The organism is Mucilaginibacter sp. A5337 (genome assembly GCF_059690695.1).
Genome location: NZ_JCAWEC010000011.1, coordinates 1 through 57,671 on the forward strand (window position 1 = coordinate 1; position 57,671 = coordinate 57,671).

General features: G+C 43.4%; 46 protein-coding genes and 1 tRNA gene (1 of these 47 running past the window's edge). 22 read left to right on the forward strand and 25 right to left on the reverse strand.

The window, feature by feature from the left end; genetic code table 11:
- Positions 1-149 precede the first annotated feature (149 nt).
- Positions 150-278, reverse strand: coding sequence for a hypothetical protein (locus AC59JO_RS26875; RefSeq protein WP_413670190.1), 129 nt, complete (start codon positions 276-278; stop codon positions 150-152).
- Positions 279-954: 676 nt separating this feature from the next.
- Positions 955-1,028 (reverse strand) — tRNA-Ala (locus AC59JO_RS26880).
- A 242-nt stretch (positions 1,029-1,270) separates the two neighbouring features.
- On the opposite strand from AC59JO_RS26880, the gene AC59JO_RS26885 reads away from it, so the two are divergent.
- The 8 genes from AC59JO_RS26885 (at position 1,271) to AC59JO_RS26920 (ending at position 7,923) form a co-directional block, all read left to right on the forward strand.
- The gene (locus AC59JO_RS26885; protein ID WP_497309337.1) at positions 1,271-2,473 is read left to right on the forward strand and encodes a PQQ-dependent sugar dehydrogenase; all 1,203 of its coding nucleotides are present in this window, start codon (positions 1,271-1,273) and stop codon (positions 2,471-2,473) included.
- Between the two features lie 800 nt (positions 2,474-3,273).
- Positions 3,274-4,485, forward strand: coding sequence for an MFS transporter (locus tag AC59JO_RS26890; RefSeq protein ID WP_497309339.1), 1,212 nt, complete (start codon positions 3,274-3,276; stop codon positions 4,483-4,485).
- Between the two features lie 200 nt (positions 4,486-4,685).
- A complete protein-coding gene (locus AC59JO_RS26895; protein WP_413670193.1) occupies positions 4,686-4,862 on the forward strand; it encodes a hypothetical protein in 177 nt (58 codons plus the stop codon).
- A 43-nt stretch (positions 4,863-4,905) separates the two neighbouring features.
- A complete protein-coding gene (locus tag AC59JO_RS26900) occupies positions 4,906-5,034 on the forward strand; it encodes a hypothetical protein (protein WP_413670194.1) in 129 nt (42 codons plus the stop codon).
- Positions 5,035-5,076: 42 nt separating this feature from the next.
- Positions 5,077-5,241, forward strand: a complete 165-nt coding sequence (locus AC59JO_RS26905) for a hypothetical protein (RefSeq protein WP_158604167.1) — start codon at positions 5,077-5,079, stop codon at positions 5,239-5,241.
- Positions 5,242-5,480: 239 nt separating this feature from the next.
- Positions 5,481-6,905, forward strand: coding sequence for an inorganic phosphate transporter (locus tag AC59JO_RS26910; RefSeq protein ID WP_413670195.1), 1,425 nt, complete (start codon positions 5,481-5,483; stop codon positions 6,903-6,905).
- A 9-nt stretch (positions 6,906-6,914) separates the two neighbouring features.
- Positions 6,915-7,736, forward strand: a complete 822-nt coding sequence (locus AC59JO_RS26915; protein WP_091209655.1) for a universal stress protein — start codon at positions 6,915-6,917, stop codon at positions 7,734-7,736.
- A gap of 19 nt (positions 7,737-7,755) precedes the next feature.
- Positions 7,756-7,923, forward strand: coding sequence for a hypothetical protein (locus AC59JO_RS26920; protein ID WP_497309343.1), 168 nt, complete (start codon positions 7,756-7,758; stop codon positions 7,921-7,923).
- A 94-nt stretch (positions 7,924-8,017) separates the two neighbouring features.
- On the opposite strand, the gene AC59JO_RS26925 is transcribed toward AC59JO_RS26920, so the two are convergent.
- A complete protein-coding gene (locus AC59JO_RS26925; protein WP_497309345.1) occupies positions 8,018-8,902 on the reverse strand; it encodes a UbiA family prenyltransferase in 885 nt (294 codons plus the stop codon).
- A 134-nt stretch (positions 8,903-9,036) separates the two neighbouring features.
- Here AC59JO_RS26925 and AC59JO_RS26930 point away from each other — a divergent pair, with 134 nt between their 5' ends.
- The 8 genes from AC59JO_RS26930 to AC59JO_RS26965 all read left to right on the forward strand — a co-directional run bounded on the left by AC59JO_RS26930 (position 9,037) and on the right by AC59JO_RS26965 (position 16,222).
- Positions 9,037-9,564 (forward strand): YceI family protein, encoded by a 528-nt coding sequence (locus AC59JO_RS26930; protein ID WP_413670198.1) that lies wholly within the window; start codon positions 9,037-9,039, stop codon positions 9,562-9,564.
- Between the two features lie 19 nt (positions 9,565-9,583).
- Complete coding sequence (locus tag AC59JO_RS26935) at positions 9,584-10,693, forward strand: type III polyketide synthase (protein WP_497309347.1); 1,110 nt, start codon at positions 9,584-9,586, stop codon at positions 10,691-10,693.
- Positions 10,694-10,699: 6 nt separating this feature from the next.
- Entirely contained in the window at positions 10,700-11,824 is a 1,125-nt protein-coding gene (locus tag AC59JO_RS26940) for an NAD(P)/FAD-dependent oxidoreductase (protein WP_497309349.1), read from the forward strand.
- A gap of 119 nt (positions 11,825-11,943) precedes the next feature.
- Positions 11,944-12,642, forward strand: coding sequence for a methyltransferase domain-containing protein (locus tag AC59JO_RS26945; RefSeq protein ID WP_497309351.1), 699 nt, complete (start codon positions 11,944-11,946; stop codon positions 12,640-12,642).
- A gap of 9 nt (positions 12,643-12,651) precedes the next feature.
- Positions 12,652-13,716 carry a sensor histidine kinase gene (locus AC59JO_RS26950; RefSeq protein ID WP_091209668.1) on the forward strand — a complete coding sequence of 355 codons (1,065 nt, stop codon included), beginning with the start codon at positions 12,652-12,654 and terminating at the stop codon, positions 13,714-13,716.
- Positions 13,717-13,764: 48 nt separating this feature from the next.
- Complete coding sequence (locus AC59JO_RS26955; protein ID WP_091209670.1) at positions 13,765-14,415, forward strand: DUF47 domain-containing protein; 651 nt, start codon at positions 13,765-13,767, stop codon at positions 14,413-14,415.
- Between the two features lie 22 nt (positions 14,416-14,437).
- Positions 14,438-15,448 carry an inorganic phosphate transporter gene (locus AC59JO_RS26960; RefSeq protein ID WP_121232671.1) on the forward strand — a complete coding sequence of 337 codons (1,011 nt, stop codon included), beginning with the start codon at positions 14,438-14,440 and terminating at the stop codon, positions 15,446-15,448.
- A 36-nt stretch (positions 15,449-15,484) separates the two neighbouring features.
- Positions 15,485-16,222: a DUF4197 domain-containing protein gene (locus AC59JO_RS26965; protein WP_497309354.1), complete on the forward strand. Its 738-nt coding sequence runs from the start codon at positions 15,485-15,487 to the stop codon at positions 16,220-16,222.
- Positions 16,223-16,294: 72 nt separating this feature from the next.
- Here the strand turns inward: AC59JO_RS26965 and AC59JO_RS26970 are convergent, their stop codons facing one another.
- From AC59JO_RS26970 to AC59JO_RS26980, 3 genes are all read right to left on the reverse strand, one after another.
- Positions 16,295-17,671 (reverse strand): carboxypeptidase-like regulatory domain-containing protein, encoded by a 1,377-nt coding sequence (locus AC59JO_RS26970; RefSeq protein ID WP_497309356.1) that lies wholly within the window; start codon positions 17,669-17,671, stop codon positions 16,295-16,297.
- Between the two features lie 16 nt (positions 17,672-17,687).
- A complete protein-coding gene (locus AC59JO_RS26975; RefSeq protein WP_497309358.1) occupies positions 17,688-18,257 on the reverse strand; it encodes an RNA polymerase sigma factor in 570 nt (189 codons plus the stop codon).
- Positions 18,258-18,484: 227 nt separating this feature from the next.
- Positions 18,485-20,044, reverse strand: a complete 1,560-nt coding sequence (locus tag AC59JO_RS26980) for a M20/M25/M40 family metallo-hydrolase (RefSeq protein ID WP_497309360.1) — start codon at positions 20,042-20,044, stop codon at positions 18,485-18,487.
- A gap of 525 nt (positions 20,045-20,569) precedes the next feature.
- Here AC59JO_RS26980 and AC59JO_RS26985 point away from each other — a divergent pair.
- A complete protein-coding gene (locus AC59JO_RS26985; RefSeq protein WP_091209683.1) occupies positions 20,570-22,504 on the forward strand; it encodes a putative phage tail protein in 1,935 nt (644 codons plus the stop codon).
- Positions 22,505-22,624: 120 nt separating this feature from the next.
- Here the strand turns inward: AC59JO_RS26985 and infB are convergent, their stop codons facing one another.
- The 4 genes from infB to AC59JO_RS27005 form a co-directional block, all read right to left on the reverse strand.
- Positions 22,625-25,762 carry a translation initiation factor IF-2 gene (gene infB / locus AC59JO_RS26990; RefSeq protein ID WP_497309362.1) on the reverse strand — a complete coding sequence of 1,046 codons (3,138 nt, stop codon included), beginning with the start codon at positions 25,760-25,762 and terminating at the stop codon, positions 22,625-22,627.
- A 62-nt stretch (positions 25,763-25,824) separates the two neighbouring features.
- Positions 25,825-27,060, reverse strand: coding sequence for a transcription termination factor NusA (gene nusA / locus AC59JO_RS26995; RefSeq protein WP_090532515.1), 1,236 nt, complete (start codon positions 27,058-27,060; stop codon positions 25,825-25,827).
- A gap of 3 nt (positions 27,061-27,063) precedes the next feature.
- Entirely contained in the window at positions 27,064-27,528 is a 465-nt protein-coding gene (gene rimP, locus AC59JO_RS27000; RefSeq protein ID WP_413670209.1) for a ribosome assembly cofactor RimP, read from the reverse strand.
- 126 nt (positions 27,529-27,654) lie between these two features.
- Positions 27,655-28,080: a hypothetical protein gene (locus AC59JO_RS27005; protein WP_497309365.1), complete on the reverse strand. Its 426-nt coding sequence runs from the start codon at positions 28,078-28,080 to the stop codon at positions 27,655-27,657.
- 66 nt (positions 28,081-28,146) lie between these two features.
- On the opposite strand from AC59JO_RS27005, the gene AC59JO_RS27010 reads away from it, so the two are divergent.
- Together AC59JO_RS27010 and AC59JO_RS27015 are read left to right on the forward strand one after the other, a co-directional pair.
- Positions 28,147-28,752: a murein L,D-transpeptidase catalytic domain-containing protein gene (locus tag AC59JO_RS27010; RefSeq protein ID WP_497309367.1), complete on the forward strand. Its 606-nt coding sequence runs from the start codon at positions 28,147-28,149 to the stop codon at positions 28,750-28,752.
- 79 nt (positions 28,753-28,831) lie between these two features.
- Positions 28,832-29,737 carry a prohibitin family protein gene (locus tag AC59JO_RS27015; protein ID WP_121232572.1) on the forward strand — a complete coding sequence of 302 codons (906 nt, stop codon included), beginning with the start codon at positions 28,832-28,834 and terminating at the stop codon, positions 29,735-29,737.
- A 13-nt stretch (positions 29,738-29,750) separates the two neighbouring features.
- Here the strand turns inward: AC59JO_RS27015 and AC59JO_RS27020 are convergent, their stop codons facing one another.
- From AC59JO_RS27020 to AC59JO_RS27050, 7 genes are all read right to left on the reverse strand, one after another.
- Positions 29,751-30,308 carry a hypothetical protein gene (locus tag AC59JO_RS27020; RefSeq protein ID WP_497309369.1) on the reverse strand — a complete coding sequence of 186 codons (558 nt, stop codon included), beginning with the start codon at positions 30,306-30,308 and terminating at the stop codon, positions 29,751-29,753.
- A gap of 176 nt (positions 30,309-30,484) precedes the next feature.
- The gene (locus tag AC59JO_RS27025; RefSeq protein WP_497309371.1) at positions 30,485-32,761 is read right to left on the reverse strand and encodes a GH92 family glycosyl hydrolase; all 2,277 of its coding nucleotides are present in this window, start codon (positions 32,759-32,761) and stop codon (positions 30,485-30,487) included.
- Positions 32,762-33,099: 338 nt separating this feature from the next.
- On the reverse strand, positions 33,100-35,286 hold the full coding sequence (locus tag AC59JO_RS27030) for a hypothetical protein (protein ID WP_497309373.1): 2,187 nt from the start codon (positions 35,284-35,286) through the stop codon (positions 33,100-33,102).
- 75 nt (positions 35,287-35,361) lie between these two features.
- A complete protein-coding gene (locus AC59JO_RS27035; RefSeq protein WP_413670215.1) occupies positions 35,362-36,111 on the reverse strand; it encodes a DUF3823 domain-containing protein in 750 nt (249 codons plus the stop codon).
- Positions 36,112-36,124: 13 nt separating this feature from the next.
- Positions 36,125-38,035, reverse strand: a complete 1,911-nt coding sequence (locus AC59JO_RS27040; protein ID WP_497309375.1) for a RagB/SusD family nutrient uptake outer membrane protein — start codon at positions 38,033-38,035, stop codon at positions 36,125-36,127.
- 13 nt (positions 38,036-38,048) lie between these two features.
- The gene (locus tag AC59JO_RS27045; protein ID WP_497309377.1) at positions 38,049-41,222 is read right to left on the reverse strand and encodes a SusC/RagA family TonB-linked outer membrane protein; all 3,174 of its coding nucleotides are present in this window, start codon (positions 41,220-41,222) and stop codon (positions 38,049-38,051) included.
- A 609-nt stretch (positions 41,223-41,831) separates the two neighbouring features.
- Positions 41,832-43,019 (reverse strand): class I SAM-dependent rRNA methyltransferase, encoded by a 1,188-nt coding sequence (locus tag AC59JO_RS27050; RefSeq protein WP_413671128.1) that lies wholly within the window; start codon positions 43,017-43,019, stop codon positions 41,832-41,834.
- A gap of 165 nt (positions 43,020-43,184) precedes the next feature.
- Here AC59JO_RS27050 and AC59JO_RS27055 point away from each other — a divergent pair, with 165 nt between their 5' ends.
- A complete protein-coding gene (locus AC59JO_RS27055) occupies positions 43,185-44,039 on the forward strand; it encodes a DUF2911 domain-containing protein (protein WP_413670218.1) in 855 nt (284 codons plus the stop codon).
- A gap of 86 nt (positions 44,040-44,125) precedes the next feature.
- On the opposite strand, the gene AC59JO_RS27060 is transcribed toward AC59JO_RS27055, so the two are convergent.
- The 5 genes from AC59JO_RS27060 to AC59JO_RS27080 form a co-directional block, all read right to left on the reverse strand.
- Positions 44,126-45,832: a sodium:solute symporter family protein gene (locus AC59JO_RS27060; protein WP_413670219.1), complete on the reverse strand. Its 1,707-nt coding sequence runs from the start codon at positions 45,830-45,832 to the stop codon at positions 44,126-44,128.
- Between the two features lie 108 nt (positions 45,833-45,940).
- Entirely contained in the window at positions 45,941-46,132 is a 192-nt protein-coding gene (locus AC59JO_RS27065) for a hypothetical protein (protein ID WP_413670220.1), read from the reverse strand.
- 576 nt (positions 46,133-46,708) lie between these two features.
- A complete protein-coding gene (locus AC59JO_RS27070) occupies positions 46,709-48,763 on the reverse strand; it encodes a M13 family metallopeptidase (protein ID WP_497309380.1) in 2,055 nt (684 codons plus the stop codon).
- A 173-nt stretch (positions 48,764-48,936) separates the two neighbouring features.
- Entirely contained in the window at positions 48,937-50,991 is a 2,055-nt protein-coding gene (locus tag AC59JO_RS27075; protein WP_497309382.1) for a M13 family metallopeptidase, read from the reverse strand.
- Between the two features lie 85 nt (positions 50,992-51,076).
- On the reverse strand, positions 51,077-51,319 hold the full coding sequence (locus AC59JO_RS27080; protein ID WP_497309384.1) for a helix-turn-helix domain-containing protein: 243 nt from the start codon (positions 51,317-51,319) through the stop codon (positions 51,077-51,079).
- A 407-nt stretch (positions 51,320-51,726) separates the two neighbouring features.
- On the opposite strand from AC59JO_RS27080, the gene AC59JO_RS27085 reads away from it, so the two are divergent.
- Together AC59JO_RS27085 and AC59JO_RS27090 are read left to right on the forward strand one after the other, a co-directional pair.
- The gene (locus AC59JO_RS27085; protein WP_497309386.1) at positions 51,727-52,866 is read left to right on the forward strand and encodes an acyl-CoA dehydrogenase; all 1,140 of its coding nucleotides are present in this window, start codon (positions 51,727-51,729) and stop codon (positions 52,864-52,866) included.
- Between the two features lie 57 nt (positions 52,867-52,923).
- Positions 52,924-54,165 carry a peroxiredoxin family protein gene (locus AC59JO_RS27090; RefSeq protein WP_497309388.1) on the forward strand — a complete coding sequence of 414 codons (1,242 nt, stop codon included), beginning with the start codon at positions 52,924-52,926 and terminating at the stop codon, positions 54,163-54,165.
- Positions 54,166-54,282: 117 nt separating this feature from the next.
- Here the strand turns inward: AC59JO_RS27090 and AC59JO_RS27095 are convergent, their stop codons facing one another.
- From AC59JO_RS27095 to AC59JO_RS27105, 3 genes are all read right to left on the reverse strand, one after another.
- The gene (locus AC59JO_RS27095; protein WP_497309390.1) at positions 54,283-54,999 is read right to left on the reverse strand and encodes an ABC transporter ATP-binding protein; all 717 of its coding nucleotides are present in this window, start codon (positions 54,997-54,999) and stop codon (positions 54,283-54,285) included.
- 3 nt (positions 55,000-55,002) lie between these two features.
- On the reverse strand, positions 55,003-56,478 hold the full coding sequence (locus AC59JO_RS27100; RefSeq protein ID WP_413670227.1) for a DUF5687 family protein: 1,476 nt from the start codon (positions 56,476-56,478) through the stop codon (positions 55,003-55,005).
- A 68-nt stretch (positions 56,479-56,546) separates the two neighbouring features.
- Positions 56,547-57,671 carry the 3' portion of a replication-associated recombination protein A gene (locus tag AC59JO_RS27105; RefSeq protein ID WP_497309392.1) on the reverse strand. It continues 156 nt past the right edge of the window, so only the last 1,125 of its 1,281 coding nucleotides appear in the window; the start codon falls outside the window, past its right edge; it ends in the stop codon at positions 56,547-56,549.

Here is a 57,671-nt window from a genome sequence, read left to right on the forward strand (position 1 = left end):
TATGCGGCGTGAGATACGCAGCTGATGAGAGATCAAATGGTGTAAGAAGTATGGGAAAGTAAACCCTGTTTGATTTGACCCTGACTAGCCTGTTTGGAATGAGTATTTTGAATCCAGTGTTGGCTTTCGCCGAACAGTCCTGTCTGTTTTTATTGATACTTAGCAGGAACGGAACAGGTAACGCCACGGAACGGGCCGCACATAAAGAAAAAAATGATCGCCAGCCGCAGCCTGATGAGCGATTTAAGCAAAGGCCGGTCAGTGTTTGATTTTTGCAATACCTGCGCGAACTCAATACCGAGGTCAGTAACGGTGCCTGTCAGGTGGGTAGCGGACTAAAGAACCGAAAACCATGGAAACCAATGCGTTTTGAAGGCCCATCGCAAAAAGCAGGCTGCCTGCAAACATTTTCTTAGCCAACAGACTGCCATGATAACGGTAACCAGGCAAGGCCAGCAGTAGCAAAACAATTATAAATAAACCGACAATGCTTTTTCAAAATTAATTCTTTAAGTTTGACTTATTAGAAAATGTTCTTTCCAAAAATCGCTAAAATAGAATCAGTGTTATAGGGTAACATTGAGGGTAACAAAGGCGATAATAGATTTTATAATTACTTCACAATAAGGAATATAGTAGCGCATGGGTAAGCCAAAACCGGTCCCGTCCATTCCGCTAAAGCCTTACTGAAAAGTAAGGCTTTTTTGCGTTCAAAGCTTTTTTTAGCCCCCCCCCCGGATCAAGCAGAAATTTTATGAGGAATAAAATAAATTTGCTTTGTAAAGAGAGGCAATCAACGGACCTGCCCGGAAAACTGAGGACAATTAGAAAAGGGCGCAAAAAATTGTTTTGCAGATACAAAACAAATACCCATCAACAGCCTATAACGCAAGCTTTAAAACGAGGGAATAACGCATAAAAAAAGCACTTACAAAGTGCAAGCGCTTTTTTAAGTGGAGAATATCGGAGTCGAACCGATGACCTCTTGCATGCCATGCAAGCGCTCTAGCCAGCTGAGCTAATCCCCCATTGGTGGGCTGCAAATATAGTATAAGTTGTACACATCTAAAATATAATTTATTTTTTTTAATCGCCTATATTTAACACATGCTTAATCATTTGTTTTTACAGAAAAAATTCGCTCAACAAGCCAGTAAACAACAATGCTTATTATCTCCCATGTAACAAAAGGCAGACATAAAAACTGCCGTCTATCTTATTTTGCTGCCTATATTTGATTCCATACTTGTACAGTTAACAGTTAATCATCATGCCAATAAACAATAAATCTATTTTAATGGTCGCCTTATGCATCGGCATTTTCACGGGACAGGTTAAAGCACAATCGCTGCCTCCTGTTGAAACCCAAAAGCCCAATAGCGATTACGAATCTGCTTTTAAAGGACAAACGCGTATAAGCGGCACGCAAACAAAAACCAGGTTAAACGTTACTGTGATTAATCACCAATTAAAATCACCGTGGGCATTGCGTTGCCTGCCGGATGGTCGTTTTCTGATCACTGAAAAAGGCGGTGCCATGAAGATATTAAAAGCCGATGGCAATTTGGATAAAGATATTACTGGCCTGCCTGCAGTTGCCGTTGGTGGCCAGGGCGGTTTGCTGGATGTTAATTTCGATTCGTCGTTTACTAAAAATCGCACCTTGTTCTGGACTTATTCTGAGCAGGCTGATGGCGGTTTCCAGCTTGCAGTAGCCAAGGGGAAATTATCTGCCGATGATAGCAAGCTTGAAAACGTACAGGTAATTTATCGTGCTAAGCCAGCATATAACGGACATTTACAGTTTGGGTCGCGTGTGGTGTTTGACAAACAAGACAACCTATTTGTAAGTACAGGTGAACATGGCGCCGAAGATATCCGCATGAAAGCACAGGACCTTGGGGCCGCAGTAGGCAAGGTTATTCATATTACCCGCGATGGCAAACCTGTTCCCGGCGGACCATTTGCCGGCAAAAGTGGCGTACTCCCCGAAATTTACGCTTATGGCTTACGCAACCCCGAAGGCATGACCACCAATCCCGTAACCGGTGAGTTATGGGAAGCCGAATTTGGTCCGCGGGGTGGCGATGAGATCAATATCATCCGTGCGGGTAAAAATTATGGCTGGCCGGTAGTTACCTATGGTATTGAATATAGTGGCCAGAAAGTTGGTGATGGCATCCAGCAAAAAGATGGCGTTACCCAGCCGGTTTATTATTGGGATCCGAGCATTTCGCCATGCGGCATTACTTTTTATACAGGCAACCTGATCTCCGAATGGAAAAACAATTTGTTTGTTGGCGCGCTCGGCGGCTCACACATCGCCCGCCTGGTGATCAAAAACAATAAAGTAATAGCCGAAGAGCGCTTGCTTAAAGATAAAAACGAACGCTGGCGCTCGCTTGTTACCGGAAAAGATGGTGCTTTATATGGCGTTACAGACAATGGCAACTTGTACCGCATAGGCAAATGATTTTTGTGGTCTGTTGTTTTTAACTGAAATAGCAGACCACCATCTTCTCTTCAACAATTGCCCACACACTAAAATCCATAGAATATCATCTTGTTTTGAAAAGCACGCTTAACTGCAAACAACAACTTAACCAAGTAAAATAAAGTTCCTGTTTCTTACCGGATACTTCAGACTCCGAAGGTAAACGAAAAGCTTGTAAAAAAGTAAAGCCCCTGTTGGGCAGGGGCCTTTACTAACCAATTATAAACCTAAATTATGAGAAGACTACTTTATGTGTGTGCTATCTTTAGCACGGTGTAAAAGTAACACTAAGTTTTGATATTCGAAAAATATTTTTTGTAATTTTTTTGTAAGTTTTATTAATTACTTCGCTTTCCGATATCTTATTGTCAAAAATAAGAATAAATCATTAAAAATCTACTAATTTTTTCAAAATCATTTATTAATATCAACAACGTCTGTTTTTATAAACAAAAATTTACTGTTTTTTATTTTAAAGTTTACAAAAACTTAATTTTATATAATTTTTAAGTTAAAACCAAGGCTTAAAGAGACAATAAAGTCAAAAAACAAGATCAAAATCAATTTATTTTACATTTTTCGGCTTATTTTAAATTAAAAACAGCAAAACCAAGCCAATTTCATCGACCAAAACCATTCTTTTTAATATTTAAAGAACAAAGTTTTGCTAAATCAATTTATGTCCTAAACGCAATCGCGTTATAAAAATTACTTTACGAAAGCTTTTTTTTAAAGATGCTTTAACACTTTTGCAACAAATTTATGCTGCCTTTTAAAATATGACGTCTGCACATACCCAAAAACAACATCCGCACCTTACACCATTAACCTTATGGATCATGACCATAGCTACAGGTTTGGTGGTAGCTAACATATATTATAACCAACCATTGCTGGCCGATATGGCACACACATTTGGAGTAAGCGACAAAAAAGCGCAACAAATATCGCTTTTTACGCAAATAGGCTATGCTACAGGCTTATTATTTATAGTGCCGCTTGCCGATATGCTTAAGCGTAAGCGACTTATTTTAATAGATTTTGTGCTCATGATCATATCTTTAGTTGCCAGCGCAATGGCCCCTTCAGTTACTATACTCATGATAGCGGGCTTTTTGGTGGGCGTATCATCGATAATACCCCAATTACTGATTCCCATGGCAGCGCACCTGGCCAAACCGCATGAGCGCGGCAAAAAAATTGGCTTTGTGATGAGCGGTTTATTAATAGGAATTTTGCTGTCACGCACATTAAGTGGTTTTATAGGCGAACATTTTGGCTGGCGAAGCATGTATTATATAGCTGCCGGGCTAATGTTGCTCATCTGGCTTATGATATTTTTGTTTTTGCCCGAAATTGAGCCCGATTATAAAGGCAACTACGGAAAATTGATGAAATCGCTGATCCACCTTGTAAAAACTCAGCCTAAATTGAGACTTGCGGCTTTCAGAGGGGCTTTATGCTTTGCCGGCTTCAGCGCGTTTTGGACAACGCTGGTATTCCTGTTAAAACAGCCACAATTTAATGAAGGCAGTGCAGCAGCCGGTATGTTTGGCCTGGTTGGCGCTTTTGGTGCTGTGGCTGTTGGTTTTATGGGCAGGTTGAGTGATAAAATGGATGCGTATAAATTATCTATTTATACGCTTTTGCTTATACTGATTTCCTTTATTGTATTCTATTTTTCAAGCCACAGTATAATCGGGCTTATCGTCGGGGTCATTCTGCTGGATATGGGTGTCCAGGCTACACATATATCTAACCAGTCTATCATCTTCGCGTTGATCCCCGAAGCCCGTAACCGCATCAATACAGTATACATGGTGTCTTATTTTATAGGCGGGGCTCTGGGCACATTCTTCGCCAGCGTGGTTTGGAAAACTTACGAATGGAATGGGGTATGCGCCATTGGTGCGGCCTTGTCCGTAATAGTAATTGCGGTGCATCTGCTATACTACAAAAAAGCGTCCGCTACTGCTACTGATGTTCGGTAACGCATACCTGTTTATTGTCTTCGAATAGCTGAACTAATCAAATCAGGTAAAAAAAAGCAAAAAGTTTTTATAAAAATCAGCACTGAATGTCAACCATTTACATCTAAATGTAAAATAAATCTGAGGCTGCAATGACTTTTTTTGCCCTGATTTGAAAGTTTGGCATTGATTTGGAGAAGTACTAATCAAACGCAGCTGTTATGGAAGCAAAAAACAAAGCGGTTAAGCCTGAAGAAGAGAAAGAATGGGAAAACCCGGTAGAACCGACCAAAACTTCAGACCCGCGCGATGAGGAACAAATGCTGAGGCAATATAAAGAAGCTAAACGCCGCCACGATAACCTCAGCGAGAACGAAGACGACAAAAAGAAAGACTAAAACGAAGACATTAAAATATTAACAACATTCAAAAACCTACAACATGAAAACGCAAAAACAAACATCAACTACTAAACTGATAGCAAGCTTTGATAATACGCTTAAAAACATCATCATGAGCGATCTGAAAGCCATTAAAACAAAAGCCCCATACTTAACACCGGCTGCTTAAACTAATCACATAAAACTACATCACCTACAACTCCATCTACCTATGAAAGCATACAAACCAACACCAGCAATAACTAAACTACTTGCCCGCTTTGACGCCGAATTACTGGAGCTGTTACGCGAGGATTTGAAAAACTACAGGGCTAAAACCCAGTTCATGAGCAACAACAAGCAGGTAGCAGCACAGCAAACGCTGTCTGCCGCTTGATCAACATATATATACATCTACCTATCAAGTACTAACATCACCTATGAAAACATGGAGCCCTGCAAAAACAGGGCTCTATTTTTTTATAATAACCCGGACAAATTTAATTACATGTTAAGTTTACATAATATTAAATAACAATATGTTAACATCTTAGTCACTTAAAGGAAATGCCTGAAACGGTTATTTGAAGTAAAAGCAACGGGCGGAACATATTCGCCCGTCATTAACAAAGTTTTATGCATTTTTCAATCCCCGCGGTTATTCTCCCCTTCCTTGGCCAGGTGGATCTGAGTGGTTCCCTGCTCATCGTTTTTCTTCTTTGTATACTGGCAGTAATTGGTTTTGAATTTGTAAATGGCTTTCATGATACAGCCAATGCAGTAGCTACAGTTATTTATACTAAAGCCCTGCGGCCGGTTTATGCTATTCCATGGTCGGGTTTTTTTAATTTTTTAGGTGTTTGCCTTGGCGGGGTTACCGTAGCTATGGGCATTTTAAAGTTGGTACCTTTAGATACGCTGATGACTTTGCCCGTGAGTGTTGGAGCCTGTCTGGTACTTGCTGTGCTATTGGCATCTATCGTATGGAACCTGGGCACCTGGTACCTGGGTATCCCCTGCTCAAGCTCACATACCATGATAGGCGCGATGATAGGCGGTGGACTTGCGTTTACCTTCTACTATAATGGCCCCGGCGTAAACTGGAGTAAGGCAGGTGAAATTGGCTCATCGCTGATACTTTCGCCAATAATTGGTTTCGGCGCAGCGGCATTGCTGATGCTTTTTTTAAAACATGTTACCAAATCACATGCCTTGTTTCATATCCCCAGCGGGGAAAACGACCGGCCTCCGATACACATCCGCCTTTTATTGGTTACCACTTGTACACTGGTAAGTTTTTTTCATGGCAGCAATGACGGGCAAAAAGGTGTAGGTTTATTTATGCTGATATTGATAGCATTTTTGCCCGCGCGTTTTGCGGTGAACCATGCTGTTCCTAATGGCAAAGTTTTATCGGCATTGAACCAAACAGAGCAGGTTATTAATCACGAACTTGCAAACAACACCGAAAAAAAACCTGTTTTAACTGAGCTGGCTGTAGCTATTAATCAAACCAAAGCTTCGCTGGCCGAAAAAAATGAAAAAGAAGTAGCAAAAACTTACCGTTACCGTAAACAGGTTGAAGGGATTATTAAAGATATAAGGGCTGTAATTAAAGATCCCCGTGTAAATCTTGAGACCAAAGACAAGGAAGTGCTTAGTACCGCAGCTAATGAGCTTGAGCATGTGACGGATTTTGCGCCGGTATGGGTTATTGCTATTATATCACTTTCGCTTGGTGTGGGTACCATGGTTGGTTGGAAAAGAATTGTAGTCACTATTGGAGAAAAAATAGGCAATGAGCACTTGAACTATGCACAGGGTGCTACGTCGGAAATAGTGGCAGCATCAACCATTGGTTTGAGTACCGGCTTCGGCCTTCCGGTTAGTACTACACATGTATTATCAAGCGGGATAGCCGGGGCAATGGTCGCATCCGGAGGGAAAGGAAATTTAAATAACGGCACGCTTAAAAATATCGCTTTAGCCTGGATACTTACCTTACCGGTTGCGATAATTTTAGCTTTTTTATTATTCATGCTTTTTCATTTGTTTATATAATAGGGTAAAATGAAACAAATACTGGTAGCCACCGACTTTTCAAAATGCGCTGCAAACGCCATGGCTTATGCCATGGAACTGGCAACTATATTAGGCCGCGAAGTTTGTGCCATACACGCTATACACCCAACCGAAGGGATCAATAATAGTACTTACAACGCCATTTTCATTGAAGATTACTACAATAACAAGCGCGAGGCGTTAAAAGAATGGGTAAGCACTTATACTAATGATGACAAGTATAAAAATGTTAAGGTTACCACGCTTTGCGATGTAGGCTTTTTAAAAGCAGTAATAACCCGCTATGTTGATAAGCACGAGGTTGAGTTACTGGTGATGGGTATTATGGGCGCTACCGGCATTAGCGGTATTGTTGGTAGCAATGCCAGCATGGTGGTAACCAAAATAAAGATCCCGACACTGATCATACCGCTGGAAAGCAAGTTCGAAAACGTGCCGATGATCACCCTTGCCACCGATTTTGAAACCCGGCTTTCGGCAGTTGATGTGAATGCACTCAACGAAATGATCAAGGCCTTTGGTTCGGCCAAAATGCAGGTGCTTTATGTAGCCGAAAAAACCGATGCAGAACAGGTGCAGATTTGGGAAGCCCGTTTACGCGACCTGATTAAACATACCGATCTGGAATTTAATTATATCCAGGGCAGCAGCGCATTAAACGGCATCATGAACTTTATCCAATCGCACGAAACAGATATGCTTTGCCTTGTGAAACATCATCACAATATCGTGTACCGTTTGTTTACCCGTAGTACAGTGAACCAGGTGATGAACAAATCGGTAAAAGCAATATTGATCTTACACGAGTAATCACTAAATACCAACCATTATGGACCAGGTAAATTATCCCATAGTAATCATCGTAGTTATTGCGGTTATTATATTATTGATATGGATTATCAGGCGCAACCGGAAAGATGAAAAGCAACTGGAAAAAGATATTATCCAATCCGAACTAAAACCGGAACAAAACGAAGATAAAGAAATAAAACCCTGAATTTACTCAGCAGACAATAAGTACTATCAACTCGCTGAAATATTGCGGGTATTGCAGCATCACGATTTCGTTCGTATAGGGGACTGCATTTATCTTAACTGAATACCGCCAGCACCCCAAAATAGATCAGCATACAACCCGAGCTTATAAAATTCATGCGCATGGCATTTTTAAAGTTGGCATTGGCTGTTGACTGCCCCACTTTATAAAACCAATAATTAAAAAAGAAAAATATAGGCGCTGCACATACCAAAAAGAAATAAAAGTTTAGCATCATGCCCGCCAGGTGCCAGTACCAGTAGGAAAGTGCTATCCCCGAAGCAAACAATACACTTGAAAATATAAAGGAGCCTTTGTAGCCTAAAATAATGCTGAGTGTTTTATCTCCGCGCCTGCTATCTTCTTCATGCTGATATACCTGGGTTAATGGATATGAAGCACCGATAAGGCACGAACTGATAGCGCCCGGAATAATTAGGCCCAAATCCCAATGGCCAAACAGGCTTGTGCCGGTAAGGGCTGTATAGGTGGTGTAATAAATGAAACATCCCTGGAAAATAAACACCGTTAAAAAGCTGATGATGGGATATTTTTTTAAGCGGGTAGCAGGATGGCTGTACAGCTTTGACATAATGCCATAAATAAGCACCGCAACAGCAAATTCCCAGCTAATGATAAAGCCGAGTAAAAACGCTATCACCTCCAGCAAAATAGAAAAATAGTACAGACTGATATCTACTTCCGGAGGTTTAGCTAACAGCGCAATACTGTCTTCGTCCTTATCAAAATAACTATTGTAGCCGTTACTGGCCGGGAAAGCAAGAAAATGCCAGATGAAAAACACAAGTACCGCTGTTGAAGTTTTCACACCATCGGCCTGGCTAAAGGCAAACAGGTATACCGGCAGCAAAAAAACAGAAAACACAAACCGCAAATGCGCCAATGCCGACCGGGTAGGAATAAGTTGCTTAAATTTCATTGCTTGTTTTTAATACTACATTAATTACTGCCAAAGGCACCGCCAGGTTGCCCGGTTATCGTTATAAACATACAACCTTAAGTACAAAATTCCTTCAGTATAAATTATTATGTTTGAAACAACGTTAATGTAACATGAACAAGAGAATTTTTATAACTGCACTTTTAATTTTAGCAGCCATTGCGGGCTTCGCGCAAACAGTAACCAAATCAGATGTCAGCTTTAAGATCAAAAATCTGGGCTTTAATGTAGGCGGCACCTTTGGCGGTTTGCAGGCCGATATTAAGTTTAAACCCAATGATTTGGCAGGTAGCTCTATTGAAGCATCGGTTGCTTCAAATACCGTGAACAGCGATAATGAAAGCCGCGATAACCACCTTAAAAGTGAGGATTATTTTGATGTAGCCAAATATCCGAAGATCACCATGAAGTCAGTTTCATTTAAACGTAAAAGCGGGAGCAACTATACCGGCAATTTTAACGTAACTATTAGAGATAAAACAAAGTTGATCGAAATACCTTTTACCTACGTAGAAACAGGTAACACGGCGCAGTTGAAAGGAAGCTTCATGATATTGCGGACAGATTTTGGCATAGGCGGCAAAAACCTGATCCTTTCAAATGAGGCCAACGTTTCGGTTGAGGCAGAGATCAGCAAGTAAAACGGCTTAACTATTTTTAATGGAGAGTTGCATCAGTGCTATCGGGATAGCAAATCCCGTCAATCGTATTGCCCAGCAGGATATTTACCATTTCATGGCTAACGCCTTTGGCCTGGATGCAACTAATGCAGCGAGGTTAAAGGGAATTTATGACCATTCGGGAATTGACTACCGTTATTCGGTGATCCCTGATTTCGGCTACCGTGACCCTGCCGATTTTACCTTCTTTGAGCAATCAGGTGGGCTTGAACCTTTTCCTGATACCCAAAAACGTTTAAAACTTTACGAAAAAGAGGCCATCGCCATCGCCGTAAACGCTGCAAAAAACTGCCTTCAAAATTTCGAAAGTGATATTACCGGTAACATAACCCACCTCGTAACTATAAGCTGCACGGGCATGCACGCACCGGGTATTGATATTGAGCTGGTGGACAGGCTGCAACTAAACCGCGATACCGAACGCACCTGCATTAATTTCATGGGCTGTTATGGTGCTATAAACGGACTCAAAGCTGCCGACTATATCTGCCGTGCGGATGCCAGTGCCAAAGTGCTTGTGGTAAGCGTGGAACTTTGCACTTTGCATTTCCAAAAAGTAAATACACTGGATAACTGGGTTGCCAACTCGCTGTTTTCGGATGGAGCAGCAGCTGTACTGGTCGAAAATGCTGCTAATCGTTTAGGCAGCGGCAATTACCTTTCGCTCAAAAATTTCTATTCAGAATTTGTTGCCGAAGCCCGCAATGAAATGGGCTGGTATGTGGGCAATACTGGCTTTGAAATGAAGCTTACTTCCAAAGTATCCAAACAAATCAAAAAACATATCAAAGCACTTACCGAGCGTTTTCTGCAAAAAGCGAAAACCTCGCCTGATGATATTACCGCCTACGCTGTTCACCCCGGCGGGCGTACCATTTTAGAAGCCGTGGAAGATGCCCTGGAATTACCGGAAGAAAGCAACGCCTTTGCTTACCAGGTTTTGCAGGAGTATGGCAACATGTCGTCTGCCACTATTTTGTTTGTGCTGGATAAAATGCTGAAGGCAGGCAATTTGGTTGATCAAAAGATCCTGAGCTTTGCTTTCGGTCCGGGTTTAACCGTTGAGGGGATGATACTTGAAATGCATTAATCCTATATGAGCGATGTAATTGTAGTTGGCGGAGGCCTGGCCGGATTGTTCAATGCTATATTGCTGAACCGCGCCGGGCTTAAGGTTACAGTCATCGAAAAAAAGACCTATCCCATGCACCGCGTTTGCGGCGAATATATTTCTAACGAGGTAATCCCTTTTTTATCTTCATTGGATATCGATCTTGATGAGCTCAACGTTGCCCGCATTAACCGGCTCGAGGTAACAGCAGCATCCGGAACTAAACTTTCGCAAAAGCTTGATCTGGGAGGTTTTGGCCTGAGCAGATTTACCTTTGATAATTTTCTTTATCAGAAAGCCCTTGCCGAAGGGGTAAATGTTTTAGTCGGCACCCGGGTAGAGGATATCCGTTTTACTGATAATCAGTTTGAAGTACTAACTCCCGGCGAAACATTGACCGCTCCGCTTGCTATTGGCTCATTCGGCAAACGCTCCAACCTCGATCAAAAACTTAAGCGGCCATTTTTTTATAAACGAAGCCCTTACCTGGCGGTAAAATTTCATTTGCAAATGGATTTCCCGGAGGACCTGATCCAGCTTAACAACTATAAAGACGGCTATTGCGGCGTAAGCAAAACCGATGGCGACAGGTATTGCATGTGCTATATGGCTCACCGCGATGATCTGCGCAAATATGGTTCACTGCAAGCTTTAGAAGAAAACGTGATCCGCAGAAATCCATACCTGGATGAGATTTTTCGTAGCGCCAAATTTTTACTGGATAAGCCTGAAGTGATCAACGAAATCTCCTTTGAGAAAAAAGCCCCGGTTGATAACCATATCTTCATGAGCGGCGACACTGCCGGGATGATAGCTCCTCTTTGTGGCAACGGAATGACTATGGCTATCCATTCGGCCAAAATTCTTTCAGAAAAAATTATCTCTCATTACAACCCGGGCAGCTTTAATCCTGATAAGCGCGCCGACCTCGAGCAAGACTATACCCAAAGCTGGAACAAACAGTTTGCTCAAAGGCTTTGGATTGGCCGGCAATTACAGCGTTTATTTGGCAACGATAATATGACGGCCTTTACTTTAAATACGCTAAGCCATCTGCCTTCGGTAGCCCAATACCTGATAAGTAAAACTCACGGCCAACCATTTGCGTAGCTTAAGCGTATTGTATTATAGCGTCTGTTAATAAATTTCACCCAAAGTTGATAAATGGCTTTAACAATCAATTCGCCAGCTTTCGGCTTTGTGCATTCTGCTTTTAGCTTCGATATTATATGCCCGATTTAAGTTACCGTACCGATACCCTGGAGATCATGGATGATTTTGATCTTCCATCTGCCGATATAAATCCGGTGCTTGAAGGACTGGGGAAGATGAACGCGTTGTTTGGTGGCCATAAAAGCATCATCAAACTATTAAATCAACTCCCGGTAAGCAACGGCTATACCGTAAGTGATTGGGGTTGCGGCGGAGGCGATACTTTGATTGCCATTGCCCAATGGGCTAAAAGCAGGCAAATCGATCTTAACTTAAATGGAGTGGATGCCGCTCCGGCAGCAGTTAAGTACGCTCGGCAACAAGCCACAAATTATGCCGATATAAGCTTTACGCAGGCAGACGTTATTGACCAGGCACACCTTATCAAACCAGCCGATATCATCATCTGCAGCTTATTCACCCATCATTTTGATGATGAACGATGGGTAGCGCTTATTCAAAACATGCACGCATCGGCACAAAAAGGAATTATCATTACCGACCTGCACCGCCACTGGCTTTTATACCATGCCATAGTGTTAATAACCCATGTTTTTACCCGCAATGATATGGCCCGTAACGATGGCCCCCTTTCGGTTAAGCGAGGCTTTAAAAGGCACGAATTGTTAGCTTTATTAAAAAAAGCACAAATTGATAACTTTAAATTAACATGGCGCTGGCCATTCAGATGGGAGTTAATCATCTATAAATCGTAGCTTTACGCTATGAATTTGCGTGTATTGGTTTTAACAACCTCGCTTGGCGTGGCTATTACGCTATCAGCCGTTAACTTTTATTTTCAGCATAAATGGTACGATGTAATGGTTACCTTCACGGTAGCCCTTGGTGTAAGTTACTTCGTTTTTTACTACCTTATCGAAAAGTACATTTACTCCCGTATCAAGTTAATTTATAAACTCATTCACAACCTGAAATTAGGCCGCGACCTTAGGGATGCCCTTGGCGAGCACGTAAGCGCTAATCCCATTGCCGATGTCGAGCAGGAGGTAAAAGAATGGGCCAAACAAAAAAAAACCGAAATAGACGAGCTTCGCAAACAGGAAAAATTCCGCCGCGATTTCTTATCCAATATTTCGCACGAGTTTAAAACCCCGCTTTTTGCTATACAGGGTTACATAGAGGCCTTGCAGGATGATGATTTTGACGACAAGGAAATGGCCCGCCAGTTTCTGGAAAAAGCTTCAAAAAATGTCGACCGCCTGAGTTACCTGATCAAAGACCTTGATGAAATTTCCAAACTTGAATCGGGCGAGATGCCTATCAATTACACCAAATTCAAAATCAACGACCTCGTAAAAGAGGTTTTTGAATCACTGGAGATCAAAGGCAAGCAATACCACATTAAACTTATATTTAAACAAAAATACGATGAACCTATTGTAGTAAATGCCGACAGGGAAAAGATCAGACAGGTGCTGGTAAACCTGATAGATAACTCGTTTAAATACGGCAAAGAAGAAGGCAGTACTTCGGTAAGCCTTTTTGTGCTGCATGATCAGGTTTTGGTTGAAGTTACGGACGATGGCATCGGTATTGAGGAGAAATTTCTGCCACGCTTATTTGAACGCTTTTTCCGTACAGACAGCAGCCGTTCAAGGCAGATTGGAGGCTCGGGTTTGGGGCTTGCTATTGTTAAACATATTATTGAGGCTCATCAGCAAACTATTAATGTGCGCAGTACTGAAGGACTTGGGTCAACTTTCGGTTTTACGCTTGCAAGAGCTAAACAAACCATTCCATTCCCGAATTTACCTACACTAAAAAGTTAACATTAATTTAACATACTAACCGTACCTTTACAGCAATTTTAAATCATTATGTCGCTTAACAGTATATTTCAGTATTTTGTACCAAAGGATAAAAAAATATTTTTCCCGCTGTTTGAACAAGCCGCAGCCAACGTTGTAGCCATGGCAACAATATTGGTTGAAGCAGTTAACTCCAACAACGCCCAAACCCGTGAGGATTTATACAAGCAGATTGACAAACTGGAAAACAAAGGCGACGAATATACTCACCAGATTTACCTGGAACTTGGTAAAAACTTTATCACTCCGTTCGATAGGGAAGACATCCACGCCCTGGCCACAGCTATTGATGACGTAGCCGACTATATTCAGGGCGCTGCCAACCGCATGAGCCTGTACAGGATAGATGATTTAAATGAGCACATCCGTAAACTATCAGACCTGATATTACAAGCCAGCATCGATCTGGAAAAAGCCGTAAAGGAGCTGAAAGACCTTAGAAACGTACGTAATATAGCCGATTCCTGCATCAGGATAAACAGTGTTGAAAACCAGGCCGACTATGTTTTTGACCGCGCTGTAGCTGATTTGTTCCTTTATGAAAAAGATGCCATCCGCCTTATCAAATACAAAGAAATATTAGCTGCCCTTGAAACCGCCACAGATATGTGCGAAGATGCAGCTAACGTTATGGAGTCAATCTTAGTTAAAAACGCTTAAGTAAAATCTTATCCCCAGCTAAATGGTTACTTCCCTACTTGTAGTTATTGTTGTACTCGCCCTGTTGTTTGACTACACCAATGGCTTTCATGATGCCGCAAACTCCATAGCTACCATCGTATCTACCAAAGTATTAACACCGTTTCAGGCTGTGTTAATGGCTGCGGTATTTAATTTTGCCGCTTACTTTTTTATTAAAGACCATAAAGTAGCCAATACTGTATCAAAAATTGTATTGGAGCACTATGTTACCCTGCACGTGATTTTGGCCGGTTTAGTAGCCGCCATTACCTGGAACCTGTTCACATGGTGGTTCGGGATCCCGTCCAGCTCATCACATACCCTCATAGGTGGTTTTGCCGGTGCGGGTATGACCAATGCGCTTTATATGGGCGCCAATGCCCTGCAAGCTGTCGAAATGCAATATGTACTTAAGATCATTGCATATATCGTATTAGCACCTTTTATCGGTTTGATCATTGCATATATCGTAACCATATTAATATTACACCTGTGTAAAGCTGCAAGACCAGCCACTGCCGAGCGTTGGTTTAAGCGTATGCAGTTAGTATCATCTGCAGCACTGAGTTTTGCCCACGGTGGTAACGATGCACAGAAAGTAATGGGGATTCTATATGTAAGCCTTATCGCTTCAAAGGTGATCAAGCCGGGTTCAGTAATGCCTGAGTGGATTCCGCTGGCTTGCTACTCGGCTATTGCAGCAGGTACGATGTCTGGTGGTTGGAAAATTGTTAAAACCATGGGCTCAAAAATAACCAAGGTAACCCCGCTTGAAGGTGTAAGTGCCGAAACAGCCGGAGCCATCACCCTGTTTATTACCGAGCGCTTCGGGATCCCGGTTTCAACAACACATACCATTACCGGCTCAATTATTGGTGTAGGTTTAACTAAGCGTGTATCGGCAGTACGTTGGGGTGTTACCATTAACCTGGTTTGGGCCTGGATCATCACCATACCTATTTCGGCGCTGATAGCAGCCGGTGTATTTGCATTGTTACATTTCTTTGCATAAACAAACAGGCAGTAATTTTGTTAGCTTTACTTAAATATGAAAACAAGACTACTTATTATTCCCGCTTTAATAGCTTTCATTACATTAAGCAGTTGTGATACATTGAACCAGGTAGCTAACGCCACCGTTCAAAACCAGGGAACACCATCATCACTTGAAATTGGCAATGGTTTAAAACAAGCCCTTGAAATAGGAACAGGAAAAAGCTCTGATCAACTATCGGCAGTTAACGGATTCTTCGGCAATGCGGCTATCAAAATCCTTTTTCCGCCCGAAGCTCAAAAAGCTGAAAAAACTTTACGCAGCCTTGGCTTAAACAGCCTTTGCGATAATGTGATCCTTTCGCTTAACCGTGCGGCCGAAGATGCTGCAAAGCAGGCAAAACCTATTTTTGTTGATGCTATAAAGCAAATGACCCTGCAAGATGTTACCAACATTTTATTAGGTAATCAGGATGCAGCGACACAATATTTTAAACGTACAACTACTGCAAAATTAAGCCTGCAATTCAAACCCGTTATCCAGGGAAGCCTAAACAAGGTAAATGCTACCAAGTATTATACCGACGCTGCGCAGGCTTACAATAAGGTTCCGTTTGTATCAAAGCTTAACCCCGATATCAGCGATTATGTAACTCAAAAAGCCATCGACGGTTTATTTGTAGAGATAGCGAAAGAAGAGCTTAACATCCGTCAAAACCTTGGCGCACGTACAACACCATTATTGCAAAAAGTATTTGCTTTTGCTGATAAGAAGAAAACTACCGGACAATAAAACCAGAAATCAAGACATAAAAAATGGCAGTGTTAATTTAACTAACACTGCCATTTTTATTTATAGCGATTTTTATTTCTGCTTTTGGAACTTAACCTTTACAGTAACAACTTCGGGTTTGTTGTTGGAACTGCCAACCCATGAAGGGCCATTTTTAATCAATTCAATAGCCTTTTGATCAGCTGTTTCATTCAGCCCTTTTTTGATATTGAACTCGTCGGTTATACCACTCGGAAATACGGTAAATGTTACGGTAACTGTACCCGTTGTATTATCAGGCAATACTGCATTGGTTTGCAGGTATTTTTTCAGACTGCCCCAGCCCAACTGCGGGTGTGCCGCCGTGACGCTTACCTCACCATTGTCATCATCTCTTTTAGATGTAGTTACTACCACTTCACTCAGCGCCCTTGAATCAGGCTTAAGCGCTACTTTAACACTATCACCCCGTGTGGCATTAACCTGCCTTGGTTCATAGCCTATATAAACCACATCAAGCGTGGCTTTATCAGCCGGCGAGCTGAGCGCAAATTTGCCGTTTACATCAGTTACCGTGCTGCGATTAGTGCCTTTTATCCTGATAGCTGCACCAATTAAAGGAGAACCATCATCCCTTGAAATAATGGTACCGGCGATATACAAAGATTCAGCCGCGGCTTTACTGCTAAGCCCGGGTGCTGGTGAAGATGTAACACCATCAACCTTTCCCGGTAATTTATATTGCATCGGAGCTTTTGCTTTTGCCACGGTTGTATTAGCCCTTAGCAATATTGACTCCGAACCCGTAGTATCTTTTTTGGTGGGCGATGCTGTATAGCCAAACACAATCCGTTCACTTAGCCCCACTGCCGGAGCTTCTTTTAATATATCTTTATCTTTAGCAGCAGGTTCCGCAGGGGCTATCTGCATAGTGTTGCCGGCAGACGGAACAACATTGTTTGATGCTGTCTTATTATCGGCAGCCGAGATATCCTGCTGATAAAGCGCGTTAGCCGAAGGCTTTCCCTTTCTTGTTTTTTTATTTACAGCGATTAAAGGCGCTTGTACTGTTCCAACGGGATTTGCATTAGCTTTTTTAACGGTATCCCCGGTTTTTATTGTATCTGTAGCAGCTATTAACGGCGGAGTAGAATTTCTGTTTTCTGTGATGTTATTGCTTTGCAATTCGGTTTTGGCCGATCTGTTAAGATAAAGCCCTCCCAAGCTTAATGCAATTAAAACCGAAGCAGCAATGGGCCAAACGGTCCATGGAATAACCCGGTCTTTCTTTTGTTCTGTACGCTGTTGCAGCCTCGCTGTTAGATCAGCAAGGTTTAACTGTTGACTTGTCCCCATGTTTTCATATCCTTCCAATGCATCCATCAAAAAAGGGTCGTTTAGTGCCTCCATTTCCATTTGGTGCATAGCACGGTCATCAAGCTCTCCGTTGAGATACTTCTGTATTCGCAATATATTTGCCTTTGTACTATGCACTGTTCCGTTCGAGGCAAATCTTCAAATTCCTTTTACCGTTCTGGATATAGCTTTTCACCTCATTTAAAGTATACCCAGTTATATCGGCAATTTCTTTATAACACTTCTCTTTTAAATAAAACAGGTCGATGCTTTGTTTTTGTCCACCTGTAAGCCTTGCTATACAGTGCTCTAAAGCTTTCAATGCCTCTTCCCGGTTATTATCATCAGGATGCAAAAACGGGGTAAATTCCATAACCTCATCTAAATTAACCAACTCCATCTTTTTACCGCTCCGCAACTGCATCAAGCAATAATTACGCCCAAGTACATAAACCCAATTCCTGAACTGGTTAATTTCATGCTTTTTAACCTTATCAACCAGTTCCTCAAAAATGCCCATTACCGCATCTTTAGCCAGTTCCTCATCTTTCAGATATTTAAGGCAAACGCCATAAACAAGGGGCATATACCGTTCATATAAGTTGCCCAAAACAGTTAGGTTACCGCTTGCGCGATAATCACTAAGTAGTTCCTCGTCTGTTGATTTCCCCGGTTTCTTGGGTTTTATAAATAGGTTCATTAAACATACAAAATTAATTTATTAAAACGGTTTATGGAAATTAACTGACTGCAGATAGCTCTATTTAAGCGAAATAGACTGATAACAAAGTATTTTTCACATAGATTATGCCAAAATAACGCGATCAAACTATACAACGAACAGGAATAAACATCAGAAAAAAGGGCTAAAAAATAAAAGAGCGATACCATAAAGCATCGCTCTTTTACAAATACAATTACCAGTGATTATCTTGCTGGTTGTGGTTTTGGAAGTTCTTTGCGCGGGATCATTTCGGCACGTTGTGAAGTATGATAAACGAACGAAGCTACAATCGTCGCGGCTTGTTTTAGGTCGTCCTCTATGAGGCGATCGTAAGTATCCTGGTTACTATGGTGGGTACGCGTGCCATAGTCTATTGCATCTTGGATAAACTGAAAGCCAGGAATACCCACAGCATCAAACGACAGATGGTCGGTACCGCCTGTGTTACGGATGGTAAGTGTAGTAGCGCCAAGATCTTTAAATGGCTCAAGCCATGCTTTGAAAATAGGAGCTGCCGCCGAGTCGCCCTGCAAGTATACACCACGGATCTTGCCCGTACCATTATCCAGGTTATAATAAGCCGAAAGTTTTGCCTGCTCGGGTTTTAAGTCCATGGTTTTAGGGTCGCCAAAATGGTTGGCCACGTAACCGCGCGAGCCGAATAAACCTTGCTCTTCCGAACTCCATAAAGCAATGCGGATAGTACGTTTGGGCTTGAAGTTGATGGCTTTTAAAATACGCATGGCTTCCAGCATTACCGCGCTGCCAGCCGCGTTGTCTGTTGCACCAGTAGCCGCATGCCACGAGTCAAGGTGACCACCGATCATTACTACCTGGTCTTTCAGTTTTTTATCCGTACCCGGAATTTCCGCTACTACGTCATACCCCTGCAGGTCATCTGTAATAAATTGTGTTTTGATATCGGCCTCCAATTGCACCGGCTGTCCACCTTTTATAAGGCGTACAATGCGCTGGTAATCTTCGCTGCTGGTTTCAAGCTCAGGTGCTACCGCTTTGGCGGTATCGGCGTACGAAGCGCCGTTGGTGGTAAACACTGTACCATCGGTACCGCGGGCCTGGCTTAATACTAAGCCTGCCTTTTCATCAACCAGGAACTGGCTTAGTGTCGCCCTGAACGCACGCAATTTACGAAAAGTAGCCATCTGGGCTGCATCTGCAGCATTCCGGCGCGGGCCCTCTGGGGTAGCCTTTGCATTGGCCATTTCGGCAAGCTCTTCATCCGTGTATCGGGCAGCATCAACTTTCCAGGTACGCTCTGTCGGGGCTTTGGTATCGAATATCACAATTTTGCCGGCCAGTTTGCCTTTGTACTGCTCAAGCTCGGCCGCCGAATCAGCTTTGAGCAGCATTACCTCACCTTTGATTAGACCGTTTGTACCCGGCGTCCAGGCTTTGGGGATGGCGATAATAGCATGATAGTAGGGAACGGTGATGGCAGCATAGTTTTTTTGAACTTCCCAGCCTTTGCCAAATTTACCCCAGGCTTCCAGTTTTGCATTGGCCATTCCCCAGGTTTTGAGCTGATTAACCGCCCAATTCTGAGCGCGTTTTAAGCCGGGGGAGTTGGCAAGCCTCGGCCCCGAAACATCAGTAAGGTAAAAGGCCGTTTCCATTACTTTTGAATGGTTAAGTCCTTCTTCCCTTATTTTTTGAACCATGGCGGCATCAACAGGCTCCTGTGCAAATGCGGGTACTGCAATACCCGCCGCGATAAAACACGAAAAGAGTAGTTTTAATTTCATATACAATAAATTATAAGATCAGTTAGTAACAAACCTATTTATTATAATTTAAAATTGAGGACAGGTTATGTTAACAAATTTGTTACATGAAATTGAATTACTAAGATCTCCGTCCGGAGTTACATAGCATAGGGCAATGTCGGATATTGTCTTGTAATTGTACACCGGGTCAAGGCTACTCCCCCGTCACTGTTCAACTTTGCAAGTGTGAACACTTAGCGTTTTCTTCTAAAAAATCACCATTGATAATCAGGTATTTATAATCCTTAAAAATCAACACCAAACCACCATGAACAAACCAACACTGATAACCAAATAGTTACAAAATTTCGGTTTAAAAAGTTGAACACCCTATTTTTAAAAAATGAACACTGACAAAATGTTGTCGGTAATTTATTGACGTTTAGCGATACTGCTCTTAAGACCTTGTTAAAGTATAAATTTTCACTTGATATTATTTAAACGAAATACTTATTTTCATTCAAGGACGTTATCTTACCATATACTTAAACCTATCTTAAATCAATGACAACCATCGCTAATTATGCGGCTCTTAGAAGCTACGCTTACACCCCAGGAAATGAATCTGTTTTTGTTGAAGGCTACTCCACTACCGGAGACGGCGGGCAAGGTACTTTTAATTGGGACCCTTCCGGCACAGAAGCAGACAACGACGGAACCATTATAATAGTTGGTTCCACCACGCCCGGACGATGGAAACGGCTATATTCGGGTAGTATTGATCTACGCTGGTTTGGCGCGAAGAATGATGGCAGCGCCGATGTAACATCTATATTAAACAATGTAATTGCATTTGCTGATACTGTCCCTTCAGCAATCTCTTTTATCGGATCCTATTTGGTTAATGGCACTGTAAATATTAATAATGCGGTTACTCTTGAAGGTGTCAGCAACCAGTCTGTCATCACAGGTACAGGTGTTCTTTCATTTAGTTCAGGCAGTACCGGCGGCACCATATGTGGAGTTACTTTCACCGGGGCCCGCATTGCAATCAATTGCAGCGATGTTACTATTTGCAATTGTATTTTTAACTCAATAAATGATAATGCCATTAAATTAACAGGCACTAATAACAATGTGCTGATTTTAACGAACACGTTTACTAACATAAATCCAACCAGCGACGCTACTTTTAACTCGACAGGACGGGCTGTTTATAAAACTGTAACCAATCCCCAGGGTACAAGCGACCAGTTACGTATCATCAATAATTTAATTGACGGGATAAATTCGGGTTCTTGTATTTTTATAAGTGGCTTAAGCACCAACATCCTTATTACTGCCAATATTATAAAAAACACCATGGGCCAGGGTGTTGAATTTTATATGGCCAGTTATGATTCAACCGGCCGGGTGCTGAACAACCAATTTTACGGAATTGGCAAGGGTCGCATGAGTGGCGTAACATCACCTTATATCGGAGGGAAGGGTTGTAATGCAATTTATGCGGGCCAATATCAAGGCGGTACCGGGCCATTTATAGGTATCGATGTTGCGGGTAACCACATTGATCTTTGTTATGAGAACGGCATCGAAGGAGCATTCAACCTGATCTCGAATAATTATGTAAAAGATACCGGTTATGATCTGATAAATTTTCCAACGGAAAGTCCCGAAGGTATTTACGATGGCCATATTATAACAAACAACACCATTATAAATCCGGGTAAAAACGGGATCTATTATGCCACTGCCGGATCAATCACAGACCGGATTATTACAGATAATTATATTTTTAACCCTAAGGGAACTGATTCGGGTATAAACCTGCTAATTACTGGAAGTACCAAAGCCACCTACTCCAATTGTCAAATTGAAGGCAATATCATCGATGGTTTTGATAATGCCATATATCTCAGAAATCTTGAACTGTATCAAAATGTTGGCCTTTCATCAAATGAGGGTGTTAATTGCAATTACTTTTTTAAGGATGCGGCAGGATTTGGCCTGGATCTAAGAAATGAAGGGTCGATAGCGACAAATATATTGCAAAACCAATTGTTTAGTCAGTGGACGGGTACTGTGCCGGATAACTGGACATTATTAAATGGTACCATTCTTAAAGTAACTGATGCCGATAACGACGTTGTACCTAAAATCACGGCTACTGATGCCTTTCATGGCAGGCTGGTTCAAGGTAGTATGTCTTTCCCCACATTAGTGACAGGGAACCGGTTCTTACTTTTTCAGATCACCGCAATGGGTAGCGCGGATTTGCTACTCCGGATCACAGTATATAACAGCGACGGAACACTCTCAAGCACGGTATCCAGCTTTGTTACCTCAGGTATTTCATCTACCGCCTATACAGTATATAATTGTTTATACAACATTCCATCTACACATATTCAGATAGAGATCGGCACAAGCGGCGTCTCCGGAACCTGGGTTCAATTCAAGAATATACAGACATACTTTGTTGATAAGTTGCCACATTAATTTCGTCATAGTCAATCTGCCAAAGTTTAGCGATGGTCGAATTGGCATTAATTTAATCTCCCCAACAAAAAAAGGGCTTATCTTTTCAGATAAGCCCTTCAATATTTAAAAGCTATTTATTTACAGCTTGCGTTTAACTTCTACGTTTTCGTAAGCTTCAACAATGTCGCCTACTTCAATGTTGTTAAAGTTGTTGATGTTCAAACCGCACTCGTAACCTGCGCTTACTTCTTTCACGTCATCTTTAAAGCGTTTCAGTGAAGCCAGTTCGCCGGTGTAGATCACCACACCATCGCGGATGATGCGGATTTTGCTGTTACGGTTAATTTTACCATCCAATACCATACAACCTGCAATAGTACCCACCTTGCTGATTTTGAAGGTTTCGCGGATCTCAACGTTAGCCACAATCTTCTCCTCAAAGGTTGGTGCAAGCATACCTTCCATCGCCGCTTTGATCTCGTTGATCGCGTCGTAAATGATCGAGTACAGCCTGATATCTATCTGCTCAGCTTCGGCCAGTTTGCGGGCACCACCTGAAGGGCGTACCTGGAAACCGATGATGATCGCATCAGATGCCGATGCCAGCAATACGTCTGATTCGGAGATCTGACCTACTGCTTTCGATATAATGTTCACCTGGATCTGCTCGGTTGACAGTTTCAGTAATGAATCTGACAAGGCCTCGATAGAACCATCCACGTCGCCTTTAACGATGATGTTAAGCTCCTTGAAGTTACCAACTGCCAAACGACGGCCGATCTCATCAAGGGTGATATGTTTCTGTGTACGTAAACCCTGCTCACGCTGTAATTGCAAGCGTTTGTTGGCAATTTCACGTGCTTCAACTTCGCTTTCAAGCGCGTTGAACTTATCACCCGCTGTTGGCGCGCCCTGCATACCCAATACCTGTACCGGTGTTGATGGTCCCGCTGAGTCAACACGCTGACCACGCTCATTGGTTAACGCTTTTACACGACCGCTATAGCAACCTGCCAATATCGGATCGCCCACTTTTAAGCGACCTGCCTGTACCAGGATGGTGGTAACAATACCACGGCCTTTATCTAAAGCAGCCTCAATAACAGTACCTACGGCACGTTTTTTAGGGTTGGCTTTCAGTTCAAGTAATTCGGCTTCAAGCAATACTTTTTCCAATAACAGGTCAACATTTAAGCCGGTTTTGGCCGAAATTTCCTGCGACTGGTATTTACCGCCCCACTCTTCAACCAAAATATTCATAGCCGAAAGTTGCTCCCTTACCTTATCGGCATTGGCACCCGGTTTATCAATTTTGTTGAAAGCGAAGATGATTGGTGCGCCTGCAGCCTGCGCGTGGTTTATGGCCTCGCGGGTTTGCGGCATCACGCTATCGTCGGCAGCTATCACTATAATTACAATATCTGTAACCTGTGCACCCCTTGCACGCATCGCGGTAAACGCTTCGTGACCCGGTGTATCCAGGAAGGTGATCTTACCTTTATTATCAGGTAATGTTACTTCGTAAGCACCAATGTGCTGGGTTATACCACCCGCTTCACCACCAATCACGTTGGTTTTACGTATAAAGTCGAGCAATGAAGTTTTACCGTGGTCAACGTGGCCCATGATGGTTACGATTGGTGCACGTGGTACCAGATCGGCCGGATCATCAGGCTGGTCAAGGTTGGCTTCCTCATCCTGCGGTTTCACAAATTCAACCTGGTAGCCAAACTCATCGGCCACAATTGAAAGTGTTTCGGCATCAAGCCTTTGGTTGATGGAAACGAACATGCCAAGGCTCATACATGTTGAAATAATCTGGGTTACAGATACATCCATCATGCTTGCCAGCTCGTTTGCTGTTACGAACTCGGTAACCTTCAATACTTTTGACTGAAGTTCCTGTTCCATTGCCAGTTCTTCGGCACTTGCAGCAACGTCATCACGTTTTTGACGACGGAATTTAGCACGCTGTGCAAACTTGCCCGACTTACCTGCGCCGCTTAAGCGTGCAAGTGTAGCCTTGATCTGGTCTTGTATATCCTTTTCTGAAGGTTCTTCCTTCGGTGTGGTATGCTGTGGAGGATTGTTACGATTGTTCCTGAAATCAGGACGATTACCGCCACCTCCGTGGTGACCTCCGCCCCCCTGGTTAGGGCCGCTGTTTCCTGGTGCACCGTGTGTACGGTTCCTGAAATCAGGGCGATTAGGGTTAATGGTGCCACCACCACTAGGCTGCTGGCCTTGCGGATGGTTACCACCACCGCCTTGCTGCTGACCATGCGGATGGTTACCGCCGCCACCTTGCTGCGGGTTGCCCTGGTTATCTTTACGCTTACGTTTGCGTTTATGATCGGCCGCGTTATTATTTGAATTTGATGATGAAGCCACCGGGTTACGCTTTGGCGCATTAACCGGCAACTGGATCTTACCAATAATGTTTGGCCCTGTTAAACGCTCGGCTTTAGCACGGATCACATCCGGTTCCTGGCTTTCATCAGCCGCTGGTGCTGCCGGTGTTTCAGGAGCTGCCGGAGGTGTTGCAACCGGTGCTTTTTCAGCAACAGGAGCTACAGGTGCTTTCGGCTCTTCTACCTTAGGTGCCTCTACAACCGGCGGAGCAACAGGTGCTGCAGGTTTCGGCGCTTCAGCCTTCGGAGGTTCCGGAGCAACAGGTGTTACCGGTTTTGGCGCTTCAACTTTTGGCTCGGCAGGTGCCGGGGCCGGTGTTGGCACAGGGGCCTGTGCAACAGGCTCTGGCTGCTTAACAACTTCCACTGGTTTTTCCACAGGCTTCTCTGCCTGAGGTTGTGGCTTAGCATTCAGGTTATTAAGGTCAATTTTTCCAACTACCTTAACCCCAGGTAATACGTCATTGCGCTCATCAGAACGTGCAGGGGCTTGTGCTGCCGGAGCAGGCTCGGCCGGTTTGGGTTTCTCAACCTGCGGCTGTGCAAAATGCCCTGTATTCTTGATCAGTATCTCTTCGTTCTCAAAATCGCGCGAACGGCGGTTCTCAACCGGCTTTTCAGGAAACTGTGCAGCAGGCTCTTCTTTCCTTATCTTTCCGATACTGATCTGCTTAGCTTCCTCCTTAATACTTTTGTCAACAGCAAACTCCTTTAACAGGGCATTGTACATGTCGTTATCCAGCTTGGCCATAGGATGCTTGTCAACCTTGTATCCTTTGGTAGCTAAAAAATCGACAAGGGTACCCATGCCAATGTTCAGTTCTTTTACTGCTTTAATTAATTTTATGGATTTGTCTTCTGACATTTAATATTACTTTCTCTGCTTATTTAAGTGCAAAAATACGATTTTAATTTTGCTTATTACGCTTATTCAAACTCCGCATTCAATATTGATAACACTTCTTTTACTGTTTCTTCCTCTAAATCGGTACGTTTTACCAATTCTCCAACGGTTAAGGCCAGTACTGATTTTGCTGTATCTAAACCAATACGTTTAAATTCATCAATGATCCAGCCTTCAATCTCGTCAGAAAATTCTTCAATATCCACATCCTCGTCATGCTCATCAGCCTCACGGTAAACATCAATTTCGTAGCCTGTTAATTTTCCTGCCAGCTTAATATTGTGCCCGCCACGACCGATAGCTAATGATACCTGGTCGGGTTTCAAATACACGGCAGCTGTTTTTTTCTCATCATCTAACTTAATAGAGGTGATTTTTGCAGGCGATAATGCACGCTGGATATATAACTGAACGTTGTTGGTAAAGTTAATAACGTCGATATTTTCATTTTTTAACTCACGTACAATACCGTGGATACGTGAACCCTTCATACCTACGCAGGCACCTACCGGATCGATACGATCGTCGTATGATTCAACCGCCACTTTAGCGCGTTCGCCTGGTTCACGTACAATTTTCTTGATGGTAATTAAGCCATCAAAAATCTCAGGAACCTCAAGTTCAAACAAACGCTGTAAAAACTCAGGCGCTGTACGCGAAATGATGATCTTAGGGTTGCTGTTCAGCATATCTACCTTTGATACAACAGCTTTAACACTGTCGCCTTTCTTAAAGTAGTCGGCCGGGATCTGCTCTGTTTTTGGCAGCAACAGCTCATTGCCTTCGTCATCAAGTACCAAAGTTTCTTTTTTCCAAACCTGGTAAACCTCGCCTGTAACAATTTCACCTACGCGGTCTTTATATTTTTTGAAGATCTCGTCTTTCTCTAATTCCAGGATCTTTGAAACCAGCGTTTGGCGGGCGGCTAAGATAGCACGGCGACCAAAGCTTTCTAAAGTGATCTGTTCAATATAGTCATCACCAACCTCAAGGTCGGCGTCATACAAATGAGCTTCGGCAAGTTCAATTTCCAGGTCGTCGTCTTCGCTAAAGCCATCTTCCATAACTTTACGGGTACGCCAGATCTCTAAGTCACCGTTGTCGGTGTTCACAATTACGTCGCAATTTTCGTCCGTACCATACTTTTTCCTGATCATGCTTCTGAAAACGTCTTCCAGTACGCTCATCATGGTAGGGCGGTCAATGTTCTTGAAATCTTTAAATTCCTGAAAAGAATCAATTAAATTAATATTGCTCATTTTTTACTTAAATGATATTAAAACCTTTGTTTCTGTTATTTGATCAATCGGGATAACGCTTTCAATAACCTGCGCCTTTTTCCCTTTTTCTTTTACTTTTTCTTCGATGGTGATAGCATCTTCGGTAAGGCCCGTCAATGTACCTTCGCGCTTGGCGCCATCTTTCATTTTAATGCCCAGGTTACGCCCAACATTTTTGGCATATTGCCTCGGCGACGACAGCGGAAAATCAATACCCGGCGATGAAACCTCCAGGTTGTAAGCGGTTTCGATCACGTTTTCCTCTTCCAGATGGAAGCCTACATGCCTGCTTACCTGCACACATTCATCAATACCGATACCATTATCGCCATCAAGCAGTATAATAAGCTTCCCGTTCGAGTGCATTTTGATATCCACTATAAACAGGTTCGGCTTATCCGCTATTTTCTCTTCTACCAGTTCTTTTACCCTTTTTTCAATATTCATTACCCACCGGTGTTTTTGACAGAATAATTTTGATTGATAAAATAAAAGAGGGGACTAATTGCCCCCTCTTTTATTAACGGTTGCAAATATAATCAAAAATATTAAATTTTCAAGCATCCGGATAGTTTATTGCTTAAAAATCAAATCTGTATAGTGTAGCGTTCCGGGTTTGCTATGGCTTTTTATCAAATTGGTAAGCGTACCACCTGCACCAAAATCATAATAACGAAAAAAATAGGTTTGCTGTGTGCTGAAAGCCGTATCAGGTGTAAAAATAACTACATTATCTTTAGCTACATAGCGTCCCGGCTGTACAGGCTGCAGGTTTTTCAAAGTGGTATCGGCAGGCATACGGTAAACAGCCATGAGGGTTTGCCAGGCCGTTGCCGATGAGTCGCGGCTGATTTCATTAATAATAGCCGGATCAAAGCCTGTTATCTGCAATGCTTTTCCGTTATTAACAGGACTAATAGTTACTACTGCTTTGGTTGATGTTTCGGCACAACTGAATAAAAACAATAGCAGTAGTAATAAAGGAAAAACTTTTTTCATTTGGCAAGATAGGTTTATTGTAATAAAAAGCGGATATTTCTGTTTACAATACAAAACCTGTCACAATTGAAACTGAGACCTTTATTCCTGATCATATCGATATTTTTTTGCTGTTTTAAAGTTAATGCCGGGGCACCCCGGATAGACCTTAACCGCGTTAAAGCCAAGGCCCAACAAAGCCTTACATTTTGCCGGCAACGGGGGTACAACACCCGGTATTGCATTTTAATTGACATGTCGTTGCCTTCGGGGATTAGGCGTTTTATGGTATGGGATTTTAAGAAGAACGATACACTGATGAGTGGACTGGTAAGCCATGGCTGTGGCCGTAACCCATGGAATGGCGTATGGTCAAAAGATAAACCATCATTTAGTAATATGGATGGCAGTCATTGTACCGCCCTGGGCAAATACGAAATAGATGGCCGGGCCTGGAGCGCCTGGGGAATTCATGTAAAATATTACTTAAACGGATTGGAGGGCAGCAATAATAATGCACTGGCAAGGCAAATTGTTTTCCACTCCTGGGAACGGGTTGCCGAAAATGAAGTTTTCCCCAATGGCACGCCCGAAGGCTGGGGTTGCCCTGCTATCTCCAATAACATCATGAAGGCCGTGGATGCTTTGTTGAAGAAGCAGAAGAAACATGTATTATTATGGATCTATCAATAAGCATCGCCTGCTTAATCTCCCTAAAAAACATTCTTTCATAACAAGCTTGCAACATTCAAAAAAAGCTTAACTTCATTGCATGTTTATAGCAGTATTAGGAGTTATTGTACTCATTGTGGGTATAGTGCTCAAACGTTCGCCCGAACCGGCCGGCCGCTTTAATGGCGTAGTAACCGCTGTGGGTATTGCCATGGTGGTACTTGGCTTGCTCCTCAACATATTTAAAGTTATTGAACCGGGCAAAGTAGGGGTTCAAACCCTGTTTGGCAAGGTACAGGACCAGGTACTTGAAAGCGGTTTACATATCATAAACCCGGTTGTGGAGATCACTACCTTTGATGTTCAAACCCAAACCTATACCATGAGCGCGGTTAACAACGAAGGCCAAAAGGAAGGTGATGATGCTATCCGCGTGCTTTCATCAGATGGATTGGAGGTTACCATCGATCTTTCCGTACTATACAAAGTAAAGCCCGACAAAGCCCCTTACATTATGCAGAACATTGGCGAAAACTATGTAGATAAGATCGTTCGCCCGGTTTCGCGCACCGCAATTAGGGATAATGCTGTTGCCTATGCTGCTGTCGACCTGTATTCAACCAAGCGGCAGGAGTTCCAGGATAAAATAAACCGTTATATTACAGCCAGTTTTGAAAAACGCGGGCTGGAACTGCAGCAGATCCTGGTGCGCAACATCACCCTGCCGGCCTCAGTACGGGCTAGTATCGAATCAAAGATCAATGCCGAGCAGGACGCCCAGAAAATGGAGTTCGTATTGCAAAAGGAACGCCAGGAAGCTGAACGTAAACGAGTGGAAGCACAAGGTATTGCCGATTACCAGCGAATCCTTTCAACCGGGTTATCAGACAAGCAACTGCAATATGAGGCTATAAAAGCACAAAAAGAAATAGCGCTTTCGCCCAATGCCAAGGTTATAATTATTGGCGGCAAAGGAGGCAACCCTATCATGATAAATGACAAATAGAGCGTAATTAGTATTAATCCGCTTTGTATGCTTTCAAAACTGTCCTTTCCTTACCTTCTGCGGGCCAAAGGGTAATTTTGTAATGATCGGTGCCTTCGTCCTCATCGGGGTTCACGTTCTTTACAGCATACGAATAAATGCGTACCCGATATCTTGCCGGGGTAACGATGGCTTTCAGGATAATTTTGGTATCCGGAAAATTCAGGATCTCCACAATACCGGAACTTAGTTTTACGCTGCCTTCTACAACATGATCGTATCTACTGAAATCTTTTTCGGTATCGGCAGTGTTGAGCACATTAAGTTCGGCCCGTACGTGACCATAACTGGCAATCTTAATACCAATGATATCTTCAGTAGTACCTAAGCGCGCATTTTGGGCATCGCTGTTCCAAAAGGTAGTATCGCCGGTGGTACCGGTAAATGCCGAATCGCACAGGTAAAATTGATTATGGGTAGTAAAAAAATCAAGATTGTATTTACCCGAGGGGCGCATGGAGAAAGCAAAGACCGCAGGCAATACCAAAAGAAATACAAGTAAGACTGAGCGTTGTTTTTTTTGCCTTTTCATTGATAAGGCAAGTTACAAAAAAGATAAAAGCAATGCCTTTCAAGCAATATAATTCTCCCAGAAACCAAAAACGCATCACCTGCATCTCCCATCATACATATTTAACCTGCATAGCGGGAGACGCATGTGATTCGTCTCTACAAAAAGCCCTCCCCAATGGGGAGGGTTGGGTGGGGTTATTTCTCGTTACTCATTGAATAAGGCACATCGGCATCTTTGGTGCCGCGGTCTTTATTCGGGGTAGCCTGCATATCAAAATCAAGCACTGCTCCATTTAATAAACCTTTGTGGCTTAACCAATTGTTGGTATATGGCTTACCGTCAACAGTAAGTGTATTTACATACCTGTTTTCGTTGCTGTTTTTTGGCGCGTTTATAGTGATGGTTTTGCCATTCTCTAAATTAACAGTCACTTTTTTAAACAGCGGAGCACCTAAAACATACTGATCACTGGCCGGGGTAACCGGGTAAAAGCCCATGGCTGAGAAGATATACCAGGCAGAAGTTTGGCCGTTATCCTCGTCGCCGCAATAACCATCAGGTGTTGCCCTGTAAAGCCTGTTCATAGCTTCGCGAACCCAGTATTGGGTTTTCCATGGCTGGTTTGCATGATTGTATAAGTAAATCATGTGCTGAATTGGCTGGTTACCATGCGCGTACTGGCCCATACCTGCAATCTGCATTTCGCGGATCTCGTGGATCACGCCACCATAATAACTGTCATCAAATACTGGCGGCATTTCAAACACCGAATCCAATTTAGCTGCAAATTGCTGCTTGCCGCCCATCAGGTTTATTAAGCCCTGGATATCATGGAAAACGCCCCAGCTGTAATGCCAGCTGTTCCCTTCTGTAAAGGCATCGCCCCATTTAAACGGATTGAAAGGGGTCTCAAATGAGCCGTCCTGGTTTTTACCGCGCATCAGTTTAGTTTGCGGATCAAAAATATTACGGTAGTTCTGACTGCGTTTTTTGTAGATCTCGATTTCCTTTTTTGGCTTGCCAAGGGCTTTACCTAACTGGTAAATCGCAAAATCGTCATAAGCATACTCGAGCGTACGGGCAGCGTTTTCGTTGATCTTAACATTATAAGGTACATAACCCAAAGTGTTATAATACTGCACACCACGGCGACCGGTTGCATTAGGGCCTTCGTTGTTAGCGCCGTGTTTAAGGGCCTGATATAATGTTTCGATATCATAACCACGCAAACCTTTCAGGTAAGCTTCGGATACTACCGATGCTGAGTTATTGCCGATCATACAATCAGCATAACCCGGGCTCGACCATTCGGGCAGCCAGCCGCCTTCTTTGTAATCGTTGATGAGGCCTTCCTGCATTTCCTTATTGATAGATGGATAAACCAAATTCAGGAAAGGGTACAGCGCCCTGAAGGTATCCCAGAAGCCGGTACCGGCAAACAGGTAGCCTGGTGCAACTTTGCCGTTGAAAGGACTGTAGTGCACATTTTGCCCGCTGGCATCAACCTCATACATTTTGTTGGGGAAGAAAAGCATGCGGTAAAGGCTGCTGTAAAAGGTGCGGGTTTGGTCGATAGTACCACCTTCAACATCCAAACGGCTCAGGGTTTTGTTCCAGGTATCTTTTGCTTTTTGGCAAGTTGCTGCAAAATCGTCATTACCGAGCTCCCGTTTCAGGTTAAGTTCGGCCTGCTCAATGCTGATGAATGAAGAAGCTACTTTAAGATGGACCTTTTCGTCTTTGGCGGTTTTCAGGGTGATCACTGCACCGGCATGGTTGCCGGTATATTCCAGTTGGCCATCATCTTTTTTCCAATCATGCCATGCCGAAGCCAGCGCGAATGGTTTATCTACATAAATAACAAAATAGTTTTTGAAGTTGGCAGGTACCGCGCCGCTGTTTTTGGTGCTATAACCAACTATCTTTTGCTCGCCGGGGATGATCTTCACATATGAACCTTTATCAAAAGCATCAATTATGATGTGCGAACTGTCGCTTTTAGGGAAAGTGAACTGGAAGCTTGCAGCGCGTTCGGTTGGCGTAATTTCGGTTGTTACGTCATAATCGGCCAGGTAAACGCTGTAATAGTACGGCTTAGATACTTCCGCTTTGTGCGAGAACCAGCTGGCGCGATCTTTTTCGTCCAGTTTTAACGCGCCGGTTTCCGGAAAAACGGAGAACATCCCATAATCATTCATCCATGGCGATGGCTGGTGGGTTTGTTTAAAACCGAGGATCTTATCGGCATCATAGGTATATTGCCAACCATCGCCCATTTTACCGGTTTGCGGTGTCCAGAAGTTCATACCCCATGGCAATGCTACAGCCGGATAGGTATTACCATTGGAGAGCGATGGCTTTGATTGCGTACCCATGAGCGGGTTGATCAGATCGACAGGTGACGACACCTTTTCTTGTGCCGAAAGTGCTGCCGGTAAAAAGGCAAACGCCAGGAGGAGTAACTTTTTCATTTATTATTTGGGTGCTTTATTTTCAAATCGATACAACACAGGTGTTCGGAGGAAATAAAAAGTACGGGACTGTGCGATTCCCTCCTCTGGGAGGGTGTAGGGAGGGGTTCAACGCCATGCATATTTGCTTAGCGAGACGTACAAACCCCTCCCTGCCACTTCACATCCTAACGCACCCCTCCCGAGGGAGGGAATTATTTTTTTTCTTCAGAACAACTATTTATCAAAACGAGGACAATTTTTTTGAGCGAATTACGCAATCTCTTTTCAAAAAAACTTCCGCACATGAAATTTCATGTACGGAAGCATAAACCAACTTTCTCTCAAAAAAGTATCTTTTACCATTTAATACTCACCTTGATACCATCGGGGCTGTTGGCAAAGCCCAGGTATAAGGTTTTTGATGCTTTATCCCATGAGGATTTTACATCAGTAATGGTTTTTCCTTCGCTATCGGTAACTACTGTTTCCTTGGGTTGTGCGGGTAACAGGATCCGGGCGCTGTTTAATGTTTTTATAGGACTTTTGGCCACAAATGTGTAACTGTTTTCCGTTACTGCTTCGTCATAAACCCTGGAGGCAGATGCCAGCACTTTTGGCTGTTTTTTATCTTCAATACGTTTAATCACATATAATAAGGCCTGCTCATTAGGATTGATTGTTTTTTCGGCGAGTACAGGTAATTGCGGATCGAACAGGTCGATAACCGGGCCTTTTACCACGTATGGCTTGCTATCAGCGTTTTCATCCATTACCGAAATAATATCATACGGACCGCGCTCCAGGTACATACTATTTTTAAATTTCAATGTACCGCCATCAGCATCTTTTTCATAAGCCTGTTTAACAGTTTTGATGAAGTTATCATCATTATCAGGTTGCATCACATACTCTTTAGGATTTTGCCTTAAAACGTAAACCGCACCTTTACCAACAGCAAAACGCTGATCACCTCCGGTTGGGTTGATGCCCAACAGTTTAAACAAGTGCTCGGATGGCGCTTTAAAGTTGTTGCCTTTGGTATCCCACCATTCCATTACTGATTGATATGGATCATCATCACGACCTGCATAGATCAGCACGCCACCGTTTTTAACCCACTCGGCTAAATGCTCATGAACCTCGGCCGATACCGGTTTCATGTTAGAGTAACTCATCACCAAAACTTTGATATCCTTAAGCGAAGCAGGGTAGCCCAGGTTTTCCATGTGCACGGTTTGTACCGGCACGCCGCGTTTTACCAAAGGCAGGGTTTGTCCGTAAAAATTGGAAAACTGCGGATCTTCAAAGCCGTTATGCGTAGGGAAACGCTGGAACATCAGTGTATTGCTCATCAACACACCAATGCCGTTTACGCCCGATACCTTATTGGTTGACACAGGCATATCATTCAGCGCATTCACCATGATCTGCATCTGGGTAGAGTAAAATTGCGGGATCAGTATTTTTTCATTGGTACCTAATACCGGGTAAGGATGGGTGTAGATCCTTTCGGGCCATGGCATTACCTCGTAGTCGGCAACCATTGGATATAATAACTTGGCAGTGAAAGTAGCCTGGTAATTGCGTTTGTAGTCGCTCCAATCATGCACACGGTCTTCAATCGGGTCGGTCAGGAAAAATACTTTGCGACCGGTTGGGGCCGTCATAGATACTACCGAACCATATTCAAGGAAGGCGTTTTCAAACACACGTTCCTTTTCTTTGCCATTAAAGTAAGTAGGCTCGCGTGAGGTACCTGTCCATACCTGGGCAATGTAGCCGTCGATACCCGGCAATGAAGCCAGGCTTGCCTCCGGACTAACAATTTGCCATGACGAATAGTTTACCAGCGAGTGCGTAGCGATGAACACCTTAATGTTCATGCCCTTGCTTTTACCGTATTCTTTGGCGTATGATGATACCTGTTTTATGGTTTCGTAATACAGGTTGTATTTTAACTTGTTGGATAGGTAAGTATTTTCAGGGGATGCATCCTGCGGTTTCCAGGGGAAGCCGTAATATTTTTGCCATTGGTTTTTAAAGCCGGCGCTGTAACCCGCGCGGGCCCAAAACTCTGGTTCTTCTAAAAAAATGTTGGTGATACCTACATCTATCACCCGTTTAACCACAGCGGTTTTCATGTATTCGATAAACGAATCATCAGGCACCACGTAAGGCATGTCCTTGCCATGGAAAATTGTATCGCCCCTTTGTGTTACCTGCCCTACACCAAGGTGGTTTTTACCATCCCATTTGCCCAAAAAGTAATCCTTGTAATCGCCCCAGGCAATACCGGTCATGAAATTCACATCATAACCACGGTCGCGCCATGATTTAACGCGTTGTTCAAAGGTCATGTTTGGATGGTCATTGGTGCCATAAACAATGGCAATGTCTGATCGTACATCAATTTCGGGCCTCCAGGGACTGCTGGTTTGAAAAGCAGTTTTCTCTTTCAGGGATACCGGTTTCGGGTTAGGGTCCTGCGCATAAGCGCCGGCAGCAAAGGCAAGTCCGCAACAAAAAAGTAGCGTATTCTTCATAGTTATATTTTATTAAAACTGTGTTTGGGAAGAACCACTCCCAGGCCCCTCCCTCACACAGGTATTCATATTGTTTTACGGAACCTTTACCTCTTTAACGTCGGTATAGTTGTAATAATTAAGGCCATAAGAAACCCTTGCACCTACACGTACAAAATAGCTCCTTTTTCCGGGCAGTTTACCACCAAGTGTAGTAAGGCTAACCGTTTGGCCGATGGTTGCGTTGGCCGCATCGCCGCTAAGTTTAGGCGTATAACGGTTATCGTAATTATTATTGCCCACGTAGTTGTTTGAATTGATAAATACCGCAACGTCGCTCACGTTTTGCTGAAAATTAGGATCGGCAGTTCCGCGGGTAACTTTAAAGCTGGTGGTAATGGTGCCATCTGCATTTAAAACAGGATCGCCTGCCCATTCTATCCTTAAAAATGGTTCAACCGAAAAGTTTACGGTGGTTACATCCTTAACATCAACAGTCTGGCTTTTATCAACAATGGTTTTGCCGTTATTATCAACCTGCACCAATGGCACAAAAGCCCCCTCGGCCGAAATTACATTTTTGCCTGCAAACAGTTTGGTATTTTGATAGGTACCATCCTGAAATGAGGATATATAAAAGGGCGTTGGGTTATCGCTCCAGCTTATTTCCAATAATTTGATCCGGGTGCCCGAGCCCTGTTCTGTTTGCAGGCTTTTACCTGTACCGGCATCTGTTACTGTACCTTTTAAAGTAACATTGGGAGCGGCATAATTATCAACCTTTTTGCATGAGCTGCCTGCGGCAACCAATGCACTTAATGCTATGCTATAAAATAGTTTTTTCATCTCTCTCTTTAAATTAATAACCCGGATTTTGAATTAAATTCTGGCTTTTCTGGATCTCGCCCTGTGGTATTTGTTCATAGTACCAGCGTACATCAAAAGTGTATCTTGAGTTACGCTCATCTAAACGGGCATCAAAGAAATACTTGTTGTCATTAGCCGAATAGAAAGGCATCAGCGTACGGTAAATGGTACTGTTCTGTTCCTTATCGGCAACCCTCCAGCGGCGCATATCCCAATACTGTTTGTTTTCGAAGCCAAGCTCCTTTTTACGCTCTTTACGTACTACGTCGATAGTTAAATTGGCCGTACCGGTCAGCAAGTCGGCACCGGCACGCTCGCGGATCTGGTTGATCTGGGTAAAGGCATCCTGCAGATAGCTTTTATCTGACTGGCCAAGCGCGTTTAACTCAACAGCAGCTTCGGCACGGTTAAGCAAAACTTCGGCATAGCGCAGCTCTATCCAGGTTTGATCGGCACGGTTTTCCAATACTTCAGACGTTGGCTTGTCCGGTACAATGTATTTACGGATAGAGAAACCAGAAACAGAACAGGTGCCGTCACCGGTAAAATAACCACTTAAACCGGCAGGGTTCATGGTTGTACCGTTTGGCAATTTATACGGGGTTTGGCTCGCGTTAGCCGATTGTACAATGTTATCTGTTGGATAATGGGCAGTTGAGCCTGCAGGCAACAGCGGACTAATACCACCTGCCGAAGGGCCGGTATAAATACCTCTGCGGATTTCGATGCTTACACCTTTCATCACATCGCCAGGCAAAACTACAGTTGCCCTTAACCTTGGCTCTGCATTGGTAAACAAGTCCATAGTGTTGGTATACAGGTCATACTTGCCGCCTGTTGTGGTTTTAATAGTACCATCAGCATTTTTAGGGATACCATCAAACAGCTCCACAAAATCTAACGTAGGGTTAACTTCTGAGGAGTAACCATTAGCACCCATTAACTGGCGTGGCACATTATAAGCATCATAACCATGTACTGATTCGGGGTAGTGATACTGGCGAACAAATATGTTTTCGGGGCTCGATGCATCAAAAAACAGGTTAACATAGTTTTGATATTGCGCATTTTTATCGCCTGCGGCCCATGCCTTTTTGTATAAGCTATATTTACCATCAAGTAATGCCGCTGCATCATAAGCCGCTTTAAAGTAAGTAACCGCTTTTGCCGCGGGGATACCGCAAAGCCTGTTTCCGCTGCCATCAACCAACGAGATCTGGTTATATTTAGCTACTGTACCCGCATAAAGCATCGCCCTTGATTTGAAACCGGCAGCCGCATATTTACTGGCCCTGCCTGCCTGGTTTGTTTCAGGCAAATTGGTGTAAGCATAATCCAGGTCAGTGCCTATAAAATCATAGATCTTTTCTTCAGACGAACGGGGGATCTTTAACTCCTCGATGCTTTGCTCCGGATAGTTAAGCACTTTATCAACAAGTGGCACACCACCGTAACGTTTAACCAGCGCAAAATAAGTAGCAGCACGCACAAACCTCGCCTCACCCAACCAGTTATTTACCTGATCGTTGGTAAAGTTACTTGCGTATTTTGGCAGGGTTTCGGCAAAATAGTTGGCATCCCTGATAACCCTGTAGCAATCGCCCCAGGTTGAAAGGCCTGTGTTTTCCTGCATTGATCCATTCTGGTCGCGGCTCAGGGCCTCGCCGGTTGTGGCGCTTGTAGGGCTGATGATCCAGAACATATTTAAACCTCTTTCGGGCGAGTACCTGAAATCTTCAATAGGTAATTCGCTGTACAACCGGGACATGTAGGCCTGGATTCCCGCGGCTGTCGCAAAAACGTCATCGTCTTTAACGATGCTTGGGGGCAGGGTGTCCAGCTTTTTACATGCCGTTGTCCAGCAAAGTAAAAAAGCCAATATCGTATATGTGTATTTTTTCATGATCTGTAATGGATTATAGTTTAACATTTACACCGATTGAATAAATTTTATCTAAGGGGTATAAATAGCCGTAGTTGGCTGATGGGTGCTCAGGGTCAAGATATTTCAAACCGGTAATGGTTAAAATGTTGTACCCGTTCACAAAGATCCTCGCACCTTTAATACCTACCTTTTTAGCTGCTGCGGCAGGGATACTGTAACCAATCTCGGCAGATTTTAACCTCACATAAGCTGCGCTGTGGATATTTGACAACGAGTTAGTATTGGCTGTTGTACCCGTAAGGGCAAATGTACCCGGGGTCCATACGGTGTTAGGATCATAAGGATCGGCCTTAGGATCAGTTGGGTGATACCTGTCCATGAACATTGACAGGGCACTGCCACCACCCCATAGCGGGATGTTCAATTGTTCGATGTAGGATACGTTGATACCAGCAGCTCCCTGCCATACCGTATTGATATCAAAACCTTTGTATGAACCGCCCAGTGTTAAACCAAATGTAGTTGAAGGGGTGCTGTAGTTATTGTTGCTTACGTTTTGTGCTATCGGGTGCACGTCCTGATCATTGATCACACCGTCGCCGTTCCAGTCCTGTAAAATATAATCACCAACTACCGCGTTGCGCGATACAAACTGCGGGCTGTTCAGGATCTGCTGATAGTTTTGGAACTGGCCGTTGGCACCGTAACCCCAGAAGATGTTGTTATAACGGTTATCGTTATTATTATGCCAGTTAAGCTGTGAGTTACCATAAGCTGAGTGTACTTTGCTGATCCATTGCGTGCGGGTATAACCGAATGTACCTTTAACAAAGTAGTTAAAGCTGCCGATGTGATAACGGTGGTTTATTTCAATATCAAAACCCTGAGCACGGTCGCTGTTAAGATTTTCCTGTGGTAAACCTGCACCTACTACACCCGGAAGGTTATCGGCACGGGTATCAAGTAAGCCGCTCCTGTCGCGCCTGAAAGCATCAACAGTTAAGCCTAACAAACCATTCCATGCCTGCAAATCGATACCGGCATTGTAGGTTTTTGCAACATACCAGAAAATGTAAGGATTAGCTATACCACGGCTTTGTGCGCCATTAACAAAAGTACCGTCAAATACCGAGCCCGGAGGCAACCTGTTGTTGTCGCCATCAGCAGGATAATTATAACCGGTAAGATATTGATAAGCGTCAAGACCGGCATCATCACCCAGTTTGGCGTATGATAAACGGATCTTCAGGTCATCAATAAACGAAAGGGCTTTAGCATTTTTCCAGAACCCTTCCTGTGATACCCTCCAGCCTGCAGATGCACCCGGGAAAAAGCCCCAACGCTTGAGCGGTGAGTTTCTTGAACTGGCATCATCCCTGAAGCTAAATTCAACCAGGTATTTCGATTTATAATCATAGTTAACACGACCAACAAATGATTTGGTTACAAAATCATAAGGCCATCCGCCATCAACCGTAGCAGTTTGATTTAACGCGTTACCCGCCGATAGCTGATCAACAGGCAATGATAGTTGACGCTGCGCGTTAAAGTTATCCCCTTTTTGTTCACTCTCTTCATAAAGTGCCAACGCCGTAACGTTATGTCCGCCTTTAAATTGTTTTGCGTAGTTTAATGAAAGCTGCATTAAGCTGGTTGGTTTTTCATAAAACTGACGGGTAACTGAGCCCGGGGTTTGGTTGGCTATCGCGTTATAGGTATTGCTATTAGCATCATAATTATACTGGTTATATGAACGCTGATAAATCTTATTACTTGAGAAATAGTAATCATAGTTATACAAACCTTTAGCACTTAAACCCGGTACAAAAGGCACGTTGTACGTTGCAGATACCGAAGATTGTAACCATTTGTTGCCAATTTGCTTATAACCGTCCACATCAGCATTGGCCATTGCAACCGGGTTTGAACCGTCCACCTCGCCATTGTTCAAATAAGCGGGGTTGTTATTGGCATAGATGCTTTGCGTAGGAACCTGCCTCCAAAATGATCGGATGATCCACCAGGCATCCTGGTAAGGCTGATTTTTTTGTTCAAGCGTACCGCTCAGGTTTACATCAATGGTAAGGTTTTTATTGATTTTGGTGGTAATGTTTGAGCGCAGGTTATATTTCTTGTAGTTCAGGTCGCCGCTTTTAAAAAAGCCATCCTGATCGGTAATACCCATACTTACAAAGTAGCTGCTATTTTCACTTCCTCCTGTAGCATTCAGGTTGTGCTGTTGCTGCGGAGCGCTGTTTGCAAAAACGGGGCTATACCAGTCGGTACTGGTTTTTGTGCCGTTTTTATAGGCAGCAAAGTCAGCATCGGTGTATTTCACCTGCCCTCCGTTAACATTGTGCAAAAGCTGCTCATTAACCAGGGTCATGAAATCAACAGCACCAACAGGTTTTGGCATGTACGATGGGATTTGCCAGCCATAGGTACCTGAATAATTAAGGTCGACTGTACCTTTTTTGCCTTTCTTAGTAGTTACGATAACTACACCATTTGCTGCACGCACACCATAAATAGCGGCCGATGCATCTTTCAGTACCGAAACACTTTCGATATCGTTAGGATCAAGGCGGGAAATGTTATCACGCGGAATCCCGTCAATAACAACCAGTGGGTTACCAAAACCACGGATATCAAAAGCATTGCTGAATGAACCCGGCTCAGATGTGTTTTGGGTGATCCGGACACCGGCTACTTTACCGGCAAGCATGTTCAGCACGTTCTCGTTTTTGGTAGTCACGATCTCGCTGTTAGTAACTGATGCCACAGATCCGGTTACCGTGGCTTTACGCTGGGTACCGTAACCAACCACAACCACCTCGTTCATGTTAGTGGCATTGGGTTGCATTTTAATGTTAATGTTTTTTTGGCTACCTACGCTTACTTCCTGTGCAACGTAGCCCAGGAAACTAAATACCAGTGTTTGGCTTGGCTCGGCATTAATATTGAACTGGCCGTTAACATTAGTAGTTGTACCATTGGGCGTACCTTTCAGCTTAACGCTTACGCCAGGCAGGGGCTGCCCATGCTCGTCATTTACTACACCGGTTATTTTGCTTCCCTGAGCAAAAGCCGAAGTACACATGGCTAAAAATAAAAGGGCGGTTATGCAGCATTGAAGCATCCCTTTAATTTTAGCACGATAACGGATGCGATGGCATCCATCATAATTGGTAAAATTTTCGTACATAAATAATTGGTTAATGGGTTTATAACATCTTGCCGTGGGGAAAGCAAAACCATTAAACGAGGATGGTTAGGCCCGCTTAATGCATATCATGTTTTCCATTTGGCGGGACAATGATATAGCGGGTGGTATTAAAACGAGGGTTAAAAAAGGGGTTAATTGGGCTAAAATTTTATTAACCGTACAAAAATTAACCGCTTTTTTAAGCGGAGGAGGGCAAACTAATGAAATACTACCGCAGGTTTAGCGATAGGGGAAGCAATGGGCGCTATGAATAAAACTATGTCATTGCGAGCGTAGCGTGGTAATCGCACGGAAGCGCAGCCGCCCTGTATAGCATGCGATTGCCACGTCGCGCCCGCGCTCATCCCAGTCTCGCTCCTTGCAATGACATGATTTTTTTCTTCTCTGCTGCCGCGGGTTTAGCGATAGCGTAACCCGTGGTTGATATGCGGTAAGCTTTCAGCTTATATCATTAAATGCGGTTCAGCTGAAAGCTGAAATCATGGTTACCACGGGTTGAAAACCCGCGGTAGCATTAAATGCCGAAGGCCTGTCTTGCGATGCAAAACAGGCCTTCGGCTATAGTTCCCCCTTCAGGGGGTTAGGGGGCTAAAACACCCTGCAAAGCAAACCTTTCAAATACTCACCTTCGGGGAAGGAAGCACGTACCGGATGGTCTTCGGGCTGGTGGAACTGGTAGATAAATTGCACTTGTTTACCGGCATCAAGCGCAGCCCAGGCAATTACCTGTTTAAAGGTTTCCATATCCATAGCACCCGAGCAGGAGTAAGTAGCCAGTAAACCGCCTTCATTAAGTAACAGCATCCCTAAACGGTTCAAATCTTTATAAGCACGCGAGGCACGGGTTAATGCCGAACGCGACGGGGCATATTTAGGAGGATCGAGCACAATAACATCAAACTTTTCGCCCTCATCTCTGAATTTACGCAACTGCACATTCACGTCCGACTTAATGGCTGTATGCTTTGTTGCATCCAGTTTATTCAGCCTGATGTTTTCGGCCAGCGTTTCAATAGCCAATGCAGAGCTATCCACACTGGTTACCGATGCAGCACCTTCTTTAAGGCTATTGAGGGTAAAACCGCCGGTATAACAAAAGCAATCCAGTACTTTCTTATTTTTCGTATGCACGGCCAAAACGTGGCGATTATCCCGCTGATCGCAATAGAAGCCCGATTTTTGGCCTTCGGTGATATTGATCCCGTATACAACGTTGTTCTCCAAAACTTCAACCAATTCAGGCGGCGGGCTGCCAGCAAGCACTTTATTCTCTGCTTCGGCCAAGCCCTCGTGAGCGCGGGAGGCATTATCGCTTTTATCTGAAATACTTTCGGGGTTAAGCAGCTTTTTGAGCTCATCAATAATAACAGGCATTACATTTTGAATCCCCGAGGTAAGTACCTGTACCGCTAAATGGCCTGCGTACTTATCAACAATAAGTCCCGGCAAATAATCAGATTCGCTGAAGATAAGGCGGCAGGTGTTTGTTCCGTTAGCCAATATGCTATCCCTGCTTTTAACTGCTGTTGATACTTTTTCGCGAAACCAGGCTTCGTTTACCTGAACATCCTTGTTCCACTCCAGTAAACGCAAAGTAACCCTCGATTGATCGTTATAAAATCCATAGGCCATAAATTCGCCCTGCGTATTCACTAAGCGAACCACATCGCCATTGGCAGGTTTGCCTTTTACTTTTTCAATCGCCCCTGAAAATACCCAGGGATGCCTTTGCAGTACGGCTTTTTCTTTACCCTTCTTTAATATAACGTCAATCATGGGTGCAAAGGTAATAAAGCGCTGGTAATTTTGGCCTTGTGGAAACGTTCCATCCATTTGTCGCGTATTTATGATGAGGCTTCTAAACCTTGAAAATATTTTTACGTCATACACAATAATATCCGCATTAAAACATTTGGTATCTTAGATTCGAAAACTATAATCATGAAAAAAACTTACGTACTCCTGTTCAGTATGCTGATAGCGTGCTGTTGTTTCAGCTCAAAATCATACGCCCAGATCCCCCGCATACCTGAGGCCAGCTCAACACAAACCATTATCCAGGACTTCGGATTAGGAAAAGTAACCATCACTTATTCCCGCCCAAACGTTAAAGACCGCAAAATATTCGGCGGCATCATCCCTTACGGCGAAGTTTGGCGCACCGGTGCTAACGCTGCAACCACCATCACCTTTACCGAAAAAGTTATTATTGAAGGTAACCCTGTGCCCGCAGGTACTTACTCCCTGTTTAGCATACCAACCAAAAACGAGTGGACCATCATTCTTAACAAAGTTGTAAAACAATGGGGAGCTTACAGCTATAAGCAAGACCAGGATTTTTTGCGTTTTAATATAAAGCCAATCCGCGTAAGCGAAAAACGCGAAACGTTTACGATGGCCTTTGTCAACTCAACTACCAAATCAACCGACCTTGTTTTGGTTTGGGACAAAACCGCGGCCTATATCCACATGGAAACCGACGATGACGCCAAGATCACAGCCAATATTGATGAACTGATGAAAGGCGACCGCAAGCCATACTACTTCAATGCTATACAGTATTATTACGAAAACCATAAGGATGTTGATAAAGCATTAGGCTGGGTTTACGAAGCCGAAAAAATTGAGCCTAAAGGCCCATGGTACAAGCTCTGGGAATCGCGCCTGTTGTTACGTAAAGGCGATAAAGCCGGAGCTATAGCTGCTGCCGAGGCCGGTATAGCCTTAGCCAACGCTGATAAAGATGAAGAATACGCACGATTGAACCAGGAAGCACTGGATCAGGCTAAGCAATAACCCCTCCCAACCCTCCCCAAGGGGAGGGCTCTAAATAAAAAGGCCCGTTTCCTGATGAGAAACGGGCCTTTTTATTTGGATCTGTTTTAATTAACCTCAGCAGGGAAAGACTTAGCAGGTGCCATTACGCTGATAATCCAGGCTATAACGATAAGCAAAAGAGCACCAATAGCATTAAGCCACAAGTAGGCTATTACATTATAATATCCCATAAGACAGATCAATGCTTCAGTTATAATAGCGGCTATAAACACAGCAGTACCCTTGATTTTTTTCAGGTAAAAAGCTACTATAAATACCCCAAGGATGGTTCCGTAAATATAAGAACCCAGTTGATTTACCGCTTCCAGCAGGTTACCAATGCGCCCTGCGTATAATGCCATCCCGATACAAACCACTCCCCAAAATACCGTTGCCAGGCGCGATGCGTTTAAATAATTTTTATCTGTGGCGTTGGGATTAACAATTCGTTTATAAATATCAACCACACTTGTTGAGGCCAGCGAGTTCAAAGCACTTGCTGTTGAACCCATGGATGCCAGGAAAATAATGGCCATCAGCAAGCCGATCAATCCTTTGGGCAGATACTGAGTTACGAAAGTAAGGAACACATAATTAGTATCGTTATCATCGGCCTTGGGATTATTCATTTTCATCAGCTCAATGGCGTTTTGCCTGATGGTGTGAGCCTGGTTATCAACAACCTTTAACTGACCCTGCGCGTGATTAATACGGTCTTGGTTTTTACTGTCGATGGCTTTTATCAGTTCATTTGCTTTGATCTTTTTTTGCTCAAAAGCCCGGGTATACTGCTGGTCGAGAGCATTAAATTGTGCTGCGTAATTACTGTTTTTGATCTGCTTTACCTCGTACTGGTTAAAAAACATTGGAGGCCGGTTAAACTGGTAAAATGCAAATACAAGTATACCGATCAACAGGATCAGGAACTGCATCGGGATCTTGATCAAGCCATTCATGATCAATCCCAAACGACTTTGCCCTACCGAGCTGCCTGTTAAATACCGCCCAACCTGACTTTGATCGGTACCAAAATAAGAGAGTTGCAGGAAGAAGCCTCCTATTAATCCGCTCCAAACGGTATAACGGTTGTTGGGGTCAAACTTCCAGTCTATTACATTCATGCGCCCCATTTTACCGGCCATTTTAAGCGAGCTCATGAAACTCACATTATCTGGCAGCAGGTAAACCACCAGCACTCCGGCCAAAAACATTCCCATAAAAATAATGCTCATTTGCATTAACTGGGTGTATGATACAGCCTTGCTTCCGCCATAAACCGTGTAAATAATTACCAGGCCGCCTATAAAAAGTGTAGTATAAACGGTGTTGATATTCAATATAGTTGAAAGGATGATAGAAGGCGCGTAAATAGTGATGCCGGTAGATAAGCCCCGCTGTACCAAAAAGAGGAATGATGTAAGCGCGCGGGTTTTCAGATCAAAGCGCTGTTCCAGGAATTCGTAAGCAGTATAAACTTTAAGGCGGTGAAAAATAGGAACAAACGTAATGCAAAGCACAATCATGGCCAGGGGCAGCCCGAAGTAAAACTGCACAAAACGCATCCCATCTGAATAGGCCTGGCCTGGTGCCGAAAGGAAAGTAATAGCACTTGCCTGGGTGGCCATCACCGATAAGCCCACGTGGTACCACGGCAATGAACGGCTGCCCATCAAAAACTGGTCGATATTTTTATTGCTACCGCTTTTCCATATGCCATACAGCACTATAGAAAATATGGTAAGGCCTAAAACAATCCAGTCGGTTAAACTCATTCAAAGAATTTGGTAATGAGCCAGAATACTAAAACTAAAAAAACCAGCCATGCGGCAACAATGCCGTAAAACTGGTTCCAATTTTTTATAAATGAAGGGAGGTCAGGATCAGGCCTCTTCATTACGGCCACGAACTAACACGGCGATAAATGCAGCAGCAGTTAATAAACCCAAAACACCACCTACAAAAATCCAGGTAAAGCCTTTTTCAATAATACCGCCTATAAACAGGCCTGTAACTAATCCTACCAGGTAGTATATGTAATCAAAGTTCTCTTTTTCTTCTTTGTGGTGTCCCATGATGTTATGTATATGATTGCGACAAAAATAGGTGATTAATTGAATTTTACCAAAGTTTGTTTTGTAAAAGGATTGTATGATTTTAAAGCGCATGAAACCTCGGGGTCCTCTGCGAGAGCTCCTGAGAGAACAGAGACTTTCACAGATTTAAGTTAGCCCATAAAAATAACCCTATGTCATTGCTGTAAGCACAGCGTGGCAATCGCATGCTATACAGGGCTAATATGCTACCGGGCAATTGCTTCATTGTTACTCCTTACAATAACAAAACGTAAGTCATTGATTATTAATTGTTTTTCCCAAAAGGCATTATAAATATGGGCGTTGCCTGCGGCCCGTGCTATCCGCTCATACTGCACAGGCATTAGCCACAAGGCCGGTATCCGCTACTATCACTAACGCGGCCCCCGCGCACCATCGCTAAAATATATTTTATACCTCATCACGCTCTTTTTAGGATTTTCCGGATGGTTACCCGCAATAGAATCCAGACTTACGAAGTTTTAAAAACTTCGTAAGTCTTCTGCTTTTACCATTTATCTAACAAGAAACTCCCCTTTTATGGAGCCGGGGCTCTTACCAAATCTTCACCCTTTTATCCGGGTCGATCCACATTCTATCTCCTTTTTTAATATGGAAAGCTTTGTAAAACTCGGGCACATCGCTAAACGGGCCATTCACCCTTAAAAAGCCGGGGGCGTGTACATCCGTCAGGATCTGGTTGGCTAATGACTCGTCCCGTTGCTGGCCGAGCCAGCCAAGGGCATAACCTAAAAAGAAGCGTTGCATTGGTGTAAGTCCATCAATCAGCTTGCCTTCTTTATATTGTTTGGTCTTTTTAAAAGCATCAATGCCCAGTACAATTCCGCCCAAATCGGCTATGTTTTCGCCCAGGGATGCTTTGCCGTTTACGTGCAGGCTATCTAATACTACGTAGCTGCTAAACTGATCGGCCAGCATATTGGCCCGTTTAGTGAACTTTGCCGAATCGGTTGGTGTCCACCATGCCCTGAGATTGCCTTTGGCATCAAACTGGCGGCCTTCATCATCAAAGCCATGCGTAATTTCATGGCCAATGGTTGATGCTGCTACATAGCCATAAGCTACGGCATCATCTACCTCGCTATCTTTTACACCCGGAATACTGAACTGTGCTGCCGGCAACGTGATCTCATTATTTGAAGGGCTGTAGCTGGCATTATAAGTTTGCGGTGTCATACCCCATTCAGTATGGTCAACCGGCTTTCCCAGTTTATTGATATTAAATAGGTAAGCCCAGTGCCTGGCTTGCATTACGTTGCCTGCGTATGATTCGCGGCTGATCTTCATGCTCGAAAAATCCTTCCATTTATCAGGATAGCCAACTTTGGGATGAATGGCGTTGAGTTTCGCCAAAGCTTTCTGTTTGGTTTCGGGGCTCATCCAATCCAGTTTGGCAATATGTTCGCGGTATGCCTGGCGTATGGCCTCAACCATATCGGTATACCGTTGCTTGGCTTCGGCAGGGAAATATTCCTTCACAAAAAGCTGTCCCAGTAACTCACCCATTAAGCCATTTTCAGTATCCAATACCCTTTTCCAACGTGGGAGTTGCTCTTTGCGACCTGATATCACCTTGCCGCTAAAGCGGAAGCTCTCAGCATCGGCAGCAGTGTTGAGATAGGGGGCATATGATGAAATCAGTTTCCAGCGCAGGTAAGCTTTCCAGTCATCAACAGAAAACGTGCTGAGCGCCGTATTAACCGCACGGTAATACTCCGGCTGCCCAACAATCACGGTATCAATTGGCTGCTTATATTCCAGCTTGCTGAACATTACGGGCCAGTTAATATTAGGTGTAAGCTTGCCCAGCTGGGCCATGGTCATTTTGTTATAGTTGCGATACGGATCACGCAGGTTTTCGAGCTTGCGGCTGCTATCGGCCAAAAACTTTTCAATTTTAAACACACTTGCAGCCCCTTGCGTCGCTTTTTGCTCATCCCATCCTGAGAGCTTCAACATGGCCGGCAGGTGGTTGTTCATGTAATCCGTTCGTACTTTGGTGGTACGGGCATCTGTTTTAAAATAATAATCACGGTTAGGCAGTCCTAAACCCGATTGGCTCAACTGTACGATGGTTTTAACACTGTTTTTGGCATCCTGCCGTACACCGCTGCCAATGATATTGCGGGTACCGGTGGTAGTTAATACCGCCGCCGCGTTCAGGATGCCTGCTATATCGGTAGCCTGATCAATAGCATCCAGTTGTGATTTTATAGGGTTGATACCTTGTTTTTCGATATTGATACTATCCAGTCCGGTGTAATAAAAATCGCCTATTTTTTGGGTGGATGTGCCTTTTGGGGCATTGGCTTTCAGGGCATCCTCGTTGATCTTTTTCAACCTGTCGCGCAGTTCTTCAGATACAACGTTGCCTATGCCCCAGCTTGAGTATGCTGCCGGTATCGGATTGCGTTTAAGCCAGCCTCCGTTGGCATATTTGAAAAAATCATCGCCTGGTTTTACCGATTGATCAAGATTGTCATAAACTGGGTCGGCAGGTTTATTGGTAGTTTTTGTTTGGTAGGCGCTCAGGGCAAATAAAGCCAAAGCAGCTCCGCCAAAGAGGGTTCCTTTGTAAAGCTTGGTCATGTCAACGGGTTTTGAACAAATTTAATAAAAACAAAGGCGTTGTCTGAACCGGAATTTTATGGAATTAGGAGAATTTTTGGAATTTTCCTGGCATTCTGCCAACTCCTTCAATTCCATAAAATTCCGGTTCAGACAATTACTGATATTACTCCCCCTTTAGGGGGCTGGGGGGCTTACCATATCTTCACCCTCTTATCCGGATCAATCCACATTTTATCGCCTTTTTTAATGTGGAATGCCTCATAAAACTCAGGCACATCGGTAAACGGCCCGTTAACCCGCATAAAACCAGGGGCATGTTCATTGGTAAGGATCTGGCTTGAAAGCGATTCCTTCCTGTCCTGTGTAAGCCAGCCTAAGGAGTAGCCTAAAAAGTAGCGCTGTAATGGCGTTAAACCGTTAATCAGTTTACCTTCTTTATATTGTTGGGTTTTCTTGAATGCATCGAGGCCTATTACAATCCCGCCCAGATCGGCTATATTTTCACCCTGGGTGGCTTTGCCGTTTACATGCAAGCCGTAAATACTATAACCATTAAACTGATCGATAAGCATTTTGGCGCGCTGACTAAATTTTACCGAATCCTGCGGTTTCCACCAGGCTTTCAGGTTTCCGGCAGCATCAAACTGGCGGCCCTGGTCGTCAAAACCATGGGTCATTTCATGGCCTATGGTTGATGCAGCAGCATAGCCGTAAATAACGGCATCATCAATATTTTCGTCCTTGTAACCGGGAATAGTGAAAATTCCCGCAGGTAACACAATTTCGTTATTTGATGGGTTATAGTAAGCATTGTAGGTTTGCGGGGTAATATCCCACTCGGTACGGTCGACAGGTTTGCCAAGCTTAGCCGCGCTGAAATTATGCCACCACTCGTTTGCCCGCAATACATTAAGTGCATAAGGGCCACGATTGATCTCTAATGTCGAAAAATCCTTCCATTTATCCGGGTAACCAACTTTAGGATTTACTTTTGATAATTTGTAGTAAGCCTTCTCCTTGGTTTCGGGGCTCATCCAATCCAGCTTTTCAATATGCTCTTTAAAGCTGGTGCGCATTTCTTCAACCAGCTTTACATAGCGCTCCTTTGTTTTTTCGGGGAAATACTCTTTTACAAAGATCTGTCCCAATACCTCGCCCATCAGGCCATTTTCGGTATCGAGCACGCGTTTCCAGCGTGGGAGCTGGGCGGTACTGCCCTCAATCACTTTTTCATAAAAACGGAAGACCTCCTGGTCAAAAGGCTTGCTCAGGTACGAGCCAAAAGCAGTCACCAGGTTATTACGCAGGTAATTTTTCCAATCATCTATCGAATAAATTTTCAGCGCCTTATTCAGCGCCCTGTAATACTCCGGCTGACCAACAATCACGGTATCTGAGTTTTTGTAGTCCATCTTTTCAAAGGTGGGTTTCCAGTCGATATCCGGGGCCAGCTTGCTCAGCGCGACAAGCGTCATTTTGTTATAGTTATGGTACGGGTCGCGCAGATCTTCCAGTTTACGGCTGCTATCGGCCAGGAAAGTTTCGAGCGAATAAGTTTTTTTAGCGGCGGCGGTAGCTTTATCAGCAGTTAAGCCCGCCAGTTTAAACATGGTAGGCAGATATTTATTTTGATAATCGGTACGGATAGCCACACTATGCTCATCCTTATTAAAATAATAATCGCGGTTAGGCATACCTATGCCCGATTGATATAAACCCAAAATCATTTTTGAGCTATTTTTAGCGTCCTGACCAACATAAGCGCCAATAGGTTGCGTTACGCCTATCCTTTGCAGATGTGCAAATTCTTCAACCAGGCTTTTAATATCAGTTATCCGGTCTATTTTATCCAGCTCATCTTTCAGTGGCGAAAGGCCTTGCTTTTCGATGTTAACAGTATCCATCCCGCTGAAATAGAAATCGCCTATTTTTTGGGTGTTGCTTCCTTTCGGAGCATTGGCCTTTAAAGCATCTTCGTTGATCCTCTTCATCCTGTCGCGCAGTTCTTCCTGCACCACATTGCCAATTCCCCAGGAGGCATAGGCCGCCGGGATTGGGTTTTTACGCAGCCAGGTGCCGTTAGCATATTTAAAGAAATCGTCGCCGGGTTTTACGGTAGTGTCCATGTTATGGATCACGGGGTCGCCGGCTTCGTAAGCTTTTGTTTTGTCATCATGGCTGCAGGCGCTAAGCAAAATGCCAAATGTTACGGTGATTAGGGATAAGGAACGGATTTGTTTGTTCATTTTTTAGGTGTGTGTATGAATTAAAATACAACGACTGTATGGTATAATAGAATTTAGGACAGCGTTTTTTTCTAAATATGATAATTTAATATATCCCCTGGAAGAAACCTGATAAAGAAACGTCAAAATAATAACAAATTTTACGAAGTGTTTCCAACCTGATATCAATAATACCTGATTCGAGCCGGGCAATATTTATGCGTGTTTCGTTAAAAAATCGCTCCTGGGTAACCCGGTTTTGCTTACGCAAAGTTTTTATCTGTAAAGCAACTTTTCGTTTAAACGCGTCATTCGCATTGTTAAGACATTCAAAATCAGTTAAAAACATGGGTGATTCAGCTTATTAAATAGTTTATGTTTTTTTTGAAAGCTAAAAATAAAATAACATCAATAAATTTTATATGCAGATATTATTCTTTTATAAAAATTGACAACTAACGTTTAAACATGAAATATTAATGCCACAATTTTATAATTATGGCAAAGGATTTGTATAGAAATATTCGCCCTGTATCATCTGTGAAAAAAAAGAAATTTAGTAACATCTACCTGTGAAAAATTAAAATTGAATTCTCAGACGCCCAAGTTGAGATTTTTTGTTCTTTGTTTTGGGTTTAATCAATAGTTTAAATTAATTAGGGGAAAGGGAGCTTCAAAAAAAGCTCTCTTTTTTTGTTTATAAAATTTACTATGCATGCATAGTAAATTTTATATATTTATGCTTTATTTATACCCATGTATTTTGAACTGACCGAAGAACAAAAAATGATTCGCCAGGCTGCGCGCGATTTTGCGCAGGCAGAATTGAAACCTGGTGTTATAGAACGCGACGAGCTGCAAAAATTTCCAGCCGAACAAATCAAGAAACTTGGTGAACTGGGTTTCCTGGGCATGATGGTATCCCCCGTTTACGGTGGCTCAGGCATGGATGCCATATCATACGTACTGGTAATGGAGGAGCTTTCAAAAATTGATGCTTCTGCCTCGGTAGTTGTATCGGTAAATAATTCGCTGGTATGCTACGGGCTTGAAAAATATGGCAGTGAGGCGCAAAAGCAAAAATATTTGATGCCGTTGGCCAAAGGCGAATGTATAGGCGCTTTCTGCCTTTCTGAACCGGAAGCTGGTTCTGATGCCACGTCACAAAGCAGCACAGCTATTGATATGGGCGATCATTACCTGCTCAATGGCACCAAAAACTGGATCACCAACGGCGGTACCGCATCCACCTATATTGTAATTGCCCAAACTGATGCCGCCAAAAAGCACCATGGTATTAACGCCTTTATTGTTGAAAAAGGAATGCCTGGCTTTACTGTAGGCCCCAAAGAAAATAAGATGGGCATACGCGGCTCGGATACCCATTCGCTGATGTTTACTGATGTTAAAGTACCCAAAGAAAACCGCATTGGCGAAGATGGCTTTGGATTTAAGTTTGCCATGAGCGTATTGGATGGTGGCCGCATAGGTATTGCCTCGCAGGCTTTGGGTATAGCATCCGGTGCGTATGAACTGGCTAAACAATACGCTAAAGACCGCAAAACTTTTGGCAAGCCACTGGCCGACCACCAGGCCATACAGTTTAAGCTGGCAGATATGGCTACCGAAATTGAAGCGGCCCGTTTAATGTGCCTTAAAGCAGCCTGGCTTAAAGACCATGGAAAACCCTATGCCCATGCATCATCAATGGCCAAATTATATGCATCTGAAGTGGCCATGCGTACTGCTACCGAGGCAGTACAAATTCATGGCGGGTACGGCTACGTGAAAGAATATCATGTTGAACGCCTGATGCGGGACGCCAAAATAACGCAGATCTATGAGGGAACATCTGAAATTCAAAGAATTGTCATTTCGCGCGGATTGTTGAAATAACGGCGTTGTTTTTATACATTTGAAAGTATATAGATTAAGTAGACTATATATTTAAGTATGACTTTCAAAAATATCGCAGCCGGTATTTGCGGATTACTATTTCTGCAAACCGGCTTTGCTCAAACTAAACTCAAAACCGGCGAATGGCGTGGTGCGCTTAAAACTAAATCAGGCACCGAAATCCCTTTCAATTTCGAGGTTAACAACACCGGCGGTAAACAACAGTTAGCTATCATTAATGGCGCCGAGCATTTTAAAGTAACAGATATTGCCACCAAAGGCGATTCGGTTTTTATTCATATGCCTTTGTTTAATTCCGAGTTTAAATTGAAACTTAACGGTGACAATCTTAACGGCAACTGGGTAAGGCACCTCGCGGATAATGATCTTTTAGTTCCGTTTAGTGCTACACCTAATACATCATGGCGCTTTTTCAAAAACCCCGAAAAACCGGCATTTAATATCGGCGGACGCTGGTCGGCAGTTTTTGGCGAAGGGGAAGGGCGTGATACAACGGTTGGCGAATTTAAGCAGGATGGGGACAAGCTTACCGGAACCTTCTTAACTACTACCGGCGATTACCGCTATTTAGAAGGTTCTGTAAGTGGTAATAAACTTTACCTGTCCACTTTTGACGGAGGCCATGCCTATACTTTTACAGCTACTATCAGTGACGATAAAACGATTACCGACGGTAAATTTTTCGCCGGATATTCATCAGTGCAATCATGGTCGGCTGTAAGGGATGAAAATGCAAAATTACCTGATGCATATTCACTTACTTCGTTAAAACCGGGCTACAAAAAATTAGCTTTCAGCTTTAAAGATCTTGATGGCAAAACCGTTTCGCTTGATGATGCAAGGTTCAAAGATAAGGTAGTTATTGTGCAGATCCTCGGCTCATGGTGTCCTAACTGCATGGATGAAACCGCATACATGGTAAACTATTATAAAAAATACCATAATAAAGGAGTCGAAGTAATTGGCCTGGCTTATGAGCGTACTACCGATTTCGAAAAATCGAAAAAAGCGCTGCAGCAAGTAAAAGACAGGTTTAAAGTAACCTATCCACTATTGATAACCGGCTACACCAGCGATAAAAAGCAAACAGCACAAAGTCTGCCTATGTTATCAAAAGTGGTTGGTTTCCCTACCACCATCATCATTGATAAAAGTGGTGATGTGCAAAAGATCCACACAGGTTTCAGCGGCCCGGGTACCGGCGAGCATTATACCGAGTTTATCAGTGAGTTTGAGAAGTTGACGGATGATTTGCTGGCAGCCCCGCCTGCCCCCTAAAGGGGGAGCTTTTGATTTGCAGGGTTTCTATTCCCTTTATAACAAAAAACGCATTGCCTTCGGCAATGCGTTTTTTGTTTACGCGTAAAAAGAGGGGCTTGAAGGAAAACTCCCCCTTTAGGGGGCGGGGGGGGCGATTTGTACCCCAAAATACGCTTCCAACTCATTCAAAGTTGATGAGCTTGTGGCAATATCTTTAATGATCACACCTTTTTCCATCAACAATATACGGTCGCACACATCGGTGATGTGGTTAAGGTCATGGCTGGATACTATGGTGGTTACGCCTTTGTTCTTGTTTAGATCTTTAAGCAGGTTTTTAAGCCTGAACTGGGTGCTGGGGTCGATATTGGCAAAAGGCTCGTCCAGCATCAATAATTGAGGCTCCTGTAACAAACACGCTGCTACACCAACTTTGCACTGGTTCCCTTTTGAAAGATCACGGATGTATTTACCTTTTTTGAGGATCTCGCCATTAAAGAAATCCGTCAGGCCGACCAGCACTTCATCCACATGCGCTCGGTTGAGGCTGTGCAATCCTCCTATGAAATAAAAATACTCTTCGGGGGTGAGATAATCTATCAGGAAACCTTCGTCGAGATAAGCTGCGGTATAATCCTTCCATTTTTCATGACCGGCCACCACTTCGCCATTAGATAAGATCTCGCCGCTTTCGGCACGGATCAGGTCGAGCACCATGCGGAACAGCGTGGTTTTGCCCGCACCGTTATTACCTACCAGGCCAACGCTTTCGCCTTTGTTTATTTGCAGTGTGGGTACATCTACAACGGTAATGCCGTTATAAACCTTTTTTAAATTTCTTACTTCAATCATTGTTTATTTATTTCTGAAGCCTTCGGCAACGGTATAACGTTTTTGCATAAAATCTTCCTCCAGTTTTTTAACCCAAAAGTCGCGGGTTAAAACAAATAAGATCCCTGTACAGGCCAGCATAGCCAGGCCAATATTGGCGTGTTTAAACAGGGAAAAGGGAAGATAAATAACATATGGTGTAATCATCAGCGGGAACGAGATCAGCATCTGCGTAGCGCCAACACCTTCCCAGTTAAATGAAGCCCCTTTTGACAGATTGATGCTTTTGGCATTACGATTAGCAAAAAACAGCACTATGGTTGTGTTGACACCGATATTCCACAGGTACATTACAAAATGCACTAATACTATACGCCAGCCAAAATAGGCGTAAGGCGTGGTTAATATAAAAGCCACGGTTGATACCATGGTGAATAGCAGATATTTTGCTTTTAAAAAATCACGAAAATTAATTTTGCTCACCAAAATGCCATCGAAATGGGCTGCCTGCCAGCTGTACATGAACTGGCCGTAATTGATAATGAAGATGCCCGTCATGAACATGCCTACAAAAATATACCAGGTTTCGCCGTAATGATTGTTGGTATAAAATATAAGCCCGTAAAACATGAAGAACAATCCCATAACCAATGCAGAGCGTGGTCGTTTATTGCGAAAGATCAGCTTGAGCTCATTAGCCACCAGATCGCCAACTTTACCAAACCTGCTTAACAGCGGAAACTCCGTACTGCTTTTATACGCTGATGCCTTGCGTGAGCTTAGCTCCTCCAGGTAAAGGTTTTGTTTTAGGTAAGCAAAGTTGACGTAATACATTCCTATGGCAAGCGCAACAGGCAATAGTACCAACACCGGTTTACCGAGCAAATGACCAAAGTATAAATACGAGATATTGCGTACTGAATACAGGTGAAAACGGAAATCGCCAGTGATAATAAGAGCCAGCACAGCTACAAATACCAGGAAAACCCATCCATTTAAATTAGCCTTGCGTTTAATAAACAGCGCCAGGTAATTATTAAAAAGCATGAAGCCTAAAATAGCCAGTATAAAAGCAATTGCCGGCAAGGCTCCCGAATCGGTCAGGATTACTTTTAAAACAAAGGGCACAAAAAGTATAACAGGCCAAAGATTAAAAACAGAAAGCATGGCGGTAAAGGCCAGATATGATACTACGGTATTGCGCTTGATACGTAAATGAAGATAGGGTTGTACCCTCAATGTGGGCAATTCCTGCAATTGCATGCGCATAATAAGATCAAACAAAAAATACAGCAGGATAATGCCGCAAAAAGAGATCACGACATCATCATGAGAAAAGGCTTCGGCCAGGATCTTATCTAAAAATAATCCCGCAAACAAAATGCATGCAAACAGATAAAGGATGAGCAAAGCCATTACCACGCGGATAGCAATACTTTTACCTGTATTTTTTGATCGCCAAAAAGCTTTGAGTTCGTGCCCGAGGAAGGTAGTGATCATAGATATAGACAGTTAAGGGTTAAGGTATAGGTTAGTATAAGATATACCTTTTGAAAGCGAAGCTTAAATTAGTATTTATACCTGTCGCCCCAAAGTTTTCTTAACTTTTCTTTTGATTCATTTTCACGCGCATTGTTACCGGGATCATAAATTTTTGTTCCGCGGATGGCATCGGGTAAAAAATCGAGGTCGGTAAAGTTGCCCTCGTAGCTATGGGCATATTTATAATCTTTACCGTAGCCTATGTTTTTCATGAACTTGGTTGGCGCATTACGCAAATGCAGCGGCACCGGCAAATCGCCGGTTTGGCGCACCAATGCAATGGCCGCTCCGATAGCCGTAGTAGCCGAGTTACTTTTGGGCGATGTTGCCAGGTAAATAGCCGTTTGCGATAATATCAACTGTGATTCGGGCATACCTATTTTGTTAACGGCCTCAAAACAGCTTTGCGCAAGCAGCAATGCGTTAGGATTGGCATTACCGATATCTTCGGATGCGAGGATCAGCATCCGCCGGGCGATAAACAAAGGGTCTTCGCCACCTACAATCATTCTTGCCAGCCAGTAAACCGCGCCGTTGGGATCAGAGCCCCGCATAGATTTGATAAAAGCCGAGATAATGTCATAATGCTGCTCGCCGGTTTTATCATACAGGGCCATGTTTTGCTGTACATGTTCCAGTACAACATCATCCGTCAATACAATTTTTTTTGAGTCGAACGCATTCACCAGTAATTCAAAAATATTAAGCAGCTTACGGGCATCGCCTCCCGAAAGACGTAATAAGGCCTCATAATCTTTTATGGTGATGTTTTTATCCTTTAAAACCACATCCTCTTTCATCGCTTTGTTCAGCAGGTTGATGAGATCAGTTTCGGAAAGCGGCTGTAGAATATAAACCTGGCATCGCGATAGTAAAGCCGAAATCACCTCAAATGATGGGTTTTCGGTAGTAGCGCCTATCAGTGTAACAATGCCCCGCTCCACGGCCCCTAACAATGAATCCTGCTGTGATTTGGAAAAACGGTGGATCTCGTCAATAAACAATATCGGCAGTACTTCGCCCTGCTGTTTTAACAGCGATGCTTTTTCTATCACCTCCCGTACATCCTTTACACCCGAATTGATGGCGCTCAAAGCAAAAAACGGGCGAAATAATGATTGCGAAATAATATAAGCCAAGGTGGTTTTACC

What these genes read in the sequence shown, in the direction of transcription:
- AC59JO_RS26885 (WP_497309337.1), top strand. Translation starts at nt 1,271, where the DNA reads ATGCCAATAAACAATAAATCTATTTTAATGGTCGCCTTATGCATCGGC.
- AC59JO_RS26890 (WP_497309339.1), top strand. Translation starts at nt 3,274, where the DNA reads ATGACGTCTGCACATACCCAAAAACAACATCCGCACCTTACACCATTA.
- AC59JO_RS26895 (WP_413670193.1), top strand. Translation starts at nt 4,686, where the DNA reads ATGGAAGCAAAAAACAAAGCGGTTAAGCCTGAAGAAGAGAAAGAATGG.
- AC59JO_RS26900 (WP_413670194.1), top strand. Translation starts at nt 4,906, where the DNA reads ATGAAAACGCAAAAACAAACATCAACTACTAAACTGATAGCAAGCTTT.
- AC59JO_RS26905 (WP_158604167.1), top strand. Translation starts at nt 5,077, where the DNA reads ATGAAAGCATACAAACCAACACCAGCAATAACTAAACTACTTGCCCGC.
- AC59JO_RS26910 (WP_413670195.1), top strand. Translation starts at nt 5,481, where the DNA reads ATGCATTTTTCAATCCCCGCGGTTATTCTCCCCTTCCTTGGCCAGGTG.
- AC59JO_RS26915 (WP_091209655.1), top strand. Translation starts at nt 6,915, where the DNA reads ATGAAACAAATACTGGTAGCCACCGACTTTTCAAAATGCGCTGCAAAC.
- AC59JO_RS26920 (WP_497309343.1), top strand. Translation starts at nt 7,756, where the DNA reads ATGGACCAGGTAAATTATCCCATAGTAATCATCGTAGTTATTGCGGTT.
- AC59JO_RS26925 (WP_497309345.1), bottom strand. Translation starts at nt 8,902, where the DNA reads ATGAAATTTAAGCAACTTATTCCTACCCGGTCGGCATTGGCGCATTTG.
- AC59JO_RS26930 (WP_413670198.1), top strand. Translation starts at nt 9,037, where the DNA reads ATGAACAAGAGAATTTTTATAACTGCACTTTTAATTTTAGCAGCCATT.
- AC59JO_RS26935 (WP_497309347.1), top strand. Translation starts at nt 9,584, where the DNA reads ATGGAGAGTTGCATCAGTGCTATCGGGATAGCAAATCCCGTCAATCGT.
- AC59JO_RS26940 (WP_497309349.1), top strand. Translation starts at nt 10,700, where the DNA reads ATGAGCGATGTAATTGTAGTTGGCGGAGGCCTGGCCGGATTGTTCAAT.
- AC59JO_RS26945 (WP_497309351.1), top strand. Translation starts at nt 11,944, where the DNA reads ATGCCCGATTTAAGTTACCGTACCGATACCCTGGAGATCATGGATGAT.
- AC59JO_RS26950 (WP_091209668.1), top strand. Translation starts at nt 12,652, where the DNA reads ATGAATTTGCGTGTATTGGTTTTAACAACCTCGCTTGGCGTGGCTATT.
- AC59JO_RS26955 (WP_091209670.1), top strand. Translation starts at nt 13,765, where the DNA reads ATGTCGCTTAACAGTATATTTCAGTATTTTGTACCAAAGGATAAAAAA.
- AC59JO_RS26960 (WP_121232671.1), top strand. Translation starts at nt 14,438, where the DNA reads ATGGTTACTTCCCTACTTGTAGTTATTGTTGTACTCGCCCTGTTGTTT.
- AC59JO_RS26965 (WP_497309354.1), top strand. Translation starts at nt 15,485, where the DNA reads ATGAAAACAAGACTACTTATTATTCCCGCTTTAATAGCTTTCATTACA.
- AC59JO_RS26975 (WP_497309358.1), bottom strand. Translation starts at nt 18,257, where the DNA reads ATGAACCTATTTATAAAACCCAAGAAACCGGGGAAATCAACAGACGAG.
- AC59JO_RS26980 (WP_497309360.1), bottom strand. Translation starts at nt 20,044, where the DNA reads ATGAAATTAAAACTACTCTTTTCGTGTTTTATCGCGGCGGGTATTGCA.
- AC59JO_RS26985 (WP_091209683.1), top strand. Translation starts at nt 20,570, where the DNA reads ATGACAACCATCGCTAATTATGCGGCTCTTAGAAGCTACGCTTACACC.
- infB (WP_497309362.1), bottom strand. Translation starts at nt 25,762, where the DNA reads ATGTCAGAAGACAAATCCATAAAATTAATTAAAGCAGTAAAAGAACTG.
- nusA (WP_090532515.1), bottom strand. Translation starts at nt 27,060, where the DNA reads ATGAGCAATATTAATTTAATTGATTCTTTTCAGGAATTTAAAGATTTC.
- rimP (WP_413670209.1), bottom strand. Translation starts at nt 27,528, where the DNA reads ATGAATATTGAAAAAAGGGTAAAAGAACTGGTAGAAGAGAAAATAGCG.
- AC59JO_RS27005 (WP_497309365.1), bottom strand. Translation starts at nt 28,080, where the DNA reads ATGAAAAAAGTTTTTCCTTTATTACTACTGCTATTGTTTTTATTCAGT.
- AC59JO_RS27015 (WP_121232572.1), top strand. Translation starts at nt 28,832, where the DNA reads ATGTTTATAGCAGTATTAGGAGTTATTGTACTCATTGTGGGTATAGTG.
- AC59JO_RS27020 (WP_497309369.1), bottom strand. Translation starts at nt 30,308, where the DNA reads ATGAAAAGGCAAAAAAAACAACGCTCAGTCTTACTTGTATTTCTTTTG.
- AC59JO_RS27025 (WP_497309371.1), bottom strand. Translation starts at nt 32,761, where the DNA reads ATGAAAAAGTTACTCCTCCTGGCGTTTGCCTTTTTACCGGCAGCACTT.
- AC59JO_RS27030 (WP_497309373.1), bottom strand. Translation starts at nt 35,286, where the DNA reads ATGAAGAATACGCTACTTTTTTGTTGCGGACTTGCCTTTGCTGCCGGC.
- AC59JO_RS27035 (WP_413670215.1), bottom strand. Translation starts at nt 36,111, where the DNA reads ATGAAAAAACTATTTTATAGCATAGCATTAAGTGCATTGGTTGCCGCA.
- AC59JO_RS27040 (WP_497309375.1), bottom strand. Translation starts at nt 38,035, where the DNA reads ATGAAAAAATACACATATACGATATTGGCTTTTTTACTTTGCTGGACA.
- AC59JO_RS27045 (WP_497309377.1), bottom strand. Translation starts at nt 41,222, where the DNA reads ATGTACGAAAATTTTACCAATTATGATGGATGCCATCGCATCCGTTAT.
- AC59JO_RS27050 (WP_413671128.1), bottom strand. Translation starts at nt 43,019, where the DNA reads ATGATTGACGTTATATTAAAGAAGGGTAAAGAAAAAGCCGTACTGCAA.
- AC59JO_RS27055 (WP_413670218.1), top strand. Translation starts at nt 43,185, where the DNA reads ATGAAAAAAACTTACGTACTCCTGTTCAGTATGCTGATAGCGTGCTGT.
- AC59JO_RS27060 (WP_413670219.1), bottom strand. Translation starts at nt 45,832, where the DNA reads ATGAGTTTAACCGACTGGATTGTTTTAGGCCTTACCATATTTTCTATA.
- AC59JO_RS27065 (WP_413670220.1), bottom strand. Translation starts at nt 46,132, where the DNA reads ATGGGACACCACAAAGAAGAAAAAGAGAACTTTGATTACATATACTAC.
- AC59JO_RS27070 (WP_497309380.1), bottom strand. Translation starts at nt 48,763, where the DNA reads ATGACCAAGCTTTACAAAGGAACCCTCTTTGGCGGAGCTGCTTTGGCT.
- AC59JO_RS27075 (WP_497309382.1), bottom strand. Translation starts at nt 50,991, where the DNA reads ATGAACAAACAAATCCGTTCCTTATCCCTAATCACCGTAACATTTGGC.
- AC59JO_RS27080 (WP_497309384.1), bottom strand. Translation starts at nt 51,319, where the DNA reads ATGTTTTTAACTGATTTTGAATGTCTTAACAATGCGAATGACGCGTTT.
- AC59JO_RS27085 (WP_497309386.1), top strand. Translation starts at nt 51,727, where the DNA reads ATGTATTTTGAACTGACCGAAGAACAAAAAATGATTCGCCAGGCTGCG.
- AC59JO_RS27090 (WP_497309388.1), top strand. Translation starts at nt 52,924, where the DNA reads ATGACTTTCAAAAATATCGCAGCCGGTATTTGCGGATTACTATTTCTG.
- AC59JO_RS27095 (WP_497309390.1), bottom strand. Translation starts at nt 54,999, where the DNA reads ATGATTGAAGTAAGAAATTTAAAAAAGGTTTATAACGGCATTACCGTT.
- AC59JO_RS27100 (WP_413670227.1), bottom strand. Translation starts at nt 56,478, where the DNA reads ATGATCACTACCTTCCTCGGGCACGAACTCAAAGCTTTTTGGCGATCA.